This window comes from Peribacillus sp. SRI_006, from assembly GCF_057586375.1.
This window is the reverse complement of sequence record NZ_JBYCZT010000011.1, coordinates 173015-230685: the sequence shown is the minus strand read 5'-3', so window position 1 is coordinate 230685 and position 57671 is coordinate 173015. Positions and strand designations below refer to the sequence as shown.

Genomic DNA, 57671 nt, shown 5'->3' with positions numbered 1-57671 from the left:
GCTCAAGTGGTATTGAGGTATTTCTCTTTCTAACTCTTCCTTCTATTTTAGCATACTCTTCATCCCAGCGAATAAGTTCTTTATCATTTGAGGTCCGATGGGATTTTGCCATTGCTAAAACGAAAATGGATTCCATGACATTTGTTTTTCCTTGAGCATTTTCGCCGAGGATTACATTGACTTTATTCTCAAAAGCCAGATTCAATTCGGTATAGTTGCGGTAATTTTTCAAACTTATATTTTCAATATACATATTCCGCTCTTCCCTTATGTTTTAGCTTGTAATTGTGTAGGCGCCAAATCCAGGAATCTCTATTTTATCACCTGATCTTAATTTTCTGCCTCTTCTCACGTCTAATTCACCATTAATGAAAACCTCGTATTCACTTAAGAACCATTTCGCCATTCCGCCGCTTTGGATCAAATCGGCCAATTTCAGGAATTGTCCAAGCGTAATATATTCAGTATTGATTTTTATGGAGTCCATTCATGCTTCACTCATTTCTAAGTAGTCTTTAATATTTCATTTTACTAAATTAATCCCATTAAGACAAAGTATAGCTTTTTCAGTTCTTGTTTTTAGCGATTGAGAGTCTCGTACAGCATTGAAAAAACGCCAAGGACCCTTTGGAAACCTATGTTTACATATAAAAAAATTAAAGACCTGCTATACAAGCCTTTAATTTTTTTGAAATATTATTTTAGCTTAATAAGTCCTTACCGGGAGAATTAATTGCAGCATGGAATCGTCATGTAGCGGACGAATGACAAACGGACGCATTGCACCTGTGAAATTAATTTTTATATCGGATCCTTCCAATGCCTTTAGAGCATCCATTACGAATTTGGCACTGAATGAGATCTTCAGGTCTTCACCTTCAATGGCTTCTGCCTGAACTTCCTCAATTACTTTACCAATTTCAGGAGTATTGGAAGAGACTTCGATTATACGGCCTTCCAGGGTTGTCAATTTGACGACATTATTTCTTCCTTCTCTCGCCAATAATGAAGCCCTGTCGATCGCTTGAAGGAAATCCTTGGTGTGAACAGTCACATCGGTTTTGCTATCTGATGGAATCAAGCGTGATGTATCGGGATAATTCCCTTCAAGAAGTCTTGAGAAGAATAATAAATTTTCAGCTTTGAAAAGGACTTGGTTTTCGGTAATGACGATTTCAATGAGTTCGTTTGTATCATCAAGGATTTTACTTAACTCATTCAGACTTTTACCTGGGATGACAACGCTATAGGTCCCGTTAATTTTATTTTCTATTTTGGCTGTTCTCATTGCAAGCCTATGGCTATCTGTTGCAATACAGGTCAATTCGTCATCTTGAACCTTCAAGTTTACACCTGTTAAGATGGGGCGTGTTTCTGACGTGGACACTGCAAAGCCAGTTTGGCGGATGAGGGTCTTTAAAAGGTCCGTGGGAAGTTTGAAAATATTTTCTTCTGCAATGATCGGAAGATGAGGATATTCCTCAGGATCCAGTCCATTTAGATTAAATTCAGCTTTTCCCGAGCGAATAATCGTTTGAAAGTTATTCTCCACTTCAATTTCTACAGTATCCATCGGCAGCTTTTTGACAATTTCACTGAAAAAACGGGCATTCAGGACTATACCGCCGCTGCTTTTAACTTCAACTATCTCATCACCGTCAACCTCAGCGGGAATGAATGATTGGATGGAAATATCTGAATCACTACCTGTTAGAGTGACCCCCTCACTAGTAACGCTTATCTTTATCCCTGTTAGGATCGGAATCGTCGTTCTTGATGTGACTGCTTTCATTACTTCTTGGACACTATGAACTAATCGATCTCTTTGGATTATAAATCTCATGTTTCATCCTCCAATTTTTTATTGCCGAATAGGCATATTTATTAATAATTTTTATTAAAAAAGATAGTAGTAATAGTAGTAGGCCCTGTTGATATGTGGATAAGTCCACTCAACCTAAGGAAAAACAGTCTATCCACATGTGGACAGACTGTGTGTAAGTAGTCGCCAGTTATTCACATTATCCAGAATCCATTATACCCTCAGCTGGTCCTGGATTTCTTTAACCTGACGTTGAAGCTGGGTGTCCGTTTGCATGAGTTTGGAGATTTTTTCATGCGCATGGATGACGGTCGTATGATCGCGGCCTCCAAATTCATCGCCTATCTTGGGCAGGGATGAGTCCGTCAATTCCCTGGAAAGATACATGGCAATCTGTCTTGGAAAGGCCACGGATTTAGTCCGTTTTTTCGCCTTGAAATCCTCAAGTTTGACACTATAATGTTCACCGACCGTCTTCTGGATTTCCAAGATGGTGATTATTTTAGGTTTTGAGCTAGGAATGATGTCTTTTAATGCTTCAGCTGCCAAATCGGCATTTATATCTTTATTGATCAATGAAGAATAAGCGACGACACGAATAAGTGCACCCTCAAGCTCACGAATATTGGAATCGATTTGGTTGGCTATATAGAGCATGACTTCGTTCGGGATATCAAGACCCTCAGCTTTTGCCTTTTTACGCAATATGGCAATCCGCGTTTCCAGATCAGGTGGCGTGATATCCGTAATCAAGCCCCACTCAAATCTTGAACGGAGGCGATCCTCTAGTGTAGGTATCTCTTTTGGCGGGCGGTCACTCGAGATGACGATCTGTTTGCTTTCTTCATGCAGCGCATTGAATGTATGGAAAAACTCTTCTTGAGTTTGTTCTTTTCCCGCAAGAAATTGAATATCATCAATTAATAAAACATCCACGCTTCGGTATCTATCACGGAATTCCCCAGCTTTATTGTCCCGGATCGAGTTGATGAATTCATTCGTGAACTTTTCAGACGATAAATAAACGACCTTCGCATTCGGATTATGCTCTAGAACATAATGCCCGATTGCATGCATTAAATGAGTTTTTCCAAGGCCGACGCCCCCGTATATGAATAAGGGATTATAGGCTTTGGCCGGAGCTTCTGCAACAGCGAGAGACGCGGCATGGGCAAAACGATTGCCGGAGCCGATGACAAATGTATCGAATGTATTTTTCGCATTAAGCATATGCTGTGGAAATGCAGCATGCTCTTTATCCTGTTTTTTTATCTTTTTAGGCTGAACAGGAACGGCAAAATCATCATCTTCTTGATTGGGGGGAATGATGAATTTTGCTTCCAATTCCTCACCGGTAAGTTCAAACAATACATCGGAAATAAGATGGGAATAGCGTTCTTCAAGCCAATCCCTGGCAAATTCATTGGGAGCGGTGACTGTTAATGTATCACCTTGCAGTAAATAAGCCTTGGTTGATTTAAGCCAAGTTTCAAAGCTTGGTTTACTGATTTTCTTTTCGATTTTTCCGAGCGCCTGGTTCCAGAGGCTATCGATGTTATCCAAACTTATCCCTCCTTTGCAAAAAAAATTTTAATCATTGTATCTAAAATGTATAGGCACAAATAAACTCATCGATTGCCGTCTTCATATTAATTTTGACAGCAAAGGTTCGGTGAGCTGTATTAAGGAATTTTTGTGTTGTGTAATGTGAAGTGCCCAAAACTATATCTTGCGCTGTACAACCTTTGTACAGACTACATCTGGTGAGCCAGTGCAGATTTGAATGTTTATTCATCAACAGGTATTTTAAGAAATATATAATAAAGAAGAAAAAAGGGTTTTCGACAATATCCACCATCTGTGGACAGATTAATATACACAGGTCGGATAAACTATCCACAAGTTATTCACAGTCTGTGGATAAACGTTACCTGTTGATAAAGTTATTCAGAGTGAAAACACAAATATAATATCAGAAATTCAGGCGTCTTGCAATGGGTTAGAAAACTTTATCCACAACTTACCGGGCTTGTGGGAAAAACTTTTCCACAGGCCATTGTTATGTGCAAAAGTCTCTAAAATAGGATGTGGATAGAAAAAAACATGTCGAATTTTATCCACAGACCATGATTATAGGCTCGAATTAAGTTGATATGAACCAGGTGTTCAAGCCGGAAGACCTGCATGGGGAAAGATCAAAAGGGATTCAGGTTCGTTCTTATAATTTGTCGAATGGTGTGTCGTAAGGGAGGGTTACTTGCGAATCTCATATTCGTGCCCATGGATAAAATGATGGAAATTTCCCCTTCCCCAAAAATTTCTATATCAGTTCGGAGCAAAATCATTTACAATAGGCTAGGTAGTAAAAAAAGGCCTACTGGACATTGAGCATTAAAAAAAGAAATTTTTTATGGATGAGGTTGACAAGTAGAAACCTCCATCTATATAATTGTAAAGACTGTCTTTAACTGTTATTCCTCAGGGAGGTGTCATATAATGAAAAGAACTTATCAACCGAATAACCGCAAACATAGTAAAGTTCACGGTTTCCGTGCACGTATGAGCACGAAAAACGGACGTAGAGTAATCGCTGCACGTCGCCGTAAGGGCAGAAAAGTATTATCTGCATAGACCACTGAAAAGTCTCAGTGGTCTTTTTTCGCAAAATAAGGGATTTACTGAGACTCAATTCATGTAATGAAGGTGTAAAAATGAAAAAAAAGTTAAGGATTAAGAAAGAGGATGAATTTCAGCTTGTATTTAAAAAAGGTGAATCTTCTGCTAATCGGCAATTCGTTGTCTATGTCCTTGAAAAGCCGGGTCAGGATCATTTTAGGATCGGCCTTTCTGTCAGTAAAAAAATCGGGAACGCCGTTGTAAGGAACCAAATCAAAAGATACATACGGCAAGCGTTTTTGGAATTGAAAGAAGATATAGAAGAGGGTAAGGATTATATTGTGATTGCTCGAAAACCAGCGGCGGAGATGGACTTTTTCCAGGTGAAAAGCAGCTTGATACATGTCCTGAAACGTTCTAAATCACTAAACTTTAAAATGAAAAAACAATAAAGTCCCCTTAATATCGAATAAGCACTCCTCGTATCATATGGTTACTTGAGTAAGATAACATAGAAAATTCCGATTGTAACTGTGGAAAAAGTGGATTACTTTTCCTTGAAATCCTCTAATAAACAGTTCACAATTGTTTCAAAAAAGATTGATTGCAGTTAGGAGGAAATTACGGTTGAAAAAACGAATATTACTCATTATTGGACTAGCCTCGATAATGATGCTGTTGGCAGGGTGTACGGAAATTAAAGAACCTATTACTGCGGATAGTGAAGGTTTTTGGAATTCATACATTGTCTATCCATTATCAGCCCTGATCATTTGGCTTTCTGAAGCATTTGGCGAGAACTATGGTTTGGGACTCATCGGTGTTACATTAATCATTCGCTTAGCATTACTTCCACTAATGATCAAACAGGTGAAAAGCTCGAAAGCTATGCAGGCCATTCAGCCTGAGATGAAAGAACTTCAAGCTAAATACAGCTCAAAAGATGCTGCCACACAACAAAAACTACAGCAAGAAACAATGGCTTTATTTTCAAAATATAATGTGAATCCATTGGCGGGATGTTTGCCTATAGTGGTCCAAATGCCGATTTTGATCGGATTTTACCATGCCATCAGCCGTACGAAAGAAATTTCTTTACATAGCTTTCTTTGGTTTGATTTAGGTTCCCCGGATCCTTATTATATTTTACCGGTTGTTGCAGGCATTACGACTTTTATCCAGCAAAAGATGTCCATGGCTGGAATGAACTCGAATCCACAAATGGCGGCACAAATGACGATGATGCTTTACATCATGCCAATCATGATTGTTGTATTTGCTATTAATTTCCCCGCTGCTCTTTCTCTTTACTGGGTAGTTGGTAACATTTTTGGTATCGTTCAAACATATTTCATTAAAGGTCCGGATCTTAGAAAAGCAGCTGCGGAAAACGCGGGAGGGGCAAAGAAAAAGTGAAAAAAGTGACTGCTACAGGACAATCTGTCGAAGAAGCAGTAAATTTAGCTTTAGCTCAACTGAACAGCACTAAGGATCGCGTGGAGATTGAAATAGAAGATGAAGGCAAAAAAGGATTTTTTGGTTTATTTGGTGCAAGGAAGGCAATCGTCCATGTGACATTACCTCCCGATCCCATTGAAGAGACACTTAAATTTTTGAAGAATGTCAGCGTGGAAATGGGAGTCAATGCAGAAATTGATGTCCATCGTAAAGGTAAGAACGTAACATTTCATTTATCAGGTGATAAAATTGCATTATTAATTGGAAAAAGGGGTCAAACACTAAATTCCCTTCAGTATTTAGCGCAGCTGGTAGCAAATCGATATTCGAAGCAGTTTTTGAATATTACCGTAGATGCAGAAGATTATCGAAGCCGCCGCAATGACACCTTAATCCAATTGGCTGAAAGAATGGCAAATAAAGCCACGAAAACAGGTAAAGCTGTTTCACTGGAGCCGATGCCATCCTATGAACGTAAGGTCATCCATAATGCTCTCCTGGATTATCCAAAAATAAAAACAACCTCAAGTGGGACGGAGCCATATCGTCACTTGGTCATCACTCCACTTAAATGAACCTTCTGCTTTTAAGCAGGGGTTCTTTTTTTTTAGGGATGAGTGTCGAATATTTTTTTTGCGAATTTTCCATTCAACAATAAGTGACAAATTTTTTATATTTTCTTGATCCTTAAAGGGAAGGAAGAAAATGAAGCGGGTGATATTTGTTATTCACATGTGGATAAGTTAAAATGGTTGTTACAGAATATGGATTAACGGCGTGTGGATAACTCTTGGAAGGAAGGAGTATCTACTTTTTTTCATGAATATACTGTGGTATTGTAGTAATTTAGGGATTCGACGATTTTATTATCAGAAAAAAATAGAACCATCAATATATAAGAGGTGAAAGCATGGAATTCGATACAATCACCGCTATCTCTACTCCCTTAGGGGAAGGGGCAATCGCCATCGTTAGAATCAGCGGTGATGAGGCCATAGAAATAGCCGATAGGATCTTTAAAGGACCAGGTGGAAAAGGATTGCTTGAAGTGAAATCACATACGATTCATTATGGCCACCTTATCCAGCCTAAAACAGGTGAAATCATAGAGGAAGTCATGGTTTCGGTCATGATGGGTCCAAAGACATTTACAAGGGAAGATGTAGTTGAAATAAATTGTCACGGTGGAATCGTTTCGGTCAATAGGGTACTGCAGCTTATTCTCTCACAAGGTGCTCGTTTAGCGGAACCTGGTGAATTTACGAAACGGGCTTTTTTGAATGGCAGGATCGATCTTTCCCAAGCTGAGGCCGTTATGGATTTAATCCGTGCTAAAACGGATAAAGCCATGAATGTTGCATTAGGTCAAATGGAAGGCCGGCTTTCGAAATTAATCCAAAATCTGCGTCAGGAAATTTTACAAACCCTCGCTCAAGTCGAGGTAAATATAGATTATCCGGAATATGATGATGTCGAAGAAATGACGCATCGTTTATTTTTGGAAAAAGGCAGTTATGTGAAGAATGAAATAGAGAAGCTGCTTCACACGGCCCAACAGGGGAAAATACTTCGGGATGGACTTGCGACCGTTATCATAGGTCGTCCTAATGTCGGAAAATCTTCATTGCTTAACAGCTTAGTTCATGAAAACAAAGCGATCGTCACTGATATTCCAGGTACAACACGTGATGTTATTGAAGAGTATGTCAATGTTCGCGGTGTACCGCTTAAACTTGTCGATACAGCAGGAATTCGCGAAACGGAAGATATCGTTGAACGAATTGGAGTTGAACGGTCTCGTGCAGTATTAAAAGAAGCGGATTTAATATTGCTAGTATTGAACTATTCCGATGATTTCACTACTGAAGATGAGAAACTATTCCAAGCGGTTGAGGGAATGGATGTTATCGTTATCATCAATAAAACAGACCTTCCACAAAAAATCGATATGGCAAAAGTTAAGGAAATGGCTGCATCCCATAAAGTCGTTACGACTTCATTACTGGAAGATCGAGGGGTCGATGAATTGGAAGAAGCGATCGCTTCTTTATTTTTCGAAGGTTCTTTAGAAACGGGAGACCTGACCTATGTGTCCAATGCAAGGCATATAGCTTTGCTGGGACAGGCATTACAGGCTATCGAAGATGCAATTGATGCTATTGAAATGGGTACGCCGGTTGATTTGGTTCAAATCGACTTCACGAAAGCATGGGAGTTACTTGGAGAAATCATTGGCGAAAGCGTTCAGGATAATTTGATCAACCAATTGTTCTCTCAATTTTGTTTAGGAAAATAAGCGTAAAAGGAGGAAAAGGATATGCAATACGAAGCAGGTAGCTATGATGTCATTGTTATTGGTGCCGGTCATGCTGGCAGTGAGGCAGGCCTTGCAGCAGCAAGAGTAGGAGCTAAAACGTTGATGATCACCATTAACTTGGATATGGTCGCCTTTATGCCATGCAATCCCTCCGTCGGCGGACCGGCAAAAGGGATAGTCGTTAGGGAAATTGACGCTTTAGGCGGTGAAATGGGAAGAAATATCGACAAGACCCATATTCAAATGAGGATGCTCAATACGGCAAAAGGTCCGGCCGTTCGTGCGCTGCGGGCGCAGGCAGATAAATTTCTCTATCAGCAAGAAATGAAAAAGACGATAGAAGACCAAGAAAATTTGACATTGATTCAAGGAATGGTAGAGGAATTAATTGTTGAAAACGACGTATGTACGGGTGTCATCACTAAAACAGGCGCGGTGTACCGTGCGAAAACTGTCGTAATCACGACGGGAACATATTTACGCGGTGAAATCATTTTAGGGGAACTGAAATATTCAAGCGGCCCTAATAATCAGCAGCCTTCCATCAGGCTTTCTGAACACTTGGAGCAGTTAGGATTTGATTTGGTCCGTTTTAAAACAGGAACGCCTCCACGTGTGAATAGTTCTTCCATAGACTACAGCAAAACGGAAATTCAGCCTGGCGATGAAGTGCCTCGTGCCTTTTCTTATGAAACGACAAAGTTCATAACGGATCAATTGCCATGCTGGTTAACGTATACGAATGAGGGTACACATCAGCTCATTGATGAGAATCTACACCGTTCACCAATGTATTCCGGAATGATTAAAGGAACCGGACCGCGTTATTGTCCATCGATAGAAGATAAAGTCGTTCGTTTTAATGATAAGCCACGGCATCAAATCTTCTTGGAACCTGAAGGTCGCAATACAAAGGAAGTTTATGTGCAAGGTTTATCCACCAGTCTGCCTGAAGATGTGCAAGTGAAAATCCTGCAAACAATTCCGGGACTTGAAAAAGCGGAAATGATGCGTGCTGGATATGCAATTGAATATGATGCCATCGTTCCTACGCAGCTATGGCCTACACTTGAAACGAAGAAAATCAAAAATCTATATACTGCAGGTCAAATTAACGGGACATCCGGCTATGAAGAAGCAGCAGGACAAGGATTGATGGCCGGTATTAATGCAGGGTTGAATGCAATGGGGAAGGAAGAACTGATTTTAAGCCGTTCGGATGCCTATATTGGTGTTCTCATTGATGACCTTGTAACGAAAGGCACGAATGAACCATACCGATTGCTGACTTCACGTGCAGAATATCGTTTATTATTGCGTCATGATAATGCCGATCTACGCTTAACGGAAATTGGATTCAATATCGGAATGATCAAAGAAGAACGCTACAAACGTTTCCTTATGAAAAAAGAAGCGGTTGAACTGGAAAAGGAACGATTGAAATCAAACTTCATCAAACCGACCAAAGAGGTGCAAGAAGTCATTACTGCAAGTGGCGGCAGTGAATTAAAGGATGGAATCCGTGCCTCCGATTTATTGAAAAGGCCTGAAATGGATTATTCCCATATTCAGAAGTTGGCGCCAAGTGATGTCGAACTGAGTGAAGAAGTGACGGAACAGGTCGAAATCCAGATCAAGTATGAAGGATATATCGAAAAATCCTTGCAGCAAGTCGATCGCCTGAAAAAAATGGAGAACAAAAAGATTCCAGAGAATATCGATTATGATGCAATTTCTGGTCTTGCAACGGAAGCACGTCAAAAACTAAAGCAGGTCCACCCGCTATCAGTAGCTCAGGCTTCAAGAATTTCCGGTGTGAATCCTGCTGATGTTTCCATTCTGCTTGTTTATTTGGAACAAGGTAAGATTGCCAGAGTATCTCAGTAACGGAAATACCCGAAAAGGATTGAAAAAACATGAATATTGAACAGTTCCAACAAGCACTGCTGGAGAAAGGGATTGAGCTTTCTCCTCAACAGCTTGATCAGTTTGACACGTATTATCGATTATTGGTGGAATGGAACGAAAAGATGAACTTAACGGCCATCACAGATAAAGAAGAAGTTTATCTAAAGCATTTTTATGATTCAATCAGTGCAGCCTTCTATTTCGACTTTAACGAATCCTATCGAATTTGCGATGTTGGGGCTGGAGCTGGATTTCCGAGTATTCCATTGAAGATTTGTTTCCCTGATATCCACGTCTCGATTGTGGATTCCTTGAATAAGCGAATTTCTTTTTTGAATCACCTTGCGGATTCATTGCAATTAAAGGGAGTTTCCTTTTATCATGACCGGGCGGAAACCTTCGCCCAAAAACCGGAGCATCGCGAATCCTATGATATTGTCATGGCGAGGGCGGTAGCCAGGATGTCGGTTTTAAGTGAACTATGTTTGCCGCTTGTTAAACTGGATGGGACGTTCATTGCCATGAAAGCGGCTAGTGCACAAGATGAAATGGACACAGGGAAGAAGGCCATTTTTACATTAGGCGGAGAAATCGAAGAAATTCATCCTTTCACATTGCCAGAGGAAAATAGTGAAAGAAACATCATTACTGTAAAAAAAGTGAAGAAGACTCCTAAAAAATACCCAAGAAAACCAGGGACACCGAATAAGCAGCCTATTGAATAACCTCTGTACGATAAAGTATGTTTTCATAGTAAGAGCAGAGGATTCAGATATATATGGCTGGTACTTGCCCTTATTTTCTTTTACTATAAGTGTATGACCTTATTATTTTCACTTAATACTGCATTTGCCAACAAGAAGGCATTTTCGGTACAGGTTATGACGTGTGCCCTTAGCTTGCTGATTCAGGGAAATAATTTTGGGAAAGCCGGCTGATATTTTTAAAAACTGGCCGTCGACCCTCATTATTGCCTTGATGGCGCCAGTCGACATGTTTTTTACAGTGAAGGGACATATGTATAACCATGTCGGGAAATGTATGCAGGACTTGTCCTTTAAATAGAGAATATGTTATTTGGGAGTTTTAAAAGGTGGTGTAGGAAGATGAAGCATCCTTTTTCGCGGTTCTTTGGGTTTGGCGAAAAGGAAGAAGAGCAACTAGAGATGGAGACACCTAGCAATAATAATGAAGAAATAAGAAAAATTTCCATTTCCGACATTGTGCCTAATCGATTTCAACCAAGGACCGTTTTTAATGACGATAAAATTGCCGAATTGGCTCAAACGATCCATACACATGGGATCATTCAACCAATTGTAGTAAGGGCTTATGGTCAGGGAAAATATGAAATCATTGCAGGTGAGCGTCGTTTCCGGGCCATGCAAAAGCTTGGCTGGGAATTGGCACCTGCTATAATCAAAGATTTCACCGATACAGAAACGGCTTCCGTTGCGCTGATAGAAAACCTTCAGCGTGAAGAACTGACACCGATTGAAGAAGCTTTGGCTTACGGAAAACTATTGGAGCTGCATAGTTTAACCCAAGAAGCCCTGGCACAAAGACTGGGAATTGGTCAATCCACCGTGGCGAATAAGCTTCGGCTGCTTAAGCTGCCGCAGGAGGTTCAGGATGCACTTCTTCAAAAGCAAATTACGGAACGCCATGCCCGCTCGTTGATACCGTTAAAGAGTCCTGAAAAGCAGTTGAAACTGCTTTTGGAAATCATCGAAAAAGGGTTAAACGTCAAGCAGACCGAAGAGCAGGTCGTCAAGCTCTTAACGGGTACTGTGCAGAAGCCGAAACCTAAGCGAAAAGCGTTTAGTAAAGACATGAGGATTGCCGTGAATACCATCCGCCAATCGCTCAGTATGGTTACAGACAATGGAATAAATCTGGATGCAGAGGAAGAAGAATTCGAGGAGTATTATCAATTCACGATTAAAATACCCAAGAAAAAAACTTGATTCCCCATCCTTAGCCCGCTTGGTAGTCTCCGATTACCAAGCTTTTTTTATTTTCTCTCCAAACTGGCATTTTCCACTTTTAAAACATTCAACTTTTCCTGGATTTTCAATGCTTTTAGAAGTATTTCAAATTTTAAGAGGAATTTAAGAAAACGATTTCTTCCAGTAACATTCATGATAAAATAGAAAGAAATAATTGGATTCACGGTAAAAGTCAATAGATATAGCGTCATGAAGATAGTTGAAAGCGGGTGAATTCGTGGGTAAGATTCTCGCCATTGCCAATCAAAAGGGCGGTGTTGGAAAAACGACAACTTCTGTCAGTTTAAGTGCTTGTCTTGCATACATTGGACAGAAAGTCTTAATGGTCGATATTGACCCGCAGGGAAATGCGACAAGCGGTGCAGGTATTGACAAAGCAGATGTGGAACAATGTATTTATGATGTATTGGTTGATGATGTTGAGGCCAGTACCGTAATCATGGAAACAAAGGTGGAAAACCTATATGCTATACCTGCGACAATTCAACTTGCAGGTGCAGAAATTGAACTTGTTCCAACCATCTCAAGGGAAGTCCGATTAAAAAGGGCGTTAGAAGAGGTGCAAAGCCAGTATGATTACATTGTGATTGACTGCCCTCCATCATTGGGTTTGCTTACGCTTAATGCCTTAACGGCTGCCGATGCTGTTTTGATCCCAGTACAATGTGAATATTATGCATTGGAGGGTTTGAGTCAACTATTGAATACGGTCCGCCTCGTCCAAAAGCATTTGAACCATGATTTGAAAATCGAGGGTGTGCTTTTGACGATGTTGGATGCAAGAACAAATTTAGGTCTCCAGGTCATAGAAGAAGTCAAAAAATACTTTCAGGATAAAGTCTACCAAACCATCATTCCCCGCAATGTCCGTTTGAGTGAAGCACCGAGCCATGGAGAACCGATAATTATATATGATCCAAAGTCACGAGGGGCGGAGGTCTATCTAGAATTGGCAAAGGAAGTGGTATCAAATGGCTAAAGGGCTTGGCAAAGGACTTAACGCACTTTTCAACAGTGGGGAGATCAGTAAAGATGAAATCGTGCGCGAAATCAAATTAAGGGAATTAAGGCCAAATCCTTATCAGCCCCGAAAGAGCTTTCGGCTAGAAGCTATAGAGGAATTAAAGCAATCCATCATGGAGCATGGGATATTACAGCCGATTATTGCCCGGAAAAGTATTAAGGGATATGAAATCGTGGCTGGGGAAAGGCGTTATCGTGCTGCCAAGGAAGCTGATTTAAAGACAGTTCCGGTCGTTGTGAGGGAATTGAGTGAACAGCAGATGATGGAACTGGCCATTTTGGAAAACCTGCAACGGGAAGATTTGAATCCGATCGAAGAGGCTGCCGCTTATCAAACGCTTCTTGAAAAATTGGAATTCACCCAGGAGCAGCTGGCCAATCGGCTGGGAAAAAGCCGACCCCATATTGCGAACCATCTTAGATTACTATCTTTGCCTGAAGGAATTAGGAGATATATCTCTGACGGGGAAATATCCATGGGACATGGCCGGGCATTGCTGGGTTTAAAGAAAAAAGAGATGCTCAAGCCGGTAGCGGATAAAGTCCTCAAGGAAGGTATGAATGTCAGACAGCTGGAGCAGTATATACATCAATTGAATGATACCGTTTCACGTGAAACCAAACCTAAGAAACAAGAGAAAAAAGATATCTTCATAAAGCAAAGGGAGACAAGTCTGCGTGAAAGACTAGGAACGAGCGTAACGATAAAACAAAGCAAGAAAAAAGGAAAAATAGAAATAGAGTTCTTTTCAAAAGAAGATTTAGAGAGAATTTTGAACTTGATCGATCAAGAGAACCTTTCCTCTTAGATCCCCTTATGAAAAGATCATGAAGACATATGCAGAAAATTAGGTGGATGAGATGGTATTATTAGGGGCTTTGGTGAACGGTGCCTGCATTTTAATCGGCTCGATTTTAGGAAGGTTTTTACAACATATACCTGAGAAGATTAAAGAAACGGTCATGAGCGGTATCGGTTTAGCCGTGATGGTTTTAGGTTTGCAGATGGGGTTTAAAAGCGATAATTTCCTTGTTGTCATTTTAAGTATTGTCGGCGGGGCGGTCCTCGGTGAATGGATGAATCTTGAGGGCAGGCTTAATTCTTTAGGCAATTGGATTGAACGCAGGATGAAAGCGAAGGAAGGAACCTCGATATCTCAGGGGTTTGTAACGGCTACGCTCATATTTGGAATTGGGGCGATGGCCATTATTGGTGCCCTGGATAGCGGTATCCGGAATGATCACGACGTTTTGATAACAAAGGCGATAATCGATGGATTCACAGCACTTGTCCTCGCCAGCACGTTAGGCATAGGGGTACTTTTTTCAGCATTTCCTATCATTCTTTATGAGGGATTCCTGGCGGTTTTTTCAAGGCAAATCAATACGATGATCCCATCTGCATTAATGGATTCCTTCATATTGGAAATGACGGCAACTGGCGGTGTCATGATTTTGGCGATTGGTTTGAATATTATCGGTGTCACCAAAATCAGGGTGGCGAATCTGCTTCCGGGCATAATGATCACGGCCATTCTGGTTACTTTCATGTATTATGTATAAAAAAGAAGGAAGGGGCTGGCCCCTTCCTTCTTTTTTATGAAAAAACCGATCAAAGGGTTTTTTCTTGCTTGAATGACCATGTGAAAGGAGTGATGGAAGGTTTTATTGGATAATGGTTTTGTGCTTCATAAATCCCCTCGGCAATGGTTTTCGCCATTTTTAGCACAAGATTAAGACGCGTGTTCTGCAAGACCATGAACTCCATGAATCCACTTACATTCACGATTCCTGTAATATGGGCATTTCCGACGGAAGGAAGGTCTTTATTGACCCCGGCACCCGGCTTAACTGGTCCCTGGCCGATCTGCACGATGCCGACGCTTTTCATTTTCCCCAAGCAAGCATCGATTCCGACTATAAAGGCATTGGCATGCAGCTTTTTAATTTCATTTAATTTTTCCTGTAAATTCATCGCATGTATAGGGTCATCCAGAGTACCATAAACATGGAATGAAGAAGAACTGTTTTCAGCCTTTTCACTAAGCAGAGTGCCGACAAGTGGTCCGAGTGAATCGCCTGTGGAACGGTCTGTGCCTATGCAGACGATGACGATTGGTTGAAGCTTTCCTGTTGGGAGGAGGTTGATTAATTCCTGGGAAATTTGTTTGGATGCATCCGTATCTTCATGCAGGATGCGACTTAATCTATTTTTATTATTATTAAATAGACTAGAATTCAGATTCATCGGCTCAACTCCTTTACTTTATTTGGTATTACAGTATACGGATAAAAAGGGGAAAATATACGGTATTTAACATGATGGGTGAGGGAATTTTTTGCAAAACATGCAAACAGGTGAAGGGGATATGAATCGACGTTATCCTCTACCAATTGCTTTCATCTATACTTTCTAGTAAATAATCATTTGAATGTTCGGGATAAAATTTCTAAATTCTATTAACTATATACCCATAATTTTTTTGTACAGAAACCATTATTTATTGATAAAATAGAGAAAATCTCGCTATTTCATGGTTACCTCCATGCATGGAGGGTAGAGGAATACGTCGAAGATATAATAGATTTGCTGTTATTTGCATTAGGCAGGAGGAAAATATGGATCGCATTTATGATAGTGTTGCAAAAGAGATATTGGATGAAAAGATATGGCTGCTGATGGGCGAGGGTATTATTAAAATCTTCCTTGTTCTGCTGTTATCGCGTATTATTATTACAATAGGAAAGACTATTCTGAATAAATTTTTCAAAGCACGTTTAAGAAGTCCCATTCGGGTAACGGAACGCAGGGAAGCGACACTCATTAAATTGCTGGAAAATATCATTACCTATGTCATCAATTTCATTGCCTTGTTGATGATTCTGGAGATTCTTGGTCTTCATGTAATGCCATTACTCGCTGGTGCCGGTGTTCTCGGTTTGGCCATTGGATTTGGCGCACAAAGTTTGGTCAAGGATATAATTACCGGGTTTTTCGTTATCTTTGAAGATCAGTTCTCGGTTGGGGATTATATTAAAATCAATACTTTTGAAGGGGAAGTCATTGAAATCGGGCTTCGTACGACGAAAATTAAAAGCGGTGTAGGTGAATTGCACTTCATACCCAACGGCAGCATCATCCAGGTTACGAATTATTCCATTTTAAATAGTATGGCAATTGTTGATGTGACCATACCTAACGATGGATCGACCGAGCGTGCTGAGAAGGTGCTGAAAGATCTTTTAAACAGTATGGCAGGCAAATACGAAGCCTTGATCAAAGCACCTGAATTTTTGGGAATTGAAAAAATCAGTCCTGAAGAAATCGTCTTTCGGATTAACGCGGAAACAAAGCCGATGCATCATATTGAAATCAGTAGGATATTAAGAAAAGAAATAAGTGCTGCGCTTGATGCAAGTGGGATTAAATCTACGTACAATGGCAGCGAGTCATAGGAATTGGGGGGCTCATGATTATGGAAGAAAAGGAATTTGCACTTAAGGATATTGTGGAAATGAAGAAACCACATCCCTGTGGAGTGAATAAGTGGAGAATTATACGGCTCGGAATGGATATCCGGATAAAATGTGAAGGATGCGGTCATAGCGTGATGCTGCCTCGACGTGAATTCGCGAAGAAAATGAAAAAAGTTCTGCAAAAGCATGAGGAGTGATCATGCTTTTTTTTTTGGAGTGAAAGTAGTCCGGCGTTTCTCATGATTTACTTGTCTTTTTAGGAAGCGAAATCTATAATTGGGAAAGGTTTAGGTATTGGATGGTCTTTATAGAAGATCAGTTCTTTTCCCATATGTACGAATCATCTTGAAGGAGTGAAATATAAATGGCTTTAACAGCTGGTATAGTCGGTTTGCCTAACGTAGGTAAATCCACTTTATTTAATGCAATAACTCAGGCAGGTGCGGAATCTGCCAACTACCCTTTCTGTACGATCGACCCGAATGTAGGGATTGTGGAGGTGCCAGATCACCGTCTGCAAAAATTGACTGAATTGGTAAAACCGAAAAAAACGGTTCCGACAGCATTTGAATTCACGGATATCGCCGGGATTGTAAAAGGGGCAAGTAAAGGAGAAGGTTTAGGTAATAAATTCCTTTCCCATATCCGTCAAGTGGATGCAATTTGTCAAGTCGTCCGTTGCTTTGCAGATGATAACATTACCCATGTTTCCGGAAAAGTAAATCCAATCGATGATATCGAGGTCATCAATCTTGAATTGATCCTTGCCGATTTGGAATCTGTTGTCAAACGCATCGACCGTGTCGGAAAAATGGCCAAGCAAAAAGATAAAGCCGCTGTGGCAGAACATGAAATCCTTGTGGCTTTAAAAGAAGCATTGGAAGATGAAAAGCCTGCACGTTCCGTCGAGTTTACCGAAGAACAGCAAAAAATCGTGAAGGGCATGCATTTACTTACAGCTAAGCCAACGCTTTACGTGGCGAACGTGAGCGAAGATGAAGTGGCGAATGCTGACGATAATGAATATGTTCAGCAAGTTCGTGAATATGCCGCTAAGGAAAATGCCGAAGTAATCGTGATTTGTGCCAAAATCGAGGAAGAAATTGCAGAGCTTGAAGGTGAAGAAAAGGAAATGTTCCTATCTGAACTTGGCATCGAGGAGTCAGGTCTAGATCAGCTGATCCGTGCTTCTTATAATCTGCTTGGATTGGCAACATACTTTACAGCTGGCGTACAGGAAGTGCGGGCTTGGACATTCCGCAAAGGAATGAAAGCCCCTCAATGTGCTGGCGTCATTCACACGGACTTCGAACGCGGTTTCATTCGTGCCGAAACGGTTTCTTATACCGATTTACTTGAAGCGGGTAGTCATGGTGCCGCAAAAGAAGCGGGTAAGGTTCGTTTGGAAGGTAAAGAATACATCGTTAACGATGGCGATGTTATCCATTTCCGTTTCAACGTATAAGAATCAAAGACCCTACCATTCCATATGTAGGGTCTTTTTTATAGACTTAAATCATTAGATTACATTTAATTGTAATAAGTCGAACCGTTCGTTGCAAAGCCTCTTTAACTATGCTATAATTTTATCTTGTGAGTAATTATAAATAATTGCTCCTTGCCCAATTGGGCCGCTTAGACCAAAAGGAGGTGACAGTGATGAGAAAATACGAAATTATGTATATCATCCGTCCAAACATTGAGGAAGAAGCTAAAAAAGCTTTAGTTGAACGTTTCAACACAATCCTTTCTGATAATGGTGCGGAAGTAGAAGCAAAAGAATGGGGTAAACGCCGTCTAGCATATGAAATCAATGATTTCCGTGATGGTTACTACATGCTTCTTAAAGTTAACGCTGAAAGTGCTGCGATTCAAGAATTCGATCGTCTAGCTAAAATCAGTGAAGACATTATTCGCCACATGGCTACTAGAGAAGAAGTTTAATTCGACAATTAATATAAATTCTAATCTTGTTTCACATGAAACAAGCTTGAAACCTAGGGGTTGATTCTGATGATGAATCGCGTAGTTTTGGTAGGACGCTTAACTAAAGATCCTGAATTACGATATACACCTAATGGAGTTCCCGTAGCTACCTTTACTTTAGCTGTCAACCGTAGTTTTACGAATCAGCAAGGTGAACGTGAAGCGGATTTCATTAACTGTGTAGTTTGGCGTAAACCGGCAGAAAATGTAGCTAACTTCTTGAAAAAGGGCAGTTTAGCTGGCGTGGATGGACGTGTCCAAACACGTAATTATGAAGGACAAGACGGCAAACGCGTATATGTGACGGAGATTCTGGCTGAGAGCGTTCAATTCCTTGAACCACGAAGCAGTTCAGCGGGTGAAAGAAATGAAGGCGGTTCTTACGGTGGAGGTCAAAGAAGTTATAGTAATAACGGAAATGACAACAATTCGTATGGACAAAATCCTAATCAGAATCAACGAAGCAATAACAACTACACTCGTGTAGATGATGATCCATTTGCAAATGACGGTAAAACAATCGACATTTCAGATGACGATCTTCCGTTTTAAACAGCCGTTTAAAATGAAAATTCAAAAAAGCAGGGAGGGAAATATATTATGGCAATGGGTGGACGTAAAGGACGCGGTAAGCGTAAAAAGGTTTGTTATTTCACATCTAATGGAATCACTAAAATTGATTACAAAGATACAGATCTTCTTAAAAAATTCGTCTCAGAACGCGGTAAAATTTTACCACGTCGTGTAACTGGCACAAGCGCTAAATATCAACGTAAATTAACGATTGCTATTAAACGCTCACGTACTATGGCATTACTACCATACGTATCTGGTGAATAATAAATTGGCACGTTGAGGAGTTATCCTTAATGTGCCTTTTTTAATAAGTTTTCACTTATGCCTGTAAACCGCTGAATTGCGGTTTTTTTATTTCAGAAGGAAGTTATCCGCGCGTTTTCCTCAGAAAAAATAATCATATCCCAAAAAAGACTGTGATGTTTGAAATATCCTGGCCGTAACGGATACAATATAAAGATGGAGATTAGACATCAATCATAACAGGGGGTGAAATAAAGATGAATAGCGGGAGACGAATTGCCGAGGGCGGAGCACTTCTGGCACTATATTGCATTTTATTGTTCATCACCATTCAAATCCCACCATTGGGTATTTTCACTACTTTCTTTTTACCCATTCCATTTATACTGGTCACAATCAAACAAAAGTTATCGTGGAGCCTTGGTTACTTATTTGTAGCCTCGTTATTGTCGATCCTCATCGGGACGATATTGTCTGTTCCGCTGACCTTGCTCATGGGGGCAACGGGAATTGCGATCGGCTATTTTTTGAAAAAGGACAAACCGATGGCACCTATGTTCATAAGCGCAGTCCTTGTCTTTCTGGGGGGCATTTTATTAATGTATGCAGCTTCAGTGTTGATTACGGATGTTAATTACATAGAAGAATCGATGAACATTCTTGAGGGGTCCATTGAAAATTCAATCGGCATCATGGATACCTTTGGACAGGCACCGACAGAGCAAGTCAAAAAGCGGATGTATGAATCGATCGATATGATGAACACGCTGATGCCAAGTTTGTTCGTCTTGATGTCCGTCATCATGGTTTTATTGATTTTCTTTGCAGCGCATCCCATTGTGAAGAGGTTCAGTGATAAGGCGTTAAAATGGCCTCATTTTCGAGATCTGCGACTCCCGAAAAGCCTTTTATGGTATTATTTAATTACGATGCTTCTTGCTCTTTTTGTGAATACGGACAAGAACAGTTTTGTATATATGGCCATAACGAACCTATTTTTCATACTGCAGTTCTTCATTTTATTACAAGGATATTCCCTGATATTCTATATCGCTCATGTTAAGTCATGGGTTAAGGCGATACCTGTTTTAATTGTGGTTTTTTCTTTGCTTCTGCCGATTCCGATTATAACGACGGCCGTCCGATTTTTAGGTATAATAGATTTAGGCTTTCCTTTTAGGGAGACAATCAAGAAAAAGGAATAGAAGACTTTTTTGTAAAACAGATGCTTTTAGGAGCTGAAACTATGCCATCTTATTTGAAAGAATACTCGATTAAGTCCCCATTGTATGGGGTGCTGGCCGCAGTCGTTTTACTTTTGGGCGTACTGGCTTATTATAATTGGGTTATTGCACTTGTTGGACTATTGATTCTTGCTGGTTTATTTTATTTAACATTAAGAATGGTAGAAAAAAAGCAACGGAAGACAGAAGAGTATATAACGACTTTATCCTACCGTTTAAAGAAGGTGGGCGAGGAAGCGTTATTGGAAATGCCGATTGGGATCATGCTCTTTAATGAAGATTATTACATTGAATGGACCAATCCATTCCTGGCTTCTTGTTTTAGTGAGGATTCCTTGGCAGGAAGATCGCTATACGATGTTGCGGACTCGATAGTACCGTTAATCAAGCAAGAGATCGAGACAGAGACACTTACGCTCCACGATCGGAAATTCAAGGTGGTCCATAAGCGTGATGAAAGGCTTCTTTACTTTTTTGATGTGACGGAGCAAGTGGAAATCGAGAAATTATATGAAGATGAGCGAACGGCAATTGCGATTATTCTTCTTGATAATTATGATGATTTGACACAGGGTATGGATGATCAGCGTAAAAGCAGCATTAATAGCTTGGTTACCTCACTTCTCGATAAGTGGGCAAGGGATAATGGCGTTTTCTTTAAACGGGTTTCCTCGGAACGATTCATCGCTGTCTTTAATGAGCATATCCTTCAGCAGCTTGAAAAGGGGAAATTCTCGATTTTGGATGAAATCAGGGAAACGACGGCCAAGCAAAATGTACCACTGACCTTGAGCATCGGGGTCGGCTCGGCCGTGTCATCCTTGCCGGAACTAGGTACGCTTGCCCAGTCCAGCTTGGATCTCGCTTTAGGGCGGGGCGGTGACCAGGTGGCCATAAAGCAAGCGAATGGAAAAGTGAAATTCTATGGCGGCAAAACCAATCCGATGGAAAAACGCACGAGGGTCCGTGCCCGTGTGATTTCCCATGCATTGAAGGATATAGTCCTTGATAGCGATAAAGTCATTGTCATGGGCCATAAAAACCCGGATATGGACGCAATCGGTTCAGCGATCGGCATCTTGAAAGTAGCCCAAATGAATGAACGTGAAGGCTATATTGTCATCAACACCCAGCAGCTCGACAGCAGTGTCCTTCGTCTAATGGAAGAAATCAAAAATAAAGAAGAGCTGTATGCCCGGTTCATAACACCTGATGACGCATTTGAGATGATTACGGATGAGACCTTGCTGGTTGTGGTCGATACCCATAAACCTTCCATGGTGATTGAAGAGCGGTTATTGAATAGAATCGATAAGGTTGTGGTTATTGACCATCATCGGCGGGGTGAGGAGTTCATCAAAAACTCATTGCTCGTCTATATGGAGCCATATGCATCTTCAACGGCAGAGCTTGTGACCGAATTGCTTGAATATCAGCCGAAACGCTCAAAAATTGATATGCTGGAGTCGACGGCGCTTCTTGCCGGTATCATCGTCGATACGAAAAGCTTCACCTTAAGAACAGGATCACGTACTTTCGATGCAGCCTCATATCTAAGGGCGCATGGAGCTGATACGGTACTTGTCCAGAAATTCTTAAAAGAAGACGTGGACACCTATATCAAACGATCGAAGCTCATTGAAGAAGTCATCTTTTATAAAAAGGGAATTGCCATTGCCGCGGCAAAAACCGATCAGGTTCATAATCAGGTGCTCATTGCTCAGGCTGCGGACACCCTATTGACGATGGATGGCGTTGTCGCTTCCTTTGTAATGGCTAAGCGGTCTGATGATACGGTGGGGATAAGTGCGCGTTCTCTTGGTGATATCAATGTACAGGTGATCATGGAAATGTTGAATGGAGGCGGACATCTAACGAATGCCGCCACTCAACAGGTATGCTCCATTGATGAAGCCGAAAGTCGATTGAAAGCAGCTATTGATGAATATTTAGAAGGGGGATATAAAGAATGAAAGTGATATTTCTTAAAGACGTTAAAGGTAAAGGGAAAAAAGGGGAAGTTAAAAATGTTGCGGATGGTTATGCACATAATTTCCTGCTTAAACAAGGATTGGCCGTTGAAGCAAATAATTCAAACGTGAAAACTTTGGAAGCACAGAAAAATAAAGAAGAATCACTTGCAGCAGAAGAGCTGCAGCAGGCTGAAGAATTGAAAGTGCAGCTGGAGAAATTAACGGTTGAACTATCTGCCAAAGCCGGTGAGGGCGGGCGTTTATTCGGTTCCATCACGACTAAACAAATTGCATCCGAGCTTCAGAAAAAACACGGTATCAAGGTTGATAAACGTAAAATGGACCTTGCTGAAGGCATCCGCACTTTAGGGCATACAAAGCTTCCGGTGAAGCTTCATCCTGAAGTCACTGCAACACTGACTGTGCATGTGAAAGAAATTAACTAATTTTAGCTGTTTCATATCTGTGAAAAATTGATAAAATAGAGATAGACGAAAAATGTGATTGGGCATGTTGTCCTTTCACTTTTTTCTTTTTCACTAGAAACATATAAAAGGTATCCTCTTAGAATGGGAGGTTTTAAGATATGATAGAACAATTTCAGGATAGGATTCCACCTCAAAATATAGAAGCCGAACAGGCCGTGCTAGGAGCCATTTTTCTTGAGCCCTCTTCATTGACCGTTACATCGGAAGTTTTGATTCCGGAGGATTTTTATAGAAGCTCTCATCAAAAGATCTTTAATGTGATGCTTAAATTGAATGACGAAGGAAAAGCTGTCGATTTGATTACGGTGACAGAGGAATTGGCTGCGACAAAAAACCTTGAAGAAGTTGGCGGGGTTTCTTATTTAAGTGAGTTGGCCGGATCGGTGCCTACCGCGGCCAATATTGAATATTATGCCCGCATCGTCGAGGAGAAGTCATTGCTGCGCCGTTTGATCCGGACTGCGACGAACATCGCTCAGGAAGGCTATAGTCGTGAGGACGAGGTCGAGGAGCTGCTAGGTGAAGCAGAAAAAACGATCATGGAAGTGGCCCAGCGTAAGAATTCCGGGTCTTTTCAAAATATTAAGGATGTATTGGTTGCGACTTACGATAATATAGAAATTTTGACTACCCGTAAAGGGGATGTCACGGGAATACCGACAGGGTTTGCTGAACTGGATCGAATGACAGCGGGGTTCCAACGTAATGACCTCATCATAGTTGGTGCCCGCCCTTCGGTTGGTAAAACCGCTTTTGCATTGAACATCGCTCAAAACGTTGCGACCAAAACGGAGGAGAATGTAGCGATTTTCAGTCTTGAAATGGGTGCAGAGCAGCTCGTTATGCGTATGCTCTGTGCTGAAGGGAATATCAACGCCCAGAATTTACGGACAGGTTCCTTAACTGATGAGGATTGGCGTAAACTGACGATGGCGATGGGAAGCTTGTCGAATGCCGGCATTTATATCGATGATACGCCAGGTGTCAGGATTGGTGAAATCCGTTCAAAATGCCGTCGTTTGAAGCAGGAACATGGCCTTGGCATGATATTGATCGATTACCTGCAGTTAATTCAAGGCGATGGCCGTTCAGGCGACAACCGTCAGCAAGAGGTATCCGAGATTTCACGTTCACTCAAAGCGCTGGCTCGGGAACTTAAAGTGCCCGTCATCGCCCTTTCCCAGCTATCGCGGGGAGTGGAGCAGCGTCAGGATAAGCGCCCGATGATGTCTGATATCCGGGAATCCGGGAGTATCGAGCAGGATGCTGATATCGTCGCATTCTTATACCGTGATGATTATTATGATAAAGAATCCGAGAATAAAAATATCATTGAAATCATTATAGCGAAACAGCGTAATGGTCCGGTGGGCACGGTTTCGCTTGCATTCGTAAAAGAATATAATAAATTCGTCAATCTCGAACGCCGCTTCGATGATGATTCGATGTCTCCCGGCGCATAGGGGACTGCCTGCCATTCATGCAATGGCGGGCTTTCTCTGTTTCAGGAAAAAGAAAGGCCCTAATGATAATAGAAAAAGAAATCAGAGGGTACAATAATGTTTGACAATCCTAAAAAAACCGGAAAGAAATTTCTCATATTTACGAACAAAGAATTTTTTAAAAAGTGTATTGTTCGGATTTTGTATTGACTTCCAGTTTGGATTATTGATAAAATAGGTTTGTTTGATAAGAACCGGTTAATGATCGGTATTACGTGAACCTTTGGAGGTGCTTTATTCAGATGTCATCAGTTGTAGTAGTCGGTACACAATGGGGAGACGAAGGTAAAGGTAAAATAACAGATTTTCTATCCCAGAATGCGGAAGCCATCGCTCGTTATCAAGGTGGGAATAATGCAGGGCATACAATTAAATTTAACGGCGTTACCTATAAACTGCATTTAATTCCGTCAGGGATTTTTTATAGTGATAAGATTTGTGTCATTGGAAACGGTATGGTAGTTGATCCAAAAGCTCTTGTAGAGGAGCTTGCTTATTTACATAGCCATGGGGTGAGTACGGATAATCTTCGTATCTCGAATCGTGCACATGTCATTCTTCCTTACCATATCAAATTGGATGAAGTCGAAGAAGACCGTAAAGGCGCCAACAAAATTGGAACGACTAAAAAGGGAATCGGCCCTGCATATATGGACAAAGCTGCTCGTAACGGAATCCGCATGGCAGACCTTTTGGACCGTGAAATTTTCGAGGAAAAATTGTCTCAAAATCTTGTCGAAAAAAACCGTATGTTCGAACGCTTCTATGAAACGGAAGGTTTCAAAATCGAAGATATCTTGGAAGAATACTATGAGTACGGACAACAAGTGCAGAAATATGTTTGTGATACATCCGTTGTATTGAATGACGCACTTGATGAAGGAAAACGGGTATTATTCGAAGGGGCACAAGGTGTCATGCTTGATATCGATCAAGGAACATACCCATTCGTCACTTCTTCCAACCCGGTTGCAGGTGGAGTTACAATCGGTTCGGGTGTAGGTCCTACGAAGATCAACCATGTGGTTGGAGTATGTAAAGCATACACAAGCCGCGTGGGCGATGGTCCTTTCCCTACAGAATTGCATGATGAAGTCGGTAACCAAATCCGGGAAATTGGCCGTGAATATGGAACAACTACAGGCAGACCGCGCCGTGTAGGCTGGTTTGACGCTGTTGTCGTTCGCCATGCTCGCCGTGTCAGCGGGATTACCGATTTATCATTGAACTCGATTGACGTATTATCAGGTCTTGATACGGTCAAAATTTGTGTGGCCTATGAATACAAAGGCGAAATCATTCATGAGGTACCAGCGACTTTGAAAGCGATTGGCGAATGTAAACCAGTCTATGAAGAGCTGCCAGGCTGGTCAGAAGACATCACAGGCTGCAAATCATTGGATGAGCTTCCAGAGAACGCTCGCCACTATGTAGAGCGCGTATCTCAATTGGTAGGCATTCCTTTGACCACTTTCTCTGTCGGTCCTGACCGTAACCAAACAAATGTCGTGAGAAGCCCTTGGCGTCTAGCGTAATTCATGAAAAAGGAGCTGGCTTTTTTTGCCGGCTCTTCTTTCATTTTTATGATCGATGCATTATATGTCACGTTCGGGAGGTCCGGGATACCGAGTGAATGTGGATAAAAACTATAGGGAAAATAAAAAAGATAAGAAAAAAATAATTTTATTTCAAAAAACTATTGCCTAAACTATAAGAACCATGATATTATCAAAAGCGTCGTCACAATAGAACAAGCCATTAACAAGTTGCAGATGGTAAGTTAACATCCAGCAAAGAAACATTTCATTAGAACGAGCCATTAGCTCAGTTGGTAGAGCATCTGACTTTTAATCAGAGGGTCGAAGGTTCGAATCCTTCATGGCTCACCATTTTTTCCGGCCCATTGGTCAAGCGGTTAAGACACCGCCCTTTCACGGCGGTAACACGGGTTCGAATCCCGTATGGGTCACTTCTTTATATATATGCTTTACTGGTCCCGTGGTGTAGCGGTTAACATGCCTGCCTGTCACGCAGGAGATCGCGGGTTCGATTCCCGTCGGGACCGCCATTTTATTTTTATTCTAAAATAGAATATTTGGCTCAGTAGCTCAGTCGGTAGAGCAAAGGACTGAAAATCCTTGTGTCGGCGGTTCGATTCCGTCCTGAGCCATCCTTGTATAAACGCCTTTCCTTTAGGGCGTTTTTTTGTTATGTGCCCAGAGGATTCTGAATGAAATCTTGTAATAGATTGTTAACGTTTTGTAACATACCATTTTCGGCCAATTCGGGATATAACCCGCTTTTACCCTTGGTGGGCTTAGGCCCACTCCTCTTTCCGCAGTTTATTGAACTGTCCCCATTACCATATCTATTGGTACAAGTTGTCACCATTTATACAGTTCTATTACATTATGAAGTCGGTTTCTTGTTTTTTTTCTTAATATGGTAGAGTTATGAGTGATAAAAATCATTATAGAAATCAGTCATAAGCATCAGGATATTTAAATTGGACTAATAAATCTCAAATAAATTTGATTAGTTTCTTAATTGGTGACTGAGCCGTTAAGGAGGACAATATATGTTTAGCTCAAAAGGCAAGGGGATCATCCTGTTGATGGTTTCCGTCATTTTGGTGCTTGCGGGCAATCGGGTAACTGCTGCTGGGATATCGGAAACTACAACCATACAGCATGTTTATCTTAATGATGAATTCGTCGGCAGTGTGACGGATGAAACGGAAATCGAAAACATCGTAGCCGATAAGGTAGAGGAAGCACAGGAAGATTATCCTGACTTTACATTCGATAAGGAGACACAGCTGAAGTTCGTACCTGAAGAGGTATTCGATGAAGATGTTAAAGAGGATCAGGCTGTTAAGGGAATTCAAGATCAGTTGAATGTGAAGGCCGAGGCGTATGAAATCGACATAGATAACCAGGCGGTCGCTTATGTTGCGTCAAAGGAAGATGCAGAAGACGTTCTGGAGAAAATCACTTTATTATATGTAAATGAAGAGGAATATGCTGAATACGAATCAGGTAAAAAAGAAAGTGAAAAAGATGCCGATTCGTTAAAAGAGCCAGGAAGCAGAATTTTGGATATCGAATTTTCACATCCCGTTACGTTTAAAGAGACAATGGTATATCCAGACGAAATCAAGAGTGTCGATAAAACCCTTTCCATGATAGAAGAAGGAAAGGAAGAAACGACGATCTATGAGGCTAAGGAAGATGAAGAGCTTGAAGCCATTGCCAATAGCCATGATATGGACCTGGATCAACTGCTGGAGCTGAATCCGGGACAGGATGAGGACAAAGGTGTTAAAGAGGGCGAGCGTCTCTATGTGACCCAACGTACCCCCTATGTGAACGTAATGGTAGAAAGAGAAGTATTAAAGGAAGAGAGAATTCCTTTTGAAAAGAAAGTGAAGGAGGATGACGAACTTCCAAAGGGCGAACTCATTACTGAACAAATGGGGAATGAGGGGATTCTTGCGTTCACCTATAATGTATCTGAAACAAATGGAAAGAAAATCAGTGAATCGATCGTAAAAAAAGAAGTCACGGAAGAAGCTAAAATGGAAATCACCAGAAAAGGCACCAAGGTCATACCTTCACAGGGCAGCGGTACATATTCATGGCCTGCAGATGGGGGCTATATTTCCAGTAAGCAGGGCCAGCGCTGGGGGAAACTTCATAAAGGTATCGATATTGCAAGGCCAGCCACCAGGACCATAACGGCAGCAGATCATGGGATAATCGAAACTGCCGGGAATTCCGGAGGATATGGAAATAAGATAACGATCAATCATAATAATGGATATAAGACAGTGTATGCCCATTTGGATTCAATAGATGTAAAAGCCGGACAAAAGATTGAAAAAGGCATGAAAATTGGGATGATGGGTTCAACAGGTCACTCGACCGGTGTCCACCTTCATTTTGAAATATATAAAAATGGGTCTCTCGTTAATCCGCTAAACTATATAAGTCAGTAATTGATGGAAGTCTTCGAAAATTATTCGAAGACTTCTTCTGCTTCATTAATAGATGAGAATAATAGGAAAAAGGTGATTTAATGCCTATAAAATGATAAAGTAGAATAGAGACAATTTGCTTTCATTCCAGTGTTCAGCCCCTTTTATTGGGTATATATATGCAACTTTGCTGAAACTAGGTTGCGAAGCTTTGTGAAAGCAGAAGGAAAAGTGAATAAGGTCCCGGATAAGGACACGGTTTTTAATAGATTCAGTTCAGTTATTAAAAAGGAGATAAGTACATGGATAAAAAGATTTTGGTAGTGGATGACGAAAAGCCAATTGCTGATATATTACAATTCAATCTAAAAAAAGAGGGCTACGAAGTTTTTTGTGCTTATGATGGCAATGAAGCTCTCAAAATGGTGGAAGAACGGCAACCTGATTTGATTTTACTTGATATCATGCTGCCGCAGCGCGATGGGATGGAAGTATGCAGGGAAGTAAGGAAGAAGTATGAAACCCCGATCATCATGCTAACGGCAAAAGACTCGGAGATAGATAAGGTGTTAGGATTGGAGCTTGGTGCAGACGACTATGTGACAAAGCCATTTAGTACCCGGGAAATAATTGCCCGCGTTAAGGCGAACCTTAGACGTCAGCAAGCCGTTCCGGTTCCCGATCAAGAAAATGAACCGAAGGAAATTACGATAGGCACGCTCACTATCCATCCGGATGCCTATGTGGTATCCAAGCGCGGCGATACGATAGAATTGACGCATCGTGAATTTGAGTTGCTTCATTACTTAGCGAAGCACATCGGTCAGGTCATGACGAGGGAGCACTTATTACAAACCGTGTGGGGCTATGATTATTTTGGTGATGTGCGGACGGTCGATGTAACGGTCAGACGTCTTCGTGAGAAGATTGAAGACAATCCAAGCCATCCTGGCTGGATTGTAACTAGAAGAGGGGTCGGTTATTACCTGCGTAACCCTGAACAGGAGTAGTTTCTATGAAAAAGGTTGGTTTTTTTCGCTCAATTCATTTTAAATTTGTTCTGATTTATGTATTGCTCATTTTCGTGGCAATGCAAATAATCGGGGTATATTTTGTTGGGGAATTGGAAGAAAATCTTGTCGGGAACTTTACGAAATCAATAAAAGGTCACGTTAACCTGCTTACCTACAGTATTGGTGAAGAAATGGAAAAAGAGAGGGGAGAGGAGGATCCGACCCTCGAAGAAGCGATTGATGCGATATTGAGAGACCGGGATAATTCATCGAATGATATTTCGGAAGTACGTGTCATCGACACCCGCAGCAGACGGGTGATCGGAACTTCAGCCCGAGGTAACCAGGATATTGTAGGGAAGAAGACGACAGAGGTCCTTATCAAGAATACGCTCACTTTTGGAAAAGAAGATAGTGATATATTTCGCGAGAAGAAAACAGGCAGGCGGCTCTGGGTCCTTTCGACACCCATTGAAGCAAATGGGGAGGTCATTGGCGCCGTCTATGTAATTGCCGAGATGGAGAATGTCTTTGAGCAGATGGATGAAATCAATAGCATCTTCATGACGGGTACGGCCATCGCTTTGGTCATTACGGCCATCTTGGGGATCCTGCTCGCACGAACGATCACCAGACCCATGTCTGATATGAGAAAACAGGCCCTTGTGATGGCAAAAGGGAATTTCTCCAGAAAAGTCAGGGTATATGGCGATGATGAAATTGGCCAGCTTGCCGTCACTTTCAATAATTTGACCAAAAAACTCCAAGAGTCGCAATCAAGCACAGAGGGAGAGCGGCGAAAGCTATCATCTGTCCTTGCCAATATGACGGATGGTGTAATTTCAACGGACAGGCGCGGTCGGGTGAACTTGATTAATGAACCGGCGGCACAATTATTGAATGTCTCGAGTGAAACCGTCATGAACCAACCGATCATTGAGGTTTTGGGTCTTGAAGAAGAATATAAATTTGAGGATTTACTGGAAGAGCGAGAGTCCATCATCCTTGATTACAGCAAAAAAAATCATCCTTTCGTTTTGAGGGGGAACTTTTCGGTCATTCAAAAGGAAACGGGATTCGTTAATGGTTTGATCACGGTTTTGCATGATATAACAGAGCAGGAAAAAATCGAGAGTGAACGCAGGGAATTCGTTGCCAATGTATCACATGAACTACGAACTCCGTTAACGACGATGAGAAGTTACCTGGAGGCATTGGCTGAAGGGGCATGGAAGGACGAGGAAATCGCTCCATCGTTTTTAAGCGTGACCCAAAATGAAACGGAGCGAATGATCAGGCTTGTTAATGATCTGTTACAGCTTTCGAAAATGGACAGTAAAGATTACAGGCTTAAAACTGGCTGGGTGAATTTCAATAAATTCTATGACCACATCATCGATCGTTTTGAAATGTCGAAAAATGATGACATCACGTTTAAGCGTGATTTGCCGAAGGAAGCTTATTTTGTGGATATTGATGAAGATAAAATCACCCAGGTTCTCTATAATGTAATCTCCAACTCATTAAAGTACTCACCTGAAGGGGGTCAAGTGACTTTCCGCGTCAGGGCATCTGATGGCTTTATCATTGTGAGCATTACAGATCAAGGAGTGGGTATCCCGAAAAACGTCATTGATAAAATATTCGACCGCTTCTACCGTGTGGATAAAGCAAGGGCCCGTAACTTAGGCGGGACAGGGCTTGGTTTAGCGATTGCAAAAGAGATGGTCGTGGCGCATGGCGGGAAAATATGGGCGGAAAGTGTGGATGGAAAAGGAACTACCGTGTTCTTTACACTTCCTTACGAACAGGAAGAAGAGGATGATTGGTCATGAATTTTGAACGTGCAAAAAGTATAATACTGATTATTTTGGTTGGGACAAGCATATTTTTGACATGGAGCATTTGGACGTACGAGCCTGAGTATGATCCATTTGAACAATCGTCGGAATTCATAAAGATTAAAAGCGATGTCCAGATTGTCAGTGATGTCATTAAACCAGTCAGTATCCTTTTCCATGGCAATGGGCAGCATTTCCAGACTTCCAATCCGGCAGAAATCAATGAAATGGAAAAAGAATTTTCGCAATGGCGTTTTAGAGGCCTAAAAGAGATATCCGTAAACAGGCTGCAAAGGAAATTTGACGATTTTGTCCATGAAGATGGATCGATTGAAATCGAATTCTCCGATGATATTCCCATCTCTCTTTATAAAACGGTATTGAATATAACGGATAAGGAAGTGCCTGAATTTTCGTTTGATCGAATCATCATTAAACAAAAGAATATCAGTGGTAATGAATCTGCCGTTTATTTTGTTTCCTACGATCGGAGAAAGATTTATCAAGGTATGGTCGACTCTAAAAAACTAAGGAATTTCATGGATTCATTTTATCGGGGTTCCTATGATAAGCATCCTGAATACACGGCCGAAACGATAAACAGCAAAAGGACGCTGTTCGTCCCGGAAAACCCAGTGGAGATCAATAGACTTGAATATTATATTGACTATTTGGATATTGGAAACTTGAAAAATGCGTTATTTAGTTTTCCGAAGTTCGTTCGCCAGGAATCGGTTTCGGTCGGTGAGGAATATACGGATGGAACAAGACTTATGACGGTCAATAAAGAGAATTACTTAATTTCTTATATTAATCCGGCACAAAAGAGCAAGTTATTTGACAGTTCCAGTGACCTTTTGCAAAAGAGCATCGATTTCATCAATGATCATGCCGGTTGGGAAAATAACAATTACCGCTTTGCCAATATGTCGGAGAATGAACAACGAGTGGTATTCCGCTTATTCGTGAATGGTTATCCGGCCTTCAATGAATCTGGAATGACGGAAATCGAGCAAATTTGGGGGAAAGAAGAAATTTATAGCTATGATCGTCCATATTTTAAACTTGATTCAGTCCTCCCGTCAGTAGGATCGGCAAAGACTTTACCAAGCGGTAAAGAAGTAGTGAATCAGCTGAAATCGAAAGATAATGTCGATTTCAATAGCGTGGAGGACATCTCGATAGGCTATAGATTGGATAAATCCCTGGATTCCAAACTTGTAACTCTAGTTACACTTGAGCCCACTTGGTATTATCGTATCGGCGATAAATGGTTTATTGTGCCTTTTGAAGAAGGAGGCGGTCAAAGTGGATTGGAATAATACAAAGTCGATTTTCATCATGGTTTTCTTCGTTTTGAATATTTTTCTTCTTTATCAATTCCTGGAAAAGATTAATGACTCCCAATATGAAAGTTTCACGGAGTCCACTACGGAAGAACTGTTGAAAGAAGATGAGATTTCCATAGAAACCCCTCTTCCGAAACAAAAGTCGGATCAATTCCTGATTGCCCAAAGCAAGACTTTCGAGAAGAAAGATATACAGTACCTGAAAAATCAAAAAGCAAAAATCATCGATGATAAGAAGCTTGTGGGTACATTTAAAACACCGGTTGGCATGAAAGCGGAAATTAATGCTGCAGACCTTGATATATTCCTGAAGGAGTATATATTAAAAGGAAATGAATATCATTATTGGAGCTATGATGAAATCAGCCAGACCATCACCTGCTATCAAGTGGAAGATAAAAAGATGTTTTATAATAATAGTAAGGGGAAGGTCACTCTATATCTGAACAAGAAGGGTGAAATCGTTTCCTATGAACAGATGTATTTAGAGGAAATCAAAAAATTCAATAAACCTAAAGAATTGAAATCTGCCATAACTGCTATTGGAGCATTGTATGACAATGATGATATTGATCCCAAAAGCAAAGTCACGAATGTAAAATTGGGATATTACAATTCGCTGCAGACGACATCTGTGTCACATTTACTTGTGCCAACATGGTGGGTGGTAATTGATGACGAAACGGATCTCTTCGTGAATGCTTTTGATGGAGAGGTCATTGAATTGAATACAGAAGAAAAAATACTGGAGTGAGTATAGATGACAATGCATTTTAGTGTTCTCGCAAGCGGGAGTACGGGAAATGCCTTTTTCGTGGAAACGGAGGATCAATCATTCCTCGTCGATGCCGGCTTAAGCGGTAAAGCCCTGGAAGCATTGTTTCAGGATATAGGCCGTGATATGTCCAAGCTATCCGGTATCCTTGTTACCCATGAACACAGCGACCATATTAAAGGTCTTGGCGTGGTTGCCAGAAAACATAAACTCCCGATATATGCGAATGCAAAAACATGGAATGCCATGGAGCGATCGATCGGTGAAATTGGAACCGAACAAAAATTCACATTTGAAATGGAACAGGTCAAAACGTTCGGCAGCCTTGATATAGAATCTTTCGGCGTTTCACATGATGCGGCAGAGCCGATGTTTTACGTCTTTCATCATGAAGATAAGAAACTTGTGGTCATTACCGATACAGGGTACGTAAGCGATCGGATGAAAGGAATCATCTCAAATGCCGATGCTTATGTATTCGAAAGTAACCATGATGTGTCCATGCTAAGGATGGGAAAATATCCATGGAGCATCAAGCGCCGGATTTTAAGTGATGTCGGACATGTTTGTAATGAAGACGCTGCCCTTGCAATGAGCGAAGTGGCCGGTGATAAGACCAAGCGGATTTACCTGGCCCACTTAAGCCTTGATAACAATATGAAGGATCTAGCAAGAATGTCGGTGGAACAGACGTTAAAGACAAAGGGAATCATCGTGGGTGAACAATTTTCCTTATATGATACTGACCCGAAAAGACCAACGGAACTTGTTACATTATAAATGAAAGGAATGGATGAGGGATACCTTGTTCATTCCTTTTTTATTTTTAAAAATTTCGATTCGTAAGTTACGAATCGGATTAAAAGGGGTATCGTTTGGTTAGAACTGTATAGGTAAAAGGAAAAGGGCTGATACTAGTCAATTTCATGTTGCCCCTTAAATTAAGCATGCTTTTTTTTAGAAAAATTTCGGTAATTGAGTATAATTGAGGGAGGATACCAAACAATAGAATTGCTATAATACATTACTAAAATGAGAGGATGGGGCGGTCTTGGGTTATTATGATCAGAATGATGAGAACCAAAATAAACGAAAAAAAAGCCATACGAGCTATTTTCTAGCAGGCTTGGGGGGCGCCATCATCGGGGCCTTACTTATTTTATTAGTCTTTCCGGGAAGCGGACTGTTAAATAACGATGAAAAAGAAAGTACAACGGAAAAATCAACGGAGAGAAGGACCACGGAGCAGTCCCAGCAAAACCTTACTCTGGATGTAACAAGTGCTGTCACCAATGCTGTAGATAAGGCCAGCGACGCAGTGGTCGGAATCACTAACATTCAGAAAACGAACTTCTGGGGTCAAGGGACCAATGCCGAGGACAGTTCGGCGGAAGCCGGCACTGGTTCTGGAGTCGTCTACAAAAAAGATGGGGGCAAAGCCTATATCGTCACGAATAATCACGTCATTGAAGGCGCTAATGAACTAGAAGTTACATTAAGTGATGGCACAAAATTGCCAGCTGAACTACAAGGTAGTGATCCATGGACAGATTTAGCTGTCATTGTCGTGAATAGTGATAAAGTCAAAACCATTGCTGAATTCGGAAAATCCGGCAAATTGAAACCTGGTGAGCCCGTAATTGCCATTGGTAATCCATTAGGCCTCCAATTCTCTGGATCGATCACACAAGGGATCATCTCCGGATTGGAGCGTACAATAGAGGTGGATATCAATGAGGACGGACAAGTGGATTGGAATGCGGAGGTCATCCAGACCGATGCGGCGATTAACCCAGGTAACAGCGGGGGGGCACTCGTTAATATGTCAGGGCAGGTCATCGGAATAAATTCGATGAAGATTGCGGAAAATGCAGTGGAAGGAATCGGTCTTTCCATTCCGATCGATTCAGTTATACCGATTATTAATGATATAGAGGAATTTGGTGAAGTGAAACGTGCCTTCTTGGGTGTGAATTTGGCATCTGTAGAAGAGATTTCCCAATACCATCAACAAAATACATTAAAGCTACCAAGAAAAGTTACATCTGGCGTTGCAATAACAGGCGTTCAAAGCAACTCTCCAGCATCCAAAGCAGGATTGAAGGAATTTGACGTCATTATTGGAATGGATAATGAAAAAATTCATGACGTTGTGGAATTACGAAAATACCTTTACAACGAAAAGAAAATCGGTGATAAAGTTAAAATCATTTATTACCGTGACGGAAAGAAAGAAACTACGGAAGTCAAACTTTCAAGCAGCGAAATTTAAATCACAAAAGGACAGGGGGAAAAAATGCCTCCTGTCCTTTCTATTTCCTTGCGCTTTTTTTATTTTTTGTTACGATTACCTGTGGATATATACTTAAATTAAAGATCTCAAGTTAACTTGTGGATAATTGGGAATAGAAGTACTGGGAATAATGAGTGGGAAAGGAGATATGAAGGATGAAATTATATTGCTGTCAGGAACACGTGGACATGGCGTTGGATGAAGTGGTATACGAATGTGAAACCTATCCTGTTTTAACGCTGGTTCCAGAAGAAAATCAGTTATCAACAACCTGTGAATATTGTCGAAACGTGGCAATATATCTAGTAGGGAACTAATATTCCCATACAAGATGTGGATAGATTTTGTGGATATGTGGATAACTTTTGTGGATAACATGTTTGTAACCTGTTCTTAACCTGTTCTTAACATTTTCCGAAGATTAAAGCGGCGGGTGGAATCGTTTAGATCCAAGCATTAGGTAGTATGAATAATCAAGATAATTGTTCGGATTGGAACTAAGTCCAGCCGAATATCTTCAATAATGAAAGTTACCGTTGCCGCTTTCAGGGGCAGCGGTTTTTATTATAAAAGCATTAAAAATTGGAAAGGATATGCTTGTTTTGCTTATAGGTCACTGTAAGGTATGATAATAGGTAGGCAAATCCAACAATTGATAGTAAAAACATAATGAAAGCTAGAGGATATATATGAAAATAACGATTATTACTGTTGGCAAGCTAAAGGAAAAATACTTAAAGCAAGGAATTGCTGAATATACAAAAAGGTTAAGCTCCTATGCTAATATAGAACTTGTGGAAGTACCGGATGAAAAGGCTCCGGAGAACCTGAGTACAGCGGACATGGACATTGTAAAGCAAAAGGAGGGTGAACGAATCCTGGCCAAAGTCAGCCCGGACACCTACGTAATAACGCTTGAAATCAATGGAAAACAGCTTACTTCAGAACAGCTGGCCACTCATATGGATCAGCTTGCCACCTATGGAAAGAGCAAGATTGCATTTATTATTGGCGGGTCGCTTGGACTTGGCACAGAGGTGTTATCAAGAAGCGATTATGCCCTTTCCTTCTCGAAAATGACCTTTCCGCATCAATTAATGAAATTGGTTCTTGTGGAGCAAATATATCGGGCTTTTCGGATAAACAGAAATGAACCATATCATAAATGATAGAGACTGATTCCGGGGGAGTTCCCCTTAATGTAATGGGTTAAAGTATTAAATCTTACTGTAATGAAAAGAGGGTAACGAATGAATAAAGAGTCCATTTATGGTTTAACATTCGAACAATTGACAGCGTGGCTTTCGGACCATGGCCATAAAAAATTCAGAGCTTCCCAAGTCTGGGAGTGGCTTTATAGAACACGTGTGACGAGTTTCTCTGAAATGACGGATGTTAATAAAGAGTGCATAAAATTACTTGAAGAGCACTTTGTCATCCAGACTTTGACTGAGCACGTCAAGCAAGAAGCAGCGGATGGTACGATCAAGTTTCTGTTTAAATTACAGGATGGCAACCTTATCGAAACGGTTATGATGAGACATAAATATGGAATTTCGGTTTGTGTCACCACCCAAGTGGGCTGTAATATTGGCTGCAGTTTCTGTGCCAGTGGGTTATTGGCCAAAAGCCGTGATTTATCCAGCGGGGAGATAGTGGAACAAATCATGAACGTCCAACTGCATCTTGATAAATTGGAAAAAGGTGATGTTGTAAGCCATGTTGTAGTAATGGGTATTGGCGAACCGTTCGATAACTTCGAAAATATGTTAGACTTTTTGAAAGTGCTCATGGACCATAAGGGTCTTGCTATCGCGGGCAGGCGCATTACTGTTTCGACAAGCGGCCTTGCCCATAAGATCTATGAATTCACCGATACTCAATTACAGGTGAATCTGGCCATCTCATTGCATGCGCCGAATAATGAGCTCAGGACGCAAATCATGAAGATAAACCGAGGCATCCCAATAGAAAAATTGATGAAATCTCTTGATTATTATTTAGAGAAAACGAATAGGAGAATTACGATCGAATATATCCTATTGAAAGATGTCAATGACCATAAAGAAGAAGCCGAGCAACTTGCCGACCTTCTTGATGACAAAAAACATCGTCTCTATGTCAACCTGATCCCATATAATCCTGTAGATGAGCATAGCCAATACCAAAGAAGTGACAAAGAGTCCGTTCTCTCGTTTTATGATACGCTGAAAAAGAGAGGCATCAATTGTAAAATCCGCCAAGAACATGGAACGGATATTGATGCGGCTTGCGGTCAGCTTAGAAGTAAACAAATCAAAAAAGCCGAAGCTAAGTAAAATTCATTAAGGAAAAACAAAAAGAGGACGCATATTTTGCGGCCTCTTTTTTGTGTGATTTCATTATTTAGCTATTTCCTTTACCGAGGCGACTTCATACGTTGTAAGCTCGCTGCCTAGAATTGGAGATTCTTTTTTTGCTTCACCGGAACCTGGTTCAGGCCGTTTATGTGCAGCTTTGAATGCATCGCTATTTCTCCAAGCCGTAAAGTTATCAAGGTTTTCCCAGTACATATTAACGCTAAGCTCATCGTGATCCGTCAAATTCTGCGTTAATAATACTTCAACTTTTACGAAGCCTTCCATCGTATCAAGTGGACCTGGTGCAGTAAATCCTGGGGCCATGACTGCACCCATCCCTTTTTTGACTCTGATTCTATTCGTTACGATTATCATAATGAGTCCTCCTTTTGGCCATCGGTTTGGAATATACACCCTTTATTTCCGCAATTTCATACATATTTTAGCATATTGAAAGAAGCGGGGTCCATTTTGATTAACTCCAATCATGTGGGCCCTGAAGACATTGTTTCAATGAAGACGGACGTTTCATTATATTGAAATAGAACTATTGAATTTGGATATTACAAGGTTTATTGGTGCATATCGCGTATAATAGAACTCTGTATAAGGAAATTACGATTATGGGAACAATAAAGCAACATACTAAACAACAAAAGAGGCTAATTATATGAATGAATTGAGTTTTACTGACTATACATTAAGCGATGAAATTGTTAGGGCATTAGAAAGCTTGGGATATCAACATCCAACCGAAGTACAGCGCGAAGTGATTCCAGTGGCGCTGAAAAAGCGGGATCTTGTCGTTAAATCGCAAACAGGAAGCGGCAAGACTGCTTCATTCGGCATACCGATCTGCGAAATGGTCGATTGGGAAGAGAATAAGCCTCAGGCGCTTATTTTAACACCGACACGTGAGCTCGCTGTGCAGGTAAAAGAGGATATTACGAATATTGGCAGATTTAAGAGGATAAAGGCTACTGCAGTTTATGGAAAACATCCATTCGCACTGCAAAAAGCGGAATTGAAACAAAAAAGCCATGTAGTCGTCGGAACCCCGGGTCGTGTTCTGGATCATATCGAGAAAGGGACATTCGCCTTGGAACGCTTAACTCATTTAGTTATTGATGAAGCGGATGAAATGCTGAATATGGGCTTCATCGAACAAGTGGAAGCCATTATTAAGGAGCTTCCGAAAGATAGAGTAACCATGCTGTTCTCTGCTACATTACCTGAAAGTATAAAAAAACTATGCAAGCAATATATGAAGGATCCTTTGGATATTGAAATCAAAGCAAAGGGTTTAACGACGGAGAAAATTGAACATGCCCTTATAGAAGTGAAAGAAGATGATAAGTTTTCCCTGCTTAGAGACGTAACCGTCACGGAAAACCCTGATAGCTGCATCATATTTTGCCGGACGAAAGATAGGGTGGATCAAGTATGTGAACAGCTGCTGGAACTGGAATATCCGTGTGATATGATTCACGGCGGCATGCTTCAGGAAGATCGCCTTGCAGTGATGAATGAATTCAGAAGAGGTGAATTCCGCTATTTGGTTGCAACAGATGTTGCTGCCCGTGGAATTGACATCGACAATATAACCCATGTAATTAACTATGACCTGCCATTGGAAAAGGAAAGTTACGTACATCGAACGGGAAGAACGGGCCGTGCCGGTAAAAAAGGAAAAGCCATTACTTTTGTGACGCCGTACGAAGACAAATTCCTTACCGAGATCCAAGGATATATCGGTTTTGAAATCCCTAAGATGACTGCTCCATCTAAAGAGGAAGTCTCCAATAAAAAAGTGGAATTCGAAGCCAAACTGGAAGCCCGTCCAAAAATCAAAAAAGATAAAAGTGAACAATTGAATAAACAAATCATGAAGCTGTATTTTAATGGCGGCAAGAAAAAGAAACTCAGGGCTGTGGATTTTGTCGGAACCATCGCAAAGATTGATGGAGTGAATGCAGAGGATATCGGGATCATTACGATCCAGGATAATGTTTCTTATGTGGAAATATTGAATGAAAAGGGACCGCTTGTCTTGAAAGTGATGAAAAATACGAAAGTGAAAGGCAAGCTTTTGAAGGTTTCAGAGGCCTTTAAGAACTAAAGATGTCGAATGAAAGAAGCGGGAAGACCGAAAATCGGTCTTCCCGCTTCTTTTTTATGGCTTGGGACAGGAACTTTTCGACCCACCGGGGGAAAATTCGACCTACACACAGATAATTCGCCCTCCCCCGAAATGATCCGTCCTCACTGAAATAGTAGTTTTTTTGTTTATGAGGAGGTTTAGATACTTTCTCCAAATTCTGTTTAACCGTCAAAACAGAGTGGTATATGAGGAAGGATAATGCGATTATTTCGAAACAATAAATACATCTGTTTGTAGAAAAAAGGGGTTTATCTAATTTTAAAACAAAGTTGATTGGAACGTAAGGTGCGGGACTCCTGCGGGAAAAGCGAGTCCAGGGGAGACCCCGCAGGCGCAAAGGCGCCGAGGAGGCTCACGGACCGCCCGCGGAAAGCGAGTGCCTGGAGTCGAAGTCAACGAACCCTGTAGACAATAAACAACGCGATTTAATCTGAATTCTTAGACATGGAGGGATTGAGTGGGATGACGAAAGCAAATGAAAGCGGAAGAATCAATGGGCAAAGTAAGCAGCGGCAGCTGGATCAATATCGAGTGGACGATAATGGGAAAAAGATGACGACTAACCAAGGTTTGCGTGTTTCTGAGGATGAGCATTCTTTGAAAGCGGGAACCCGTGGTCCAACTTTGATGGAGGATTTTCATTTTCGTGAAAAAATGACTCATTTTGACCATGAGCGTATTCCTGAGCGGATTGTCCATGCGCGTGGATCTGGAGCACATGGATATTTTCAGGTATATGAACCGATGACCGAATATACAAAAGCAAAGTTTCTTCAAGACCCTTCAGTCAAGACACCAGTATTCGTTCGTTACTCCACGGTGGCAGGTTCCCGCGGATCGGCAGACTCAGTCCGTGATGTAAGGGGATTTTCCACAAAGTTCTATACGGAGGAAGGAAACTATGATTTGGTCGGAAATAATATTCCGGTATTTTTTATCCAGGATGCCATTAAGTTCCCGGATTTAATTCATGCGGTTAAACCGGAGCCTCATAATGAAATACCTCAGGCGGCATCTGCCCATGATACGTTTTGGGATTTCGTCGCAAACAATGAAGAAACGGCACATATGGTCATGTGGCACCTATCTGATAGGGCCATACCGAGAAGTTTCCGGATGATGGAAGGGTTTGGTGTCCATACATTCCGTTTTGTAAATGAACAAGGCGTGGCCCATTTTGTTAAATTCCATTGGAAGCCTGTACTGGGAGTAAAATCCCTTGTCTGGGATGAGGCACAGAAAATTGCAGGGAAGAATCCTGATTTTCACCGCCAAGATCTGTGGGAAGCGATAGATACCGGGAATTATCCTGAATTTGAATTTGGCGTCCAAATGATTAAGGAGGAAGATGAATTCAAATTCGACTTTGATATCCTTGATCCTACTAAACTATGGCCGGAAGAACAAATCCCGGTTAAAATAATCGGAAAAATGGTTTTGAACCAAAATACGGATAACTTTTTTGCAGAGACGGAACAGATAGCTTTCCATCCGGGGCATGTTGTACCGGGTATTGATTTTTCAAATGATCCGCTGCTTCAGGGACGTTTATTCTCATACACCGATACCCAGCTATCCAGATTGGGAGGACCGAACTTCCATGAGCTACCGATTAATAGGACGGTTGCCCCCGTTCATAATAATCAGCGCGATGGCATGCACCGGATGTCAATAAATCCAGGGCCGGTCAGCTACCACAAAAACTCCCTTGCAGGCAACTCTCCTGAACCTGCTTCGGAAGGGGAAGGCGGCTATGCACATTACCAGGAGAAGGTCGATGGCAGGAAGGTCCGGCAGCGCAGTGAAAGCTTCAAGGATCATTACAGCCAGGCTAAACTATTTTGGAATAGCATGACGGAAGTGGAGAAGGAGCATATTATTCAGGCTTTCCACTTTGAAGTGGGAAAAGTGAAAAGTAAGGATGTTCAGCAGCAAATTGTCGAGATGTTCAGCAATGTGGATGTTGAACTGGCCAAAACGATCGCCATGGGAGTGGGCGTGAATCCTCCAGCCAACAAAATTGAGGTTCAAATGGACTTGGCTTCTCCGGCTTTAAGCCAGGAGCAAATGAAAGTGAACACGGCCGCAACAAGAAAAGTGGCAATCTTGGCTGCAGATGGTTTCAACGATTCAGAGGTTAATCAAGTCTTGGAATCATTTAAATCGGCAGGTATAACGGCTGAATTCATCAGTCATAATCGTGGAGTGGTTACAAGTTCTGAAGGACAGCAGGTCGAGGTGAACCAGACATTCCTGACAGCCGATTCGGTACTTTTCGATGCTGTATATGTAGCAGGGGGGCAGGGGAGTGTCGATGCTTTAATGGCATCCAAGGAACCCATTTACTTTGTTGATGAAGCCTACAATCATTTCAAAGCGATTGGTGCGGGAAAAGAAGGGGCCATGATCTTATCGAAGGCAGGCATCATTTCCAATGATCCAGCTTCAGGCATTGTAGCTGTTACGGATCAAAATAGCGGTTCTGCCTTTATCGAGGCAATTGCCAAGCACCGTCACTGGAAACGCGCTTAATATCTATTGAAAACCCCCAGACTTGAAGTCTGGGGGTTTATTTCAATAGATATTTCGTATCAAGCTACTTTGCTTTTTCTTCAAAAAGTGATGCAATGCCAACGATCACTTTAGTGGACAATATCATATTATCAACGGAAATAAACTCATATTTTCCATGAAAGTTCTCCCCGCCCGTAAAGATGTTGGGTGTTGGCAGGCCCATATACGATAATTGAGATCCGTCCGTACCACCGCGTATTGGCGAGATTTTCGGTTTTATATCGAGTTTCTCCATTGCTTCATGGGCGATATCCACGATTTCCTTCACGGGCTCAATTTTTTCCTTCATGTTGAAGTATTGGTCTTGTAATTCGAGCTGGATTCGGTTTTGCCCATATTTTTCTTTTAAATCTTCGATTACTTTTGTTATATATTCCTTGCGTTCATTGAATCTTTGGCGGTCGAAATCCCTGATGATGTAAGAAAGCTTGGTCTCTTCCACATCACCATGAAAGGAAAGCAGGTGATAAAATCCTTCGTAACCCTCCGTATATTCCGGTGCTTCTGCCGCTGGGAGCATATTATGGAATTCCATGGCGATTTTTGCCGAATTCACCATTTTTCCTTTAGCCGTACCAGGGTGAATATTCGTCCCTTTGATCAGGATTTTGGCGGATGCTGCATTGAAGCTCTCATATTCAAGTTCCCCAAGCGGGCCGCCGTCCACGGTGTAGGCAAATTGGGCACCAAAAGCATCTACATCAAACTTATGGGGTCCCCTGCCGATTTCCTCATCGGGGGTAAAAGCAACACGGATTTTTCCATGCTTGATTTCCGGATGCTTGATCAAATAATCCATGGCAGTCATGATTTCGGCAATTCCAGCCTTATTATCTGCTCCCAACAGGGTTGTCCCATCCGTCGTAATCAAGGTATGCCCTTTATAGTTCTTAAGCGAAGGAAAATCATCAGGTGAAAGAATGACATCCAATTTTTCATGTAAAGTAAGATCTTTGCCATCATAGTTGTCGACGATTTGCGGTTTTACATCTTTTCCGGTGAAATCCGTTGCTGTATCGACATGGGCCAAGAAACCGATTGTCGGAACATCCTTATTTGAATTGGCTGGCAAGGTTGCCATGACATAGCCGTTCCCATCAATTGTCACATCCTTCATCCCAATGGATTGAAGTTCCTTGACCAATGCATTTGCCAAGGTCAGCTGTCCGGGTGTAGAAGGGCATGAGGGATTTTCCTCATTCGATTGGGTATCCACTTTCACATAAGAAGTGAATCTTTCAATGATTTCATTTTTCACTTTTCCTTCAACTCCTTTTCCCCTTATCTTACCATGATTGACTGTAATGGAAAAATTATCTTTTTCCAAATCTTCTTGGGTAGTGTAATCAGCAAAGAACAGCATATCTGCAAAAGACATGCCGTTCCTTCCTATCTCTTTTTAGAGTGGATTATTCAAGGCCCATACAGATACGCTTTTTCCATGAACGGGGAAGGTAGCGAACCCATCTTCTTCAATGGTGATGTGGTCATCTCTATGATAGGTTAAATCACTCCAGATTTCACCAGCACGATGCTCGCCGACGAACATCCTTTTTTCACTGTTGTGGTCTCCATTAGAGATAATGACCGCACACCCCGAGCCTTCTAGCTCTTCAACTCCGTGCCGGACCCAGCCTATCGTATTTGGATCATCAAAGTAATCGGTTTGTTCTCCGTAAGCTTTTTCATACCTAGCGAATAATAGGCGATCCAGGATATCCTTTTTCCCAGGCACCGGAGAAGGTCCGCCGATTCCATAATAGTCTCCGTAAAATACACACGGATAACCGCAAAGTCTAAGCAAGGTAAGTGCATATGCCGATGGCTTGAACCAGTCCTTTACCCAAGACTCCAGGGATTCGTGAGGCTGGGAGTCATGGTTATCGACAAAAGTGACAGCCTCTGCTGGATTGGTTTGGACGAGGGTATCATCAAAGATGGTTGAGAGGTCGAAGTCTGTTCCTGCGTTTGAGGCCTCATGAAATTTATAATGCAGGGAAACATCGAACAAGTTGAGGTCATGATTGGTTTGCTCTAAGTAAGTTTGACAGGCTTTAACATCCGCCTTCCAAAATTCGCCGACCATAAAAAAATGTTCCTTTGTATAAGGAATGAGTTCTTGGAGAAATTCGTTGATGAATTCATAATCGATATGTTTAACGGCGTCCAAACGAAAACCATCACACTTTAACGTATCAACCATCCATTTTCCCCAGCTAATCATTTCCTTACGAACTTCTGGCAGGCTGTAATCGATGTTGGCAAACATTAAATAATCGTAGTTTCCGAATTCATCGATGACATGCTTATTCCAGTGCTTATTTTCGCCTGTGATGCGAAATACACCCATTTTGTCGTTTTCGGCATCATAGTCTGTACCATTGAAATGAGTATGGTTCCACTTAAAGTCAGAGTATTTATTTTTACGGCCCGGGAAATCGAATTTGGTCCAGCCTTCCATTTCGAATGGTTCTGAAATATCTTCCATACGGTTGTCTGGATTGACTTCAATCACCTCAAATTTTTCGGTTCCGTCAGCTCCTGCTTTATGGTTCATGACTAAATCGATATAAACGCAAAGTCCGTAGTTATGACAGGTGGCTATTGCTTGCAGCAATTCATCTTTGGTTCCGTATTTGGTACGAACGGTTCCTTTTTGGTCAAATTCCCCCAAATCGTAACCGTCATATATTCCATATCCATTATCCCCAACGGATTGCCCTTTGGTGACTGGTGGAAGCCAAACACAATCTATTCCTATATCCTTCAACTTGGAGGCTGCGTATTTCAATCTTTCCCAATGAGAACCATCTGCCTCAAGATGCCACTCAAAAAATTGCATCATCGTATGATTTCTTTTCATTCGTTTCCCCCCTGACACCGACCTGATTATTAAAAAAGTGAAACTAATGCAATCGGATAAAGTAATAATGGAAATCTTTACCCACTAAAACCAAATGATAAACAAGTGAACAACCCTCTTGATTGAGGTTCATTTACCTCTCTATTTTACTATTTTATACCAAATAAGGGTATTTTATATTGATTAGCAGTTAAAAATTAATCAAATGGGGAGGAATAACCCAAAAAGGCTATACGCCAATTCAAAAAAGGCATCCCAAATTTTTGGGATACCTCAATTTTTTGTAAGTCTATTATCCTATTAACCTCTTCGTTTAAAGAAGTGGGCGAAAGCTATTGCACCAATTAATAAGAGTAGGAGCACGGAAGATAGAATGATCGTATCTTTGTAGGAGCTGCTTTCCTTTTAAACCATTCATTGTTCTTCCTCCTTTTCCATGATTTTTGACTGCGTTCAGCTTATAAACAGAGTCTTAATAAAGCCTTAAGAACATTTTTATATTCAATAGATAAATAGAGAATAGGCCCCAGTTTTAACCTTTTCTTAATTTTATTGGAATTTACTAACAGAAAAATGAGTGGATTTACTCATTGAGAATAATTATCATTATCAGTAAAATTAGTTCCATGATAATGATAATTATTCTCAATTAATTCAATACATGGAGGTTCAATATGGTAACGAACACGCTCACAAAAAATGATCAACTACTGGAACAACAAAATACAAGGGAATCAAATGCCCGATCATATCCTAGAAGATTACCCATGGCGATCGATCATGCGGAGGGAATTTACTTAACAGACATGGATGGAAAACGATATATTGATTTTCTTGCCGGGGCTGGAACATTAGCGCTTGGACACAATCATCCGGCAGTGCTTGAAGCGATGGAAAAAATTCTTAAGGATAAGCGTCCTTTACATACATTGGACTTTACGACGCCAATTAAAGAACAGTTCGTCGATGAAATTTTTGAATGCCTGCCTGAGGAATTCAGGAAAAATGCAAAAATTCAATTCTGTGGTCCTACTGGCGGAGATGCCATTGAGGCAGCACTTAAACTGGTTAAAACAGCGACAGGCAATAGAAGCATTTTATCCTTCCAAGGAGCTTACCACGGGGCAACGCATGCAACCATGTCAATCAGCGGAAATACAAAACCAAAGGAAAAAATACAAGGGTTAATGCCAGATGTTCAATTCCTGCCGTATCCCTATCAATATCGCTGTCCCTTTGGAATAGGCGGAGAAGAAAGCCATAAAATCAGCAGCCAGTATATCGAAAATCTATTGAACGATCCCGAATCCGGATTATTGGCACCTGCAGGAATGATTTTAGAGGCAGTACAAGGTGAGGGAGGCTCCATTCCAGCTCCAATTCCATGGCTTAAGGAAATCAGGAGAATAACGAAAGAGAAGGGCATTCCGCTAATTATCGACGAAGTTCAATCAGGCATCGGCCGTACAGGGAAAATGTTTGCCTTTGAACATGCAGGAATCGTTCCGGATGTTCTTGTACTATCCAAAGCAATAGGCGGAAGTCTTCCATTATCGGTGGTGATTTATAACAAAGAGCTTGACCTATGGTCACCAGGTGCACATATCGGTACGTTCCGCGGAAATCAAATGGCGATGGCAGCAGGAACAGCTACTTTAAAATACATGAAAGAGACGAATCTTGTGGAGCATGCCGCTAAAATGGGAGAAATCTTAAAGGATATTCTTAAAGATTTGCAAAAGGATATTAAGCAAATCGGTGATGTCAGGGGCCGGGGATTAATGGTCGGTGTGGAAATGATCAATCATGAAGAACCGCAAAATGCGAATGGAAGCCATCCTGCTGATTCGCAACTTGCCAGTGCCATTCAACAGGAATGCTTTCAAAGAGGGTTGATTCTGGAAGTTGGCGGCAGACATGGAAGTGTAGTGAGGTTCCTGCCTCCATTGATCGTAACGGAATCCCAGCTTCGCGAAGCCACTGCAATTTTTGAACAAGCTGTTCGTGCAGCAGTTGCAAGAGGGTGAATGATCAATGATCGAAATGATAAATAAAACGGATTTTGCATATTCTCGGATGTTCTTGAATAACGAAGAAGGCTTCAACAACTACAGCGAATCATTGAAAATCATTGAAAAAAAGCTGACAGACTTTTTAAAAGGGAACGATTCACCATACTCTGGGAAAAAACCGTATGAAATCGAAGCAAGATTAAACGAGCTGTCCCTTGCTTCTCCAAAAGGGAAGACAATGGAAGCTGTAGCGGATGAGCTGGCGGAGTTTGTTATTAATGACAGCATCAATGTACACAGCCCCGCTTGTATCGGACATTTGCATTGCCCGACATTAATACCTGCCGTGGCTGCCGAAATGATTATCGGCACGTTGAATCAATCCATGGATTCATGGGACCAAAGCTCTGCTGCCACCTTCGTTGAAGAGCGTTTAATAGATTGGCTGTGCAGCCAGGTGGGGTTACCTGAACAAGCGGATGGGATTTTCACAAGCGGTGGAACCCAATCCAATTATATGGGACTGCTATTGGCGAGGGACGCTTATTGTAAGCGTTTCTGGGGTGTGGATGTTCAGCAGCAAGGTTTGCCAGTCGAGGCGAAAAAATTGCGGATCCTATGCTCCGAGGCTGCCCACTTTACGGTCCGTAAATCAGCGGCACAGCTGGGGCTTGGTGAACAGTCTGTAGTCACGATTAAAACGGATTCAAACCACCGTCTGTCCATGGATGAATTAAATCATCAAATGTCGATTTTAGAGGAACAGGGTTTACTGCCATTTGCCATCGTTGCAACTTGTGGAACAACGGATTTCGGTTCAATCGATCCATTACATGAATTGTCCGAAGCGGCAAGGAAAAATGGGATATGGCTGCATGTGGACGCCGCATATGGAGGCGCGATGATTTTAAGTAAGGATTACAAAGAGTTAATCAGCGGAATTGAACGGGCCGATTCGATTACGGTTGATTTTCACAAATTATTCTATCAACCCATCAGTTGTGGTGCTTTTCTTGTCTCTGACAGCAACTCATTTCAATATATCCAGCATCACGCCGATTACTTGAATCCACAGGAAGATGAAGCCGAGGGCATGGTTCATTTAGTCAATAAATCGGTTCAAACGACGAGAAGGTTCGACGCACTGAAACTCTGGATGTCATTGAAGGTCGTTGGACTGGATACCTTTGCCGAAATGATCGATTATACTTGTCACCTTGCACGTGAGGTGGCTGCGAAGATCGATAAAGAGGAAGGATTCACAGTATTGAATAAAGACCCTGAATTGAATGCGGTTGTATTCCGTTATAATCCCGAGGGAGAAAGCGATCAGTTATTCAATCTATTAAATAAACAGATTCAGCAGGAATTACTGAAAAGCGGACGGGCATTTTTAGCAAAAACGCGTTTTGACGGACAGGTATATTTAAAAATGACACTATTGAATCCAATGACAAGCCTTGAACACATAGAGGGAATTTTAGATGAAATCCGAGTATTAGGTGAAATGTTCAAGATGATGGAGGAATGAAGATGAGTGGTAAGCGAATAGCTGAAAGGGCAACAATGCAAAGCTTTCTGAATTGTTATTTCCGGGAAACCGGAAATTACAATTTAGAAGAAACGAATAACTGGCCGAATTTGGAGGGGGCCATCCCGGATTCATTAGTGGTCAGTAAGCTCACATCCCAAGATATTACAATGCTTGTTCCGCTTAAATATTGGTCGGAAACGGGGCGTCATATTTTCAACTTCCCGATTTACTATCAAACGGCATCCAAGCAAGTACTTGAATTAGATTACGTGACAATGGTCTCGATCGTTTCTAAAGAATTATTGAATGAACAGGGCCGGACGGATAGTGAAGATGAATTGATGCTTCGTGTCATCCTTAGCAGCCAAAACATTCAACGGTATGTGGAAGCGAGGACGGAAGACGCTGATGCCCTACAAAGTCCCGATTTCACCTACATCGAAGCAGAGCAGTCACTTTTATTCGGGCACCTGTTCCATCCGACACCGAAAAGCAAGCAAGGCATTTCGGCAAAAGATGAATGGATCTATTCACCCGAATTAAAAGGGGAGTTCCAGCTGCACTACTTCCTGGCAGAACCTTCGATCGTCATCCAGGATTCCAGTGAAGTCCGATCGGCAAGTGAAATCATCAAACAGGAATTAGCCGGTGACTTGGAGATTTCCAGTGAATTTCGTGACACGTATTGCCAAAAGGAAAGCCGATACATCATTATCCCGGCACACCCGCTCCAGGCAAAAGTGCTTATCGAAAAAGAGGAGGTCAAGAGGCTGATCGAGCAAGGGTCACTAGTTTATGCAGGACCGCTTGGAAAAAAATTCACGGCCACCTCTTCATTTAGAACGGTATATAGTGCCACATCGAGATATATGTACAAATTTTCCGTTCCGGTAAAAATCACGAATTCCTTACGTGCAAATCTGCAAAAAGAATTAGATCGTGGTGTGGAAATCGCTAAATTAATAGATTCTAAAGTGGGAGACGATCTAAAAGAACGGCACCCCTCCTTCCGTATCATCAAGGATCCTGCTTACTTAACGATCAAAACGACCGAGCAAGAATCGGGATTCGATGTTGATATCCGGGAAAATCCTTTTTATGAAAACGATAAACAAGCAAGCCTGATTGCCGGCTTATGTCAGGATAATGCTTATGGTGCACCATCAAGGCTTGGAGCGATCATCCGCAAGTTATCAGCTGAAGAAGACCGCAGTACCGAAGAAGTAAGTAAGGATTGGTTCAAAACCTATCTGTCCATGACATTGAAACCGATGCTTTGGCTATTTGAAGAGTATGGAATCGTTTTGGAAGCCCATCAACAAAATTCAATCATTCAACTTCAAGATGGGTATCCAGCCGCTTTTTATTATCGTGATAATCAAGGGTATTACTATTGTGAGTCCAAAGTGGACAGGCTGCAAAAGATCATGCCGGAACTAAGTGAAAAAAGCTTCACGATTTGTTCTGATGAAGTCGCAGAAGAAAGACTGCAATACTATTTCTTTTTTAATCACTTATTAGGCTTAATCAATAATTTTGGAACGGAAGGATTAGTATCGGAAAACAATCTGTTACAGCTCGTTCAGGAACAACTGGAAACATGCAGCAGGGATAGCGAAGATGAAGGGTTGAATCGAGTTGTTTCAAAGTTGCTTCATGCCCGGGAATTAACTTGTAAGGCTAATTTACTGACACGATTCCATGATATGGATGAGCTTGTTGGTTCACTTGAGACACAATCCGTTTATACAACGATTGATAATCCGTTCGCGCAGGGGGTTATGGCCGTCCATGAAAAATAGTTATGAAGAAATGCTCCAGGACTGCAATAAACAGCTTTCATTTGTCAAAGTTGAATTTGAGAGGGATTTGGATACACTGCATGAATGGATGCATGAAGATCATGTGATACCCTACTGGAATTTGAATTTCACAAAAGAAAAATTTGCTGTTCATTTAAAAAAGGCACTGGCTGATACACACCAAACACTTTATTTAGGCTGTCTGGACTCCATTCCCATGAGCTATTGGGAATCGTATTGGGTAAAAGGCGATATCATCGAAGATCATTATGAATCCGAAGAGGGAGATCAAGGCATTCATTTACTCATTGGTGATCCGGATTATCTAGGGAAAGGACTGGCTTTGCCGTTTTTACGGGCAATGGTGAAGTTCCAACTACTTACCTCAACCACAAACAAAGTGATGGCTGAACCGGATATCAGGAATGCAAAGATGATTCATTTATTTGAAAAATGCGGGTTTACCCCAATTAAAGAGATAGAACTCCCTGACAAAACAGCATTGCTTATGTCATGCACACGGGGGAATTTCGAGAGGAAGTGGAACTATGGAGAAGCAACAATCTATCTATGACCTGGTAGGGATAGGGATTGGTCCATTTAACCTTGGACTTGCGGCCCTTTTGGAGAAAACCCCGGAGTTGAATGCCGTTTTTTTTGAGAAAAAGGGGGAATTTAATTGGCATGAAGGGATGCTGCTGGAAGGGACAACGCTGCAAGTGCCGTTCTTTGCCGATTTGGTTAGCATGGCAGATGTGACAAGCCCATATAGCTACCTGAATTATTTACAGCAGCATGATCGGCTTTATCATTTCTACTTCCTTGAAAAATTCTTGATTCCACGAAAGGAATATAACGACTATTGCCGCTGGGCTGCCCATCAACTTGATAGCTGCCGTTTTGGCAAAGCGGTGGAGGCGGTTGAATATATAGGAGATCAAGGTGAACCCTGCTATCAAATCAGTGTAAGGGATGTACAAACACAAAAGATCGAAGTCTATTATAGCCGCCATGTAGTCATGGGAATTGGCAGTTCCCCGACTGTTCCATCGGCCTTTCAGCCCTATATGGGAGAGAGCATCCTGCATTCGGCCGATTATTTACGGAATAAAGAAAACATCTTAAAGAAAAAATCCGTAACGGTTGTCGGATCTGGACAGAGTGCAGCCGAGGTCTTTCTGGATTTGCTTAATGAGCAGGAGGAATATGGCTACCAGCTAAACTGGTATACAAGATCCAAGGGATTTTTCCCTATGGAATATTCAAAACTCGGATTGGAATACTTCACTCCGGATTACCTTGATTTCTTTTATCGGCTGCCGCAGGAAAAGAAGGATGAAATCCTGCCGAAACAGGATTTATTGTATAAAGGGATTAGCGCTACGACCATTGCAGCAATTTTTGACAAGATGTATGAGAAATCGATTGGAAATGCCGAACTTGCCATTGAACTTCGGGCCATGACGGAAGTTTCGGCAGTTACCCCCGCCGAAAATGGCTGGCAATTGAAATGCCGACAGTGGGTTGAAGATAGCGAATTTGATGTGGACACAGAGGCGATTGTTTTTGGGACGGGCTATAAATCAACCCTTCCGGCATTCCTTGAAACGATGGAGGACCATTTAGTCCGCGATGACTTGGGGCGTCTTGCAATAACGAAAGACTATAAGGTAGGAACGGCCATCTCTACACCGAATCACCTATTTATTCAAAATGGCGAGATACATACACATGGTGTGGGTGCTCCGGATCTAGGTCTGGGGGCATTCCGGAATTCGATTATCATCAATCAATTGGCAGGTAAAGAAGTTTATCCATCGAAGCCAAAGGGTGCATTTCAGTCATTCCGTGTAAAAACACCCGTCATGGCTTACTAAGAAAAGGGAAGGAAGAATTATATGCAGTTCATAAATGAAGTGGAACAGGCAGTTTCAGAAAAAAATTGGTCGATAGTAAACCAAAACCTGCTGGCCAAGATGATTTCTGAGTATATGTATGAGGATATGATCCATCCAGCTGTCCTGAACGAAAACGCAGCAGCAAATCTATATGAGTTAAAGATAAATGAGGGGAAATCTTATCGATTTTTAGCGTCGCCCCGTCTTTTTGACAGCTATGAAGTACAGGCCGAGTCAATCCAGGTATGTGAAACGGAAGGTATTACACAGGCTAAAGATGCTATTCAATTCATTTTGGACATCCAGCCGTTAATTGGGATGACTGCAGAAACAACAGGACATTTAATCAAAGAATTCCATCATACGCTGCTTGCGGATCTCCAATTGCTATCCAAACCTGAACAAGATGCGGATGATTTAGTCGAACTGGATTATGCATTACTTGAAGGCGAAATGAGCGGTCACCCTTGGATTGCTTATAACAAGGGAAGAATCGGTTTCGGTTATGATGATTATTTGAAGTTCGCCCCAGAAAACCAGAAGGAAGTTCAGTTATCCTGGATTGCCGTCCATAAAACGAGGGGTGAGTTCAATTCAGTCGAAACGTTATCCTATAAGCAATTGATGGAGAATGAACTGGATGGGGAAACCCAAAAATCATTTGCAAAGACATTGACAGAAAAAGGTCTGAACGCAGAAAACTATTACTACCTCCCAGTTCATGAATGGCAGTGGAAGAATGTAATCATCCAGAACTTTACCGATGACTTGGCTAAAGGGCTGATCGTAGCTTTGGGAAATGGTCCTGATAAATATTTGCCGCAACAATCCATCCGGACATTTGTTAATGTATCGAATAAGGGTAAACACCACGTCAAGCTGCCGATGAGCATTTTAAATACGCTAGTCTACCGTGGATTGCCAGCTGAACGCACGGTCATTGCCCCAAAAATCACAACGTATATAAAGAACATTTATGAAAATGATTCATTCTTGAAAGAACAATGCAAAGTAGTGCTTCCTGGTGAAGTGGCCAGTTTAAATGTGGATCACCCGTATTATTCCAAGCTAGAGAATGTACCGTATCAATATTTGGAGATGCTGGGGGGGATTTGGAGAGAAAGCATTTACAGTTATATGGAAGAAGACGAAAAGCCCATTACGCTTGCGTCCCTTTTACATGTCGACAGCAAAGGTAAACCATATGTGGAAAGTCTTATTGAAAAATCGGGATTGACTGCAGAAGCCTGGACAGCTCAATTATTTGACGTGATCCTATCACCATTACTGCATTTCATCTATCAATATGGATTGGTCTTCTCGCCGCATGGTCAAAATACCATTTTAGTTTTGAAGGATTACAAACCTCACCGTTTGGCCATCAAGGATTTTGTAGATGATGTAAACGTAAGTGATCAGCCGCTTCCTGAATTAAGCAGCCTTCCCGATGATTTAAGGAAAGTACTAAGAAGTGAGACTCCGGAGGGGCTGGTTCAATTCATTTTTACGGGACTATTCATCTGTCATTTCCGATACTTGTCAACACTTCTGATGAAGAGGTCCCTTTTGGATGAGAATGCTTTCTGGGAAGGCGTCGCTCGAACAATCCTGACACATCAGAAAAAATTCCCTATGTTACGGGATCGTTTCGATACATTCAATTTCTTTGCGCCAAAATTAACAAAGCTCTGCCTGAATAGAAATCGGATGCTTCAATATGGGTATAGCGATGGTGAAGACCGTCCGCATGCATCTGAGTTTGGGCATGTGAATAATGCCCTTTATGAAAAGTTACCTGCAAAATCGCTATAAAGTTAAACTGGCTCAGACTTTTGAGCCAGTTTTCTTACGGTTTTACAATTTGACTGTTGATTTCCACTCCAGGCACTCGCTTTCCGCGGGCGGTTCGTGAGCCTCCTCGGCTTGCACCTGCGGGGTCTCCCGTAGACGCGCTTTCCCCGCAGGAGTCACGTACACCCGCTCCAATCAACTTTGTTTATTTAGATAGAACCCTTTTGTTCAAAACTAGATAATAATTGTTTGCCGACAGTTTTTTTCTGGGTTTGTAAAATGGGAACGTTGATTTCCACTCCAGGCACTCGCTTTCCGCGGGCGGTCGGGGAGCCTCCTCGGCTTGCGCCTGCGGGGTCTCACTTAGACACGCTTTTCCCGTAGGAGTCTCCCATTGTCTACAGTCTTTTATGTTTTAAAGTAGACTGGATTTTGACGTAATGAGAGTGTTAAACCTATATGTGGGAAACTCAAAGAGACGAAATGTACGCATAAAAAAAGAATTGCTTTATACTTTTTTGGGTCAAAATTCCTAAAAATTATCTTTGGAATAAGGCTTGCCGTTCATTTAAATTGGTGATAAGCTATGTGTAAACGGTTACACAAAAGTATAGAGGGTGATATTTTGGCAACTATTCGGGATGTGGCAAAGGAAGCTGGAGTTTCTGTAGCAACGGTTTCCAGAGTTATGAATGGCAGTGGTTATGCACATGAGGACACAAAAAAGGTGGTCATGGCAGCTGTTGAAAAATTGAATTATAAACCGAATGAAGTGGCAAGGTCCCTCTACAAACGTAAATCCAAATTGGTTGGTTTGATTTTGCCGGACATTACGAATCCCTTCTTCCCAGAAATGGCAAGAGGTGTCGAGGATTATCTGCAGCAGTTTGGTTATCGGTTGATTTTTGGAAATAGTGATGAAAAGCGAGATAAAGAAATAGAATATATTGACACTTTCCTGCAAAACAATGTAGTGGGCATGATTGCTTCAACTAGTGAAGAAGCCAATGAGAATTTCGATAATCTGGATATTCCAGTTGTCCTTCTCGACCGTACAGCAGAGAAATTACCAGCTGTTTATTCCGATCAAAGGACAGGCGGTAAGCTGGCAGCACGCGTATTGCTGGATAGAGGCAGTACGAATATCGTCCTCATTAGGGGGCCAGTCGAAATAAAGCCTGTATATGAACGGTACATGGCAGCATTGGAAGAATTGAAACAAGCAAAAGTGAACGTGCAAGTCATGGATTCATCCCTGACTCTCCAAGGCGGCCAAACATGCGTGAAGCAGCTTTTCGAGCAATATCCGGAAACGGATGGAATCATTGCTTGTAATGATATTGTTGCAGCCGCAGCACTTCAAGAGATCTTAAAACGGGGAATACGGATACCGGAAGACATACAATTGATCGGCTATGATGATATCTCCTTCACAGCGTTATTGCACCCACCGTTATCGACCATTCGGCAGCCAGCCTATGAGATGGGGGCACAAGCGGCGGAAATGCTAATTAAAAGGATCAATCAAGAAAAAATGGAAGTAACACATAAAAAGCTCCCTGTTTCTTTTGTGGAGAGACAAACAACGAGAAGGAAGGCGGAGAAGACATGATTAGAATTGCAGTAGTGGGAAGTTCGTCAATGGACTTAGTGGTGACATCAGCCAAACGGCCAATGGCGGGGGAAACGGTTTTAGGGGAGTCCTTTATCACGGTTCCTGGAGGAAAGGGAGCCAATCAGGCTGTTGCAGCGGCACGTCTTGGTGCAGAAGTGTCGATGGTTGGATGTGTAGGAGATGATGTCTATGGAGAGATCATCTTAGATAACCTGAAAAAAAATCATGTAAACACGAAGTATGTGGAACCGGTTACAGGTTCTGCTTCAGGGACAGCACATATTACCCTTTCGGAAGGTGATAACAGCATTATTGTCGTAAAAGGTGCGAATGATTTCATTACTCCTGAATATGTAGAAAAGGCGAAAAAGGTAATAGAGGAATCGGATATCGTGTTGGTTCAGCAGGAAATACCCGAGGAAACTGTGGAGTATCTGGCTGACTTGTGCAACATGCTTCAAAAGAGATTACTATTGAACCCAGCTCCCGCCCGCAAGTTAAGCGAGGCTGTCATTCAACAGGCATCATTCCTTACTCCGAATGAACATGAGTTCGAGATACTATTCGATGGGAGAGATAGAACGGAAGTCTTGACTGAGTATCCAAATAAATTATTCATTACCGAAGGGAAAAATGGCGTCCGTTACTTTGATGGACATGAAGAAAAGGTTGTTCCAAGCTTTGAAGTGGAGGCGGTGGATACAACAGGTGCAGGGGATACATTCAATGCAGCCTTTGCGGTGGCTGTTGCAGAAGGAAAAAGTTTTGACGAAAGTCTGTTGTTCGCGAACCGGGCAGCTTCCATTTCCGTGACGAAATTAGGTGCTCAAGGCGGCATGCCGCAAAGGGTAGAGGTCGAGAGGGGCTTTGAAGCATGAAACGTCAAGGAATCATCAATAGTTCAATAGCAAAGGTCTTGGTTGACCTTGGTCATACCGATTATATTGTCGTAGGTGATGCCGGGCTGCCGGTGCCGCCCGGAGTTTGCAAGATAGATTTAGCATTGACGCCTGGAACGCCATCATTTCAAGATGTCGTCCGGGCGGTTCACGAAGATATGGTTGTTGAAAAAGTTATCGCTGCCACAGAAGTGAAGGTTAAAAACCCGGAACAGCATCAATACATGGAGCAGCAATTCGGAGCAGCGATTGAATATGTTTCCCATGAGGATTTTAAAAGGCTGACAAGTAACG

51 protein-coding genes and 4 tRNA genes (2 of these 55 running past the window's edge) are annotated in these 57671 nt (G+C 41.7%); 47 read left to right on the top strand and 8 right to left on the bottom strand.

Annotation, left to right across the window (positions count from 1 at the left end; translation table 11 throughout):
* The 4 genes from recF to dnaA form a co-directional block, all read right to left on the bottom strand.
* A protein-coding gene (recF, locus tag AC2YHV_RS17805) for a DNA replication/repair protein RecF (RefSeq protein ID WP_034316194.1) crosses the window boundary here: on the bottom strand, nt 1–253 show its start. It extends 866 nt beyond the left edge of the window; only the first 253 of its 1119 coding nucleotides appear in the window; it begins with the start codon at nt 251–253; its stop codon lies beyond the left edge, outside the window.
* Nucleotides 254–274: 21 nt separating this feature from the next.
* Nucleotides 275–487, bottom strand: coding sequence for a S4 domain-containing protein YaaA (gene yaaA, locus AC2YHV_RS17800; RefSeq protein ID WP_487373719.1), 213 nt, complete (start codon nt 485–487; stop codon nt 275–277).
* A gap of 219 nt (nt 488–706) precedes the next feature.
* Nucleotides 707–1843 carry a DNA polymerase III subunit beta gene (gene dnaN / locus AC2YHV_RS17795; RefSeq protein WP_054398443.1) on the bottom strand — a complete coding sequence of 379 codons (1137 nt, stop codon included), beginning with the start codon at nt 1841–1843 and terminating at the stop codon, nt 707–709.
* A 192-nt stretch (nt 1844–2035) separates the two neighbouring features.
* Nucleotides 2036–3385, bottom strand: a complete 1350-nt coding sequence (dnaA, locus tag AC2YHV_RS17790; RefSeq protein WP_034316187.1) for a chromosomal replication initiator protein DnaA — start codon at nt 3383–3385, stop codon at nt 2036–2038.
* Between the two features lie 933 nt (nt 3386–4318).
* Between dnaA and rpmH the strand changes: the two genes are divergently transcribed.
* The 11 genes from rpmH to AC2YHV_RS17735 all read left to right on the top strand — a co-directional run bounded on the left by rpmH (nt 4319) and on the right by AC2YHV_RS17735 (nt 14716).
* Nucleotides 4319–4453, top strand: coding sequence for a 50S ribosomal protein L34 (gene rpmH, locus AC2YHV_RS17785; protein ID WP_034316183.1), 135 nt, complete (start codon nt 4319–4321; stop codon nt 4451–4453).
* An 80-nt stretch (nt 4454–4533) separates the two neighbouring features.
* Nucleotides 4534–4890, top strand: coding sequence for a ribonuclease P protein component (rnpA, locus tag AC2YHV_RS17780; RefSeq protein ID WP_048687950.1), 357 nt, complete (start codon nt 4534–4536; stop codon nt 4888–4890).
* 175 nt (nt 4891–5065) lie between these two features.
* Entirely contained in the window at nt 5066–5854 is a 789-nt protein-coding gene (gene spoIIIJ, locus AC2YHV_RS17775; protein WP_057278284.1) for a YidC family membrane integrase SpoIIIJ, read from the top strand.
* Nucleotides 5851–6471 carry an RNA-binding cell elongation regulator Jag/EloR gene (gene jag, locus AC2YHV_RS17770; RefSeq protein WP_487373718.1) on the top strand — a complete coding sequence of 207 codons (621 nt, stop codon included), beginning with the start codon at nt 5851–5853 and terminating at the stop codon, nt 6469–6471. Before spoIIIJ ends, jag begins: the two co-directional genes overlap by 4 nt.
* Before the next feature lie 335 nt (nt 6472–6806).
* Nucleotides 6807–8192, top strand: a complete 1386-nt coding sequence (mnmE, locus tag AC2YHV_RS17765) for a tRNA uridine-5-carboxymethylaminomethyl(34) synthesis GTPase MnmE (protein ID WP_054398445.1) — start codon at nt 6807–6809, stop codon at nt 8190–8192.
* 21 nt (nt 8193–8213) lie between these two features.
* A complete protein-coding gene (gene mnmG / locus AC2YHV_RS17760) occupies nt 8214–10100 on the top strand; it encodes a tRNA uridine-5-carboxymethylaminomethyl(34) synthesis enzyme MnmG (protein WP_063574569.1) in 1887 nt (628 codons plus the stop codon).
* Between the two features lie 29 nt (nt 10101–10129).
* A complete protein-coding gene (gene rsmG, locus AC2YHV_RS17755; protein WP_034316171.1) occupies nt 10130–10846 on the top strand; it encodes a 16S rRNA (guanine(527)-N(7))-methyltransferase RsmG in 717 nt (238 codons plus the stop codon).
* Nucleotides 10847–11227: 381 nt separating this feature from the next.
* Nucleotides 11228–12088, top strand: a complete 861-nt coding sequence (noc, locus tag AC2YHV_RS17750) for a nucleoid occlusion protein (RefSeq protein WP_034316169.1) — start codon at nt 11228–11230, stop codon at nt 12086–12088.
* Nucleotides 12089–12347: 259 nt separating this feature from the next.
* Nucleotides 12348–13109, top strand: coding sequence for a ParA family protein (locus AC2YHV_RS17745; RefSeq protein ID WP_034316249.1), 762 nt, complete (start codon nt 12348–12350; stop codon nt 13107–13109).
* A complete protein-coding gene (locus AC2YHV_RS17740) occupies nt 13102–13962 on the top strand; it encodes a ParB/RepB/Spo0J family partition protein (protein ID WP_063574570.1) in 861 nt (286 codons plus the stop codon). The genes AC2YHV_RS17745 and AC2YHV_RS17740 overlap by 8 nt, the downstream gene beginning before the upstream one ends.
* A gap of 52 nt (nt 13963–14014) precedes the next feature.
* Nucleotides 14015–14716: a DUF554 domain-containing protein gene (locus tag AC2YHV_RS17735; protein WP_053536996.1), complete on the top strand. Its 702-nt coding sequence runs from the start codon at nt 14015–14017 to the stop codon at nt 14714–14716.
* 49 nt (nt 14717–14765) lie between these two features.
* Here AC2YHV_RS17735 and yyaC read toward each other — a convergent pair whose 3' ends face one another.
* Nucleotides 14766–15401 (bottom strand): spore protease YyaC, encoded by a 636-nt coding sequence (gene yyaC / locus AC2YHV_RS17730; RefSeq protein WP_053536995.1) that lies wholly within the window; start codon nt 15399–15401, stop codon nt 14766–14768.
* 371 nt (nt 15402–15772) lie between these two features.
* Between yyaC and AC2YHV_RS17725 the strand changes: the two genes are divergently transcribed.
* The 25 genes from AC2YHV_RS17725 to rlmN all read left to right on the top strand — a co-directional run bounded on the left by AC2YHV_RS17725 (nt 15773) and on the right by rlmN (nt 38207).
* Nucleotides 15773–16609 carry a mechanosensitive ion channel family protein gene (locus AC2YHV_RS17725; RefSeq protein ID WP_487373717.1) on the top strand — a complete coding sequence of 279 codons (837 nt, stop codon included), beginning with the start codon at nt 15773–15775 and terminating at the stop codon, nt 16607–16609.
* Between the two features lie 20 nt (nt 16610–16629).
* Nucleotides 16630–16827, top strand: coding sequence for a DUF951 domain-containing protein (locus AC2YHV_RS17720; RefSeq protein WP_034316158.1), 198 nt, complete (start codon nt 16630–16632; stop codon nt 16825–16827).
* Between the two features lie 167 nt (nt 16828–16994).
* Nucleotides 16995–18095: a redox-regulated ATPase YchF gene (gene ychF / locus AC2YHV_RS17715; protein WP_034316156.1), complete on the top strand. Its 1101-nt coding sequence runs from the start codon at nt 16995–16997 to the stop codon at nt 18093–18095.
* A 194-nt stretch (nt 18096–18289) separates the two neighbouring features.
* Nucleotides 18290–18574, top strand: a complete 285-nt coding sequence (rpsF, locus tag AC2YHV_RS17710) for a 30S ribosomal protein S6 (RefSeq protein ID WP_034316153.1) — start codon at nt 18290–18292, stop codon at nt 18572–18574.
* Nucleotides 18575–18643: 69 nt separating this feature from the next.
* Complete coding sequence (gene ssb / locus AC2YHV_RS17705; protein WP_487373716.1) at nt 18644–19168, top strand: single-stranded DNA-binding protein; 525 nt, start codon at nt 18644–18646, stop codon at nt 19166–19168.
* A gap of 48 nt (nt 19169–19216) precedes the next feature.
* Nucleotides 19217–19456 (top strand): 30S ribosomal protein S18, encoded by a 240-nt coding sequence (gene rpsR, locus AC2YHV_RS17700; protein WP_053348323.1) that lies wholly within the window; start codon nt 19217–19219, stop codon nt 19454–19456.
* 236 nt (nt 19457–19692) lie between these two features.
* Nucleotides 19693–20640: a YybS family protein gene (locus AC2YHV_RS17695; protein ID WP_487373715.1), complete on the top strand. Its 948-nt coding sequence runs from the start codon at nt 19693–19695 to the stop codon at nt 20638–20640.
* 41 nt (nt 20641–20681) lie between these two features.
* A complete protein-coding gene (locus AC2YHV_RS17690; RefSeq protein WP_053536992.1) occupies nt 20682–22652 on the top strand; it encodes a DHH family phosphoesterase in 1971 nt (656 codons plus the stop codon).
* Nucleotides 22649–23098: a 50S ribosomal protein L9 gene (rplI, locus tag AC2YHV_RS17685; RefSeq protein WP_487373714.1), complete on the top strand. Its 450-nt coding sequence runs from the start codon at nt 22649–22651 to the stop codon at nt 23096–23098. The genes AC2YHV_RS17690 and rplI overlap by 4 nt, the downstream gene beginning before the upstream one ends.
* Before the next feature lie 140 nt (nt 23099–23238).
* Nucleotides 23239–24603, top strand: coding sequence for a replicative DNA helicase (dnaB, locus tag AC2YHV_RS17680; protein ID WP_034316139.1), 1365 nt, complete (start codon nt 23239–23241; stop codon nt 24601–24603).
* Nucleotides 24604–24884: 281 nt separating this feature from the next.
* Nucleotides 24885–26177: an adenylosuccinate synthase gene (locus tag AC2YHV_RS17675; protein ID WP_034316136.1), complete on the top strand. Its 1293-nt coding sequence runs from the start codon at nt 24885–24887 to the stop codon at nt 26175–26177.
* Between the two features lie 278 nt (nt 26178–26455).
* Nucleotides 26456–26531 (top strand) — tRNA-Lys (locus tag AC2YHV_RS17670).
* A gap of 8 nt (nt 26532–26539) precedes the next feature.
* Nucleotides 26540–26611: transfer RNA gene (locus AC2YHV_RS17665), tRNA-Glu, on the top strand.
* Between the two features lie 23 nt (nt 26612–26634).
* A tRNA-Asp gene (locus tag AC2YHV_RS17660) sits at nt 26635–26710 on the top strand.
* A gap of 29 nt (nt 26711–26739) precedes the next feature.
* A tRNA-Phe gene (locus tag AC2YHV_RS17655) sits at nt 26740–26812 on the top strand.
* Nucleotides 26813–27220: 408 nt separating this feature from the next.
* Complete coding sequence (locus tag AC2YHV_RS17650) at nt 27221–28639, top strand: peptidoglycan DD-metalloendopeptidase family protein (RefSeq protein WP_487373713.1); 1419 nt, start codon at nt 27221–27223, stop codon at nt 28637–28639.
* Between the two features lie 281 nt (nt 28640–28920).
* The gene (yycF, locus tag AC2YHV_RS17645; protein WP_034316131.1) at nt 28921–29628 is read left to right on the top strand and encodes a response regulator YycF; all 708 of its coding nucleotides are present in this window, start codon (nt 28921–28923) and stop codon (nt 29626–29628) included.
* Between the two features lie 5 nt (nt 29629–29633).
* Entirely contained in the window at nt 29634–31466 is a 1833-nt protein-coding gene (gene walK / locus AC2YHV_RS17640) for a cell wall metabolism sensor histidine kinase WalK (protein ID WP_063574575.1), read from the top strand.
* Nucleotides 31463–32794, top strand: coding sequence for a YycH family regulatory protein (locus AC2YHV_RS17635; protein ID WP_063574576.1), 1332 nt, complete (start codon nt 31463–31465; stop codon nt 32792–32794). The genes walK and AC2YHV_RS17635 overlap by 4 nt, the downstream gene beginning before the upstream one ends.
* On the top strand, nt 32781–33575 hold the full coding sequence (locus AC2YHV_RS17630) for a two-component system regulatory protein YycI (RefSeq protein ID WP_063574577.1): 795 nt from the start codon (nt 32781–32783) through the stop codon (nt 33573–33575). The genes AC2YHV_RS17635 and AC2YHV_RS17630 overlap by 14 nt, the downstream gene beginning before the upstream one ends.
* Nucleotides 33576–33581: 6 nt before the next feature.
* Nucleotides 33582–34376 (top strand): MBL fold metallo-hydrolase, encoded by a 795-nt coding sequence (locus tag AC2YHV_RS17625; RefSeq protein ID WP_063574578.1) that lies wholly within the window; start codon nt 33582–33584, stop codon nt 34374–34376.
* A gap of 271 nt (nt 34377–34647) precedes the next feature.
* Complete coding sequence (locus AC2YHV_RS17620) at nt 34648–35868, top strand: S1C family serine protease (protein WP_487373711.1); 1221 nt, start codon at nt 34648–34650, stop codon at nt 35866–35868.
* A gap of 176 nt (nt 35869–36044) precedes the next feature.
* Nucleotides 36045–36206 carry a CxxH/CxxC protein gene (locus tag AC2YHV_RS17615; RefSeq protein WP_065310847.1) on the top strand — a complete coding sequence of 54 codons (162 nt, stop codon included), beginning with the start codon at nt 36045–36047 and terminating at the stop codon, nt 36204–36206.
* 372 nt (nt 36207–36578) lie between these two features.
* Nucleotides 36579–37058 (top strand): 23S rRNA (pseudouridine(1915)-N(3))-methyltransferase RlmH, encoded by a 480-nt coding sequence (rlmH, locus tag AC2YHV_RS17610; RefSeq protein WP_057278267.1) that lies wholly within the window; start codon nt 36579–36581, stop codon nt 37056–37058.
* An 81-nt stretch (nt 37059–37139) separates the two neighbouring features.
* Nucleotides 37140–38207 carry a dual-specificity RNA methyltransferase RlmN gene (gene rlmN / locus AC2YHV_RS17605; protein ID WP_095678798.1) on the top strand — a complete coding sequence of 356 codons (1068 nt, stop codon included), beginning with the start codon at nt 37140–37142 and terminating at the stop codon, nt 38205–38207.
* A gap of 63 nt (nt 38208–38270) precedes the next feature.
* On the opposite strand, the gene AC2YHV_RS17600 is transcribed toward rlmN, so the two are convergent.
* The gene (locus AC2YHV_RS17600; protein ID WP_057278265.1) at nt 38271–38603 is read right to left on the bottom strand and encodes a heme oxygenase; all 333 of its coding nucleotides are present in this window, start codon (nt 38601–38603) and stop codon (nt 38271–38273) included.
* Between the two features lie 295 nt (nt 38604–38898).
* Here AC2YHV_RS17600 and AC2YHV_RS17595 point away from each other — a divergent pair, with 295 nt between their 5' ends.
* Together AC2YHV_RS17595 and AC2YHV_RS17590 are read left to right on the top strand one after the other, a co-directional pair.
* A complete protein-coding gene (locus AC2YHV_RS17595) occupies nt 38899–40347 on the top strand; it encodes a DEAD/DEAH box helicase (protein WP_283929737.1) in 1449 nt (482 codons plus the stop codon).
* A gap of 504 nt (nt 40348–40851) precedes the next feature.
* Nucleotides 40852–42921 (top strand): catalase, encoded by a 2070-nt coding sequence (locus AC2YHV_RS17590; protein ID WP_463501253.1) that lies wholly within the window; start codon nt 40852–40854, stop codon nt 42919–42921.
* A gap of 64 nt (nt 42922–42985) precedes the next feature.
* Here AC2YHV_RS17590 and pepT read toward each other — a convergent pair whose 3' ends face one another.
* Nucleotides 42986–44221 (bottom strand): peptidase T, encoded by a 1236-nt coding sequence (gene pepT, locus AC2YHV_RS17585; RefSeq protein WP_463503177.1) that lies wholly within the window; start codon nt 44219–44221, stop codon nt 42986–42988.
* 141 nt (nt 44222–44362) lie between these two features.
* Nucleotides 44363–45826 (bottom strand): alpha-amylase, encoded by a 1464-nt coding sequence (locus AC2YHV_RS17580; RefSeq protein WP_063574584.1) that lies wholly within the window; start codon nt 45824–45826, stop codon nt 44363–44365.
* Nucleotides 45827–46500: 674 nt separating this feature from the next.
* Between AC2YHV_RS17580 and AC2YHV_RS17575 the strand changes: the two genes are divergently transcribed.
* The 9 genes from AC2YHV_RS17575 to rbsD all read left to right on the top strand — a co-directional run.
* Nucleotides 46501–47853: an aspartate aminotransferase family protein gene (locus tag AC2YHV_RS17575; RefSeq protein ID WP_106027162.1), complete on the top strand. Its 1353-nt coding sequence runs from the start codon at nt 46501–46503 to the stop codon at nt 47851–47853.
* 7 nt (nt 47854–47860) lie between these two features.
* Nucleotides 47861–49369 (top strand): pyridoxal phosphate-dependent decarboxylase family protein, encoded by a 1509-nt coding sequence (locus tag AC2YHV_RS17570; RefSeq protein ID WP_487373710.1) that lies wholly within the window; start codon nt 47861–47863, stop codon nt 49367–49369.
* A 2-nt stretch (nt 49370–49371) separates the two neighbouring features.
* Nucleotides 49372–51174: an IucA/IucC family protein gene (locus tag AC2YHV_RS17565; RefSeq protein ID WP_487373709.1), complete on the top strand. Its 1803-nt coding sequence runs from the start codon at nt 49372–49374 to the stop codon at nt 51172–51174.
* Nucleotides 51164–51748 carry a GNAT family N-acetyltransferase gene (locus tag AC2YHV_RS17560; protein WP_231892144.1) on the top strand — a complete coding sequence of 195 codons (585 nt, stop codon included), beginning with the start codon at nt 51164–51166 and terminating at the stop codon, nt 51746–51748. The genes AC2YHV_RS17565 and AC2YHV_RS17560 overlap by 11 nt, the downstream gene beginning before the upstream one ends.
* Nucleotides 51723–53051: a lysine N(6)-hydroxylase/L-ornithine N(5)-oxygenase family protein gene (locus tag AC2YHV_RS17555; RefSeq protein ID WP_098864457.1), complete on the top strand. Its 1329-nt coding sequence runs from the start codon at nt 51723–51725 to the stop codon at nt 53049–53051. The genes AC2YHV_RS17560 and AC2YHV_RS17555 overlap by 26 nt, the downstream gene beginning before the upstream one ends.
* 21 nt (nt 53052–53072) lie before the next feature.
* Entirely contained in the window at nt 53073–54884 is a 1812-nt protein-coding gene (locus tag AC2YHV_RS17550; protein ID WP_487373708.1) for an IucA/IucC family protein, read from the top strand.
* Nucleotides 54885–55488: 604 nt separating this feature from the next.
* The gene (locus tag AC2YHV_RS17545) at nt 55489–56475 is read left to right on the top strand and encodes a LacI family DNA-binding transcriptional regulator (RefSeq protein WP_063574589.1); all 987 of its coding nucleotides are present in this window, start codon (nt 55489–55491) and stop codon (nt 56473–56475) included.
* Nucleotides 56472–57356, top strand: coding sequence for a ribokinase (rbsK, locus tag AC2YHV_RS17540; protein WP_063574590.1), 885 nt, complete (start codon nt 56472–56474; stop codon nt 57354–57356). The genes AC2YHV_RS17545 and rbsK overlap by 4 nt, the downstream gene beginning before the upstream one ends.
* Nucleotides 57353–57671: the 5' portion of a D-ribose pyranase gene (rbsD, locus tag AC2YHV_RS17535; protein ID WP_034316088.1), read on the top strand. The gene runs 74 nt beyond the window's last position; the window shows 319 of its 393 coding nt (coding positions 1–319); its start codon is at nt 57353–57355; the stop codon falls past the right edge of the window. The genes rbsK and rbsD overlap by 4 nt, the downstream gene beginning before the upstream one ends.

What these genes read in the sequence shown, in the direction of transcription:
- AC2YHV_RS17650 (WP_487373713.1), top strand. Translation starts at nt 27,221, where the DNA reads ATGTTTAGCTCAAAAGGCAAGGGGATCATCCTGTTGATGGTTTCCGTC.
- AC2YHV_RS17550 (WP_487373708.1), top strand. Translation starts at nt 53,073, where the DNA reads ATGCAGTTCATAAATGAAGTGGAACAGGCAGTTTCAGAAAAAAATTGG.
- AC2YHV_RS17590 (WP_463501253.1), top strand. Translation starts at nt 40,852, where the DNA reads ATGACGAAAGCAAATGAAAGCGGAAGAATCAATGGGCAAAGTAAGCAG.
- yaaA (WP_487373719.1), bottom strand. Translation starts at nt 487, where the DNA reads ATGGACTCCATAAAAATCAATACTGAATATATTACGCTTGGACAATTC.
- rplI (WP_487373714.1), top strand. Translation starts at nt 22,649, where the DNA reads ATGAAAGTGATATTTCTTAAAGACGTTAAAGGTAAAGGGAAAAAAGGG.
- AC2YHV_RS17580 (WP_063574584.1), bottom strand. Translation starts at nt 45,826, where the DNA reads ATGAAAAGAAATCATACGATGATGCAATTTTTTGAGTGGCATCTTGAG.
- rsmG (WP_034316171.1), top strand. Translation starts at nt 10,130, where the DNA reads ATGAATATTGAACAGTTCCAACAAGCACTGCTGGAGAAAGGGATTGAG.
- rlmH (WP_057278267.1), top strand. Translation starts at nt 36,579, where the DNA reads ATGAAAATAACGATTATTACTGTTGGCAAGCTAAAGGAAAAATACTTA.
- rpsR (WP_053348323.1), top strand. Translation starts at nt 19,217, where the DNA reads ATGGCAATGGGTGGACGTAAAGGACGCGGTAAGCGTAAAAAGGTTTGT.
- mnmG (WP_063574569.1), top strand. Translation starts at nt 8,214, where the DNA reads ATGCAATACGAAGCAGGTAGCTATGATGTCATTGTTATTGGTGCCGGT.
- dnaN (WP_054398443.1), bottom strand. Translation starts at nt 1,843, where the DNA reads ATGAGATTTATAATCCAAAGAGATCGATTAGTTCATAGTGTCCAAGAA.
- AC2YHV_RS17555 (WP_098864457.1), top strand. Translation starts at nt 51,723, where the DNA reads ATGGAGAAGCAACAATCTATCTATGACCTGGTAGGGATAGGGATTGGT.
- walK (WP_063574575.1), top strand. Translation starts at nt 29,634, where the DNA reads ATGAAAAAGGTTGGTTTTTTTCGCTCAATTCATTTTAAATTTGTTCTG.
- AC2YHV_RS17615 (WP_065310847.1), top strand. Translation starts at nt 36,045, where the DNA reads ATGAAATTATATTGCTGTCAGGAACACGTGGACATGGCGTTGGATGAA.
- noc (WP_034316169.1), top strand. Translation starts at nt 11,228, where the DNA reads ATGAAGCATCCTTTTTCGCGGTTCTTTGGGTTTGGCGAAAAGGAAGAA.
- ssb (WP_487373716.1), top strand. Translation starts at nt 18,644, where the DNA reads ATGATGAATCGCGTAGTTTTGGTAGGACGCTTAACTAAAGATCCTGAA.
- rpsF (WP_034316153.1), top strand. Translation starts at nt 18,290, where the DNA reads ATGAGAAAATACGAAATTATGTATATCATCCGTCCAAACATTGAGGAA.
- AC2YHV_RS17600 (WP_057278265.1), bottom strand. Translation starts at nt 38,603, where the DNA reads ATGATAATCGTAACGAATAGAATCAGAGTCAAAAAAGGGATGGGTGCA.
- rlmN (WP_095678798.1), top strand. Translation starts at nt 37,140, where the DNA reads ATGAATAAAGAGTCCATTTATGGTTTAACATTCGAACAATTGACAGCG.
- AC2YHV_RS17595 (WP_283929737.1), top strand. Translation starts at nt 38,899, where the DNA reads ATGAATGAATTGAGTTTTACTGACTATACATTAAGCGATGAAATTGTT.
- rnpA (WP_048687950.1), top strand. Translation starts at nt 4,534, where the DNA reads ATGAAAAAAAAGTTAAGGATTAAGAAAGAGGATGAATTTCAGCTTGTA.
- yycF (WP_034316131.1), top strand. Translation starts at nt 28,921, where the DNA reads ATGGATAAAAAGATTTTGGTAGTGGATGACGAAAAGCCAATTGCTGAT.
- yyaC (WP_053536995.1), bottom strand. Translation starts at nt 15,401, where the DNA reads ATGAATCTGAATTCTAGTCTATTTAATAATAATAAAAATAGATTAAGT.
- mnmE (WP_054398445.1), top strand. Translation starts at nt 6,807, where the DNA reads ATGGAATTCGATACAATCACCGCTATCTCTACTCCCTTAGGGGAAGGG.
- AC2YHV_RS17720 (WP_034316158.1), top strand. Translation starts at nt 16,630, where the DNA reads ATGGAAGAAAAGGAATTTGCACTTAAGGATATTGTGGAAATGAAGAAA.
- AC2YHV_RS17735 (WP_053536996.1), top strand. Translation starts at nt 14,015, where the DNA reads ATGGTATTATTAGGGGCTTTGGTGAACGGTGCCTGCATTTTAATCGGC.
- AC2YHV_RS17570 (WP_487373710.1), top strand. Translation starts at nt 47,861, where the DNA reads ATGATCGAAATGATAAATAAAACGGATTTTGCATATTCTCGGATGTTC.
- AC2YHV_RS17560 (WP_231892144.1), top strand. Translation starts at nt 51,164, where the DNA reads ATGAAAAATAGTTATGAAGAAATGCTCCAGGACTGCAATAAACAGCTT.
- AC2YHV_RS17625 (WP_063574578.1), top strand. Translation starts at nt 33,582, where the DNA reads ATGACAATGCATTTTAGTGTTCTCGCAAGCGGGAGTACGGGAAATGCC.
- rbsK (WP_063574590.1), top strand. Translation starts at nt 56,472, where the DNA reads ATGATTAGAATTGCAGTAGTGGGAAGTTCGTCAATGGACTTAGTGGTG.
- AC2YHV_RS17675 (WP_034316136.1), top strand. Translation starts at nt 24,885, where the DNA reads ATGTCATCAGTTGTAGTAGTCGGTACACAATGGGGAGACGAAGGTAAA.
- AC2YHV_RS17635 (WP_063574576.1), top strand. Translation starts at nt 31,463, where the DNA reads ATGAATTTTGAACGTGCAAAAAGTATAATACTGATTATTTTGGTTGGG.
- AC2YHV_RS17575 (WP_106027162.1), top strand. Translation starts at nt 46,501, where the DNA reads ATGGTAACGAACACGCTCACAAAAAATGATCAACTACTGGAACAACAA.
- AC2YHV_RS17565 (WP_487373709.1), top strand. Translation starts at nt 49,372, where the DNA reads ATGAGTGGTAAGCGAATAGCTGAAAGGGCAACAATGCAAAGCTTTCTG.
- dnaB (WP_034316139.1), top strand. Translation starts at nt 23,239, where the DNA reads ATGATAGAACAATTTCAGGATAGGATTCCACCTCAAAATATAGAAGCC.
- AC2YHV_RS17740 (WP_063574570.1), top strand. Translation starts at nt 13,102, where the DNA reads ATGGCTAAAGGGCTTGGCAAAGGACTTAACGCACTTTTCAACAGTGGG.
- rpmH (WP_034316183.1), top strand. Translation starts at nt 4,319, where the DNA reads ATGAAAAGAACTTATCAACCGAATAACCGCAAACATAGTAAAGTTCAC.
- ychF (WP_034316156.1), top strand. Translation starts at nt 16,995, where the DNA reads ATGGCTTTAACAGCTGGTATAGTCGGTTTGCCTAACGTAGGTAAATCC.
- AC2YHV_RS17690 (WP_053536992.1), top strand. Translation starts at nt 20,682, where the DNA reads ATGCCATCTTATTTGAAAGAATACTCGATTAAGTCCCCATTGTATGGG.
- AC2YHV_RS17695 (WP_487373715.1), top strand. Translation starts at nt 19,693, where the DNA reads ATGAATAGCGGGAGACGAATTGCCGAGGGCGGAGCACTTCTGGCACTA.
- AC2YHV_RS17725 (WP_487373717.1), top strand. Translation starts at nt 15,773, where the DNA reads ATGGATCGCATTTATGATAGTGTTGCAAAAGAGATATTGGATGAAAAG.